This is a genomic window from Thomasclavelia cocleata, from assembly GCF_900102365.1.
GTDB lineage: Bacteria > Bacillota_I > Bacilli_A > Erysipelotrichales > Coprobacillaceae > Thomasclavelia > Thomasclavelia cocleata.
Map to the genome: position 1 here is coordinate 57,672 of NZ_FOIN01000003.1, position 57,671 is coordinate 115,342.

At 29.9% G+C, this 57,671-nt stretch carries 56 protein-coding genes and 2 tRNA genes (2 of these 58 cut by a window edge); 9 read left to right on the plus strand and 49 right to left on the minus strand.

Going from position 1 to position 57,671, the window contains the following annotated elements:
* The 20 genes from BMW96_RS02420 to BMW96_RS02510 all read right to left on the minus strand — a co-directional run.
* On the minus strand, positions 1-641 hold the 5' portion of the coding sequence (locus BMW96_RS02420; protein ID WP_092352139.1) for an aldo/keto reductase. Its footprint begins 508 nt before the window's first position; only the first 641 of its 1,149 coding nucleotides appear in the window; its start codon is at positions 639-641; its stop codon lies beyond the left edge, outside the window.
* A gap of 343 nt (positions 642-984) precedes the next feature.
* Positions 985-1,512, minus strand: a complete 528-nt coding sequence (locus tag BMW96_RS02425; protein WP_092352141.1) for a dihydrofolate reductase family protein — start codon at positions 1,510-1,512, stop codon at positions 985-987.
* Positions 1,509-2,657, minus strand: a complete 1,149-nt coding sequence (locus BMW96_RS02430) for a glycerate kinase family protein (RefSeq protein WP_092352143.1) — start codon at positions 2,655-2,657, stop codon at positions 1,509-1,511. Before BMW96_RS02430 ends, BMW96_RS02425 begins: the two co-directional genes overlap by 4 nt.
* A 5-nt stretch (positions 2,658-2,662) precedes the next feature.
* Positions 2,663-3,433, minus strand: a complete 771-nt coding sequence (locus BMW96_RS02435) for an EFR1 family ferrodoxin (RefSeq protein WP_092352145.1) — start codon at positions 3,431-3,433, stop codon at positions 2,663-2,665.
* 153 nt (positions 3,434-3,586) lie between these two features.
* The gene (locus BMW96_RS02440; protein ID WP_092352147.1) at positions 3,587-4,888 is read right to left on the minus strand and encodes an SPFH domain-containing protein; all 1,302 of its coding nucleotides are present in this window, start codon (positions 4,886-4,888) and stop codon (positions 3,587-3,589) included.
* A gap of 233 nt (positions 4,889-5,121) precedes the next feature.
* On the minus strand, positions 5,122-5,841 hold the full coding sequence (locus BMW96_RS02445; RefSeq protein WP_244881239.1) for a 16S rRNA pseudouridine(516) synthase: 720 nt from the start codon (positions 5,839-5,841) through the stop codon (positions 5,122-5,124).
* 234 nt (positions 5,842-6,075) lie between these two features.
* Complete coding sequence (locus BMW96_RS02450; protein ID WP_092352151.1) at positions 6,076-7,275, minus strand: ATP-binding protein; 1,200 nt, start codon at positions 7,273-7,275, stop codon at positions 6,076-6,078.
* Between the two features lie 717 nt (positions 7,276-7,992).
* Positions 7,993-8,988 (minus strand): RES family NAD+ phosphorylase, encoded by a 996-nt coding sequence (locus tag BMW96_RS02455; protein WP_218139411.1) that lies wholly within the window; start codon positions 8,986-8,988, stop codon positions 7,993-7,995.
* 15 nt (positions 8,989-9,003) lie between these two features.
* The gene (locus BMW96_RS02460; protein ID WP_218139412.1) at positions 9,004-9,294 is read right to left on the minus strand and encodes a transposase; all 291 of its coding nucleotides are present in this window, start codon (positions 9,292-9,294) and stop codon (positions 9,004-9,006) included.
* 466 nt (positions 9,295-9,760) lie between these two features.
* A complete protein-coding gene (gene rlmD, locus BMW96_RS02465) occupies positions 9,761-11,116 on the minus strand; it encodes a 23S rRNA (uracil(1939)-C(5))-methyltransferase RlmD (protein ID WP_092352155.1) in 1,356 nt (451 codons plus the stop codon).
* Between the two features lie 32 nt (positions 11,117-11,148).
* Positions 11,149-11,850, minus strand: a complete 702-nt coding sequence (locus BMW96_RS02470; RefSeq protein WP_092352157.1) for a hypothetical protein — start codon at positions 11,848-11,850, stop codon at positions 11,149-11,151.
* Between the two features lie 49 nt (positions 11,851-11,899).
* Positions 11,900-13,333 carry an Asp-tRNA(Asn)/Glu-tRNA(Gln) amidotransferase subunit GatB gene (gatB, locus tag BMW96_RS02475; protein ID WP_092352159.1) on the minus strand — a complete coding sequence of 478 codons (1,434 nt, stop codon included), beginning with the start codon at positions 13,331-13,333 and terminating at the stop codon, positions 11,900-11,902.
* A gap of 6 nt (positions 13,334-13,339) precedes the next feature.
* Positions 13,340-14,788 (minus strand): Asp-tRNA(Asn)/Glu-tRNA(Gln) amidotransferase subunit GatA, encoded by a 1,449-nt coding sequence (gene gatA, locus BMW96_RS02480; protein ID WP_092352161.1) that lies wholly within the window; start codon positions 14,786-14,788, stop codon positions 13,340-13,342.
* Positions 14,788-15,078, minus strand: coding sequence for an Asp-tRNA(Asn)/Glu-tRNA(Gln) amidotransferase subunit GatC (gene gatC, locus BMW96_RS02485; RefSeq protein WP_092352163.1), 291 nt, complete (start codon positions 15,076-15,078; stop codon positions 14,788-14,790). The genes gatA and gatC overlap by 1 nt, the downstream gene beginning before the upstream one ends.
* A gap of 9 nt (positions 15,079-15,087) precedes the next feature.
* The gene (locus BMW96_RS02490; protein WP_244881240.1) at positions 15,088-16,164 is read right to left on the minus strand and encodes a CamS family sex pheromone protein; all 1,077 of its coding nucleotides are present in this window, start codon (positions 16,162-16,164) and stop codon (positions 15,088-15,090) included.
* Between the two features lie 41 nt (positions 16,165-16,205).
* Positions 16,206-18,200 (minus strand): NAD-dependent DNA ligase LigA, encoded by a 1,995-nt coding sequence (gene ligA, locus BMW96_RS02495; protein ID WP_092352165.1) that lies wholly within the window; start codon positions 18,198-18,200, stop codon positions 16,206-16,208.
* A 199-nt stretch (positions 18,201-18,399) separates the two neighbouring features.
* Positions 18,400-18,858: a GNAT family N-acetyltransferase gene (locus BMW96_RS02500; protein WP_092352167.1), complete on the minus strand. Its 459-nt coding sequence runs from the start codon at positions 18,856-18,858 to the stop codon at positions 18,400-18,402.
* 42 nt (positions 18,859-18,900) lie between these two features.
* The gene (locus BMW96_RS02505) at positions 18,901-19,698 is read right to left on the minus strand and encodes a pentapeptide repeat-containing protein (RefSeq protein ID WP_092352169.1); all 798 of its coding nucleotides are present in this window, start codon (positions 19,696-19,698) and stop codon (positions 18,901-18,903) included.
* 3 nt (positions 19,699-19,701) lie between these two features.
* Positions 19,702-19,875, minus strand: a complete 174-nt coding sequence (locus tag BMW96_RS14015; protein WP_157796054.1) for a hypothetical protein — start codon at positions 19,873-19,875, stop codon at positions 19,702-19,704.
* A 117-nt stretch (positions 19,876-19,992) separates the two neighbouring features.
* Positions 19,993-22,137, minus strand: a complete 2,145-nt coding sequence (locus BMW96_RS02510) for an ATP-dependent helicase (RefSeq protein WP_092352171.1) — start codon at positions 22,135-22,137, stop codon at positions 19,993-19,995.
* A 270-nt stretch (positions 22,138-22,407) separates the two neighbouring features.
* On the opposite strand from BMW96_RS02510, the gene mtnN reads away from it, so the two are divergent.
* Entirely contained in the window at positions 22,408-23,013 is a 606-nt protein-coding gene (gene mtnN / locus BMW96_RS02515) for a 5'-methylthioadenosine/S-adenosylhomocysteine nucleosidase (protein WP_244881241.1), read from the plus strand.
* A gap of 52 nt (positions 23,014-23,065) precedes the next feature.
* Here the strand turns inward: mtnN and BMW96_RS02520 are convergent, their stop codons facing one another.
* The 11 genes from BMW96_RS02520 to BMW96_RS02570 all read right to left on the minus strand — a co-directional run bounded on the left by BMW96_RS02520 (position 23,066) and on the right by BMW96_RS02570 (position 30,440).
* Entirely contained in the window at positions 23,066-23,983 is a 918-nt protein-coding gene (locus tag BMW96_RS02520) for a dihydroorotate dehydrogenase (RefSeq protein ID WP_092352173.1), read from the minus strand.
* Positions 23,976-24,731: a dihydroorotate dehydrogenase electron transfer subunit gene (locus tag BMW96_RS02525; protein WP_092352175.1), complete on the minus strand. Its 756-nt coding sequence runs from the start codon at positions 24,729-24,731 to the stop codon at positions 23,976-23,978. Before BMW96_RS02525 ends, BMW96_RS02520 begins: the two co-directional genes overlap by 8 nt.
* An 8-nt stretch (positions 24,732-24,739) precedes the next feature.
* Positions 24,740-26,008 carry a dihydroorotase gene (locus tag BMW96_RS02530; protein ID WP_092352177.1) on the minus strand — a complete coding sequence of 423 codons (1,269 nt, stop codon included), beginning with the start codon at positions 26,006-26,008 and terminating at the stop codon, positions 24,740-24,742.
* On the minus strand, positions 26,001-26,873 hold the full coding sequence (locus tag BMW96_RS02535; RefSeq protein WP_092352179.1) for an aspartate carbamoyltransferase catalytic subunit: 873 nt from the start codon (positions 26,871-26,873) through the stop codon (positions 26,001-26,003). The genes BMW96_RS02530 and BMW96_RS02535 overlap by 8 nt, the downstream gene beginning before the upstream one ends.
* Positions 26,874-27,013: 140 nt before the next feature.
* On the minus strand, positions 27,014-27,496 hold the full coding sequence (gene coaD / locus BMW96_RS02540) for a pantetheine-phosphate adenylyltransferase (protein ID WP_092352181.1): 483 nt from the start codon (positions 27,494-27,496) through the stop codon (positions 27,014-27,016).
* 4 nt (positions 27,497-27,500) lie between these two features.
* On the minus strand, positions 27,501-28,049 hold the full coding sequence (gene rsmD, locus BMW96_RS02545; protein ID WP_092352183.1) for a 16S rRNA (guanine(966)-N(2))-methyltransferase RsmD: 549 nt from the start codon (positions 28,047-28,049) through the stop codon (positions 27,501-27,503).
* Positions 28,050-28,057: 8 nt separating this feature from the next.
* Positions 28,058-28,405: a YlbF family regulator gene (locus BMW96_RS02550; RefSeq protein ID WP_092352185.1), complete on the minus strand. Its 348-nt coding sequence runs from the start codon at positions 28,403-28,405 to the stop codon at positions 28,058-28,060.
* A gap of 6 nt (positions 28,406-28,411) precedes the next feature.
* Positions 28,412-28,591 carry a YlbE-like family protein gene (locus tag BMW96_RS02555; protein WP_228762317.1) on the minus strand — a complete coding sequence of 60 codons (180 nt, stop codon included), beginning with the start codon at positions 28,589-28,591 and terminating at the stop codon, positions 28,412-28,414.
* Positions 28,584-28,886 carry a spore coat protein YlbD gene (gene ylbD / locus BMW96_RS02560; protein ID WP_092352189.1) on the minus strand — a complete coding sequence of 101 codons (303 nt, stop codon included), beginning with the start codon at positions 28,884-28,886 and terminating at the stop codon, positions 28,584-28,586. The genes BMW96_RS02555 and ylbD overlap by 8 nt, the downstream gene beginning before the upstream one ends.
* A gap of 32 nt (positions 28,887-28,918) precedes the next feature.
* Positions 28,919-30,181 (minus strand): FtsW/RodA/SpoVE family cell cycle protein, encoded by a 1,263-nt coding sequence (locus BMW96_RS02565; RefSeq protein WP_092352191.1) that lies wholly within the window; start codon positions 30,179-30,181, stop codon positions 28,919-28,921.
* Positions 30,174-30,440 (minus strand): UPF0223 family protein, encoded by a 267-nt coding sequence (locus BMW96_RS02570; RefSeq protein ID WP_092352193.1) that lies wholly within the window; start codon positions 30,438-30,440, stop codon positions 30,174-30,176. Before BMW96_RS02570 ends, BMW96_RS02565 begins: the two co-directional genes overlap by 8 nt.
* A gap of 112 nt (positions 30,441-30,552) precedes the next feature.
* Here BMW96_RS02570 and BMW96_RS02575 point away from each other — a divergent pair, with 112 nt between their 5' ends.
* Together BMW96_RS02575 and def are read left to right on the plus strand one after the other, a co-directional pair.
* On the plus strand, positions 30,553-30,771 hold the full coding sequence (locus tag BMW96_RS02575) for a hypothetical protein (RefSeq protein ID WP_092352195.1): 219 nt from the start codon (positions 30,553-30,555) through the stop codon (positions 30,769-30,771).
* Positions 30,772-30,831: 60 nt separating this feature from the next.
* Entirely contained in the window at positions 30,832-31,401 is a 570-nt protein-coding gene (gene def / locus BMW96_RS02580) for a peptide deformylase (RefSeq protein ID WP_092352197.1), read from the plus strand.
* Positions 31,402-31,697: 296 nt separating this feature from the next.
* On the opposite strand, the gene BMW96_RS02585 is transcribed toward def, so the two are convergent.
* Together BMW96_RS02585 and BMW96_RS02590 are read right to left on the minus strand one after the other, a co-directional pair.
* Positions 31,698-32,978 (minus strand): O-acetylhomoserine aminocarboxypropyltransferase/cysteine synthase family protein, encoded by a 1,281-nt coding sequence (locus BMW96_RS02585; RefSeq protein ID WP_092352199.1) that lies wholly within the window; start codon positions 32,976-32,978, stop codon positions 31,698-31,700.
* Between the two features lie 269 nt (positions 32,979-33,247).
* Positions 33,248-33,670 (minus strand): hypothetical protein, encoded by a 423-nt coding sequence (locus tag BMW96_RS02590; RefSeq protein ID WP_092352201.1) that lies wholly within the window; start codon positions 33,668-33,670, stop codon positions 33,248-33,250.
* A 162-nt stretch (positions 33,671-33,832) separates the two neighbouring features.
* Between BMW96_RS02590 and BMW96_RS02595 the strand changes: the two genes are divergently transcribed.
* Positions 33,833-34,495, plus strand: a complete 663-nt coding sequence (locus BMW96_RS02595) for a DUF3153 domain-containing protein (RefSeq protein ID WP_092352203.1) — start codon at positions 33,833-33,835, stop codon at positions 34,493-34,495.
* A 57-nt stretch (positions 34,496-34,552) separates the two neighbouring features.
* A complete protein-coding gene (locus tag BMW96_RS02600; protein WP_092352205.1) occupies positions 34,553-35,791 on the plus strand; it encodes a 6-phosphofructokinase in 1,239 nt (412 codons plus the stop codon).
* A 37-nt stretch (positions 35,792-35,828) separates the two neighbouring features.
* On the opposite strand, the gene pdxR is transcribed toward BMW96_RS02600, so the two are convergent.
* The gene (gene pdxR / locus BMW96_RS02605) at positions 35,829-37,145 is read right to left on the minus strand and encodes a MocR-like pyridoxine biosynthesis transcription factor PdxR (RefSeq protein WP_092352207.1); all 1,317 of its coding nucleotides are present in this window, start codon (positions 37,143-37,145) and stop codon (positions 35,829-35,831) included.
* A 119-nt stretch (positions 37,146-37,264) separates the two neighbouring features.
* Here pdxR and cysK (BMW96_RS02610) point away from each other — a divergent pair, with 119 nt between their 5' ends.
* Entirely contained in the window at positions 37,265-38,179 is a 915-nt protein-coding gene (gene cysK, locus BMW96_RS02610) for a cysteine synthase A (protein ID WP_092352209.1), read from the plus strand.
* Between the two features lie 236 nt (positions 38,180-38,415).
* Here cysK (BMW96_RS02610) and cysK (BMW96_RS02615) read toward each other — a convergent pair whose 3' ends face one another.
* The 6 genes from cysK (BMW96_RS02615) to BMW96_RS02640 form a co-directional block, all read right to left on the minus strand.
* Entirely contained in the window at positions 38,416-39,348 is a 933-nt protein-coding gene (cysK, locus tag BMW96_RS02615) for a cysteine synthase A (protein ID WP_092352211.1), read from the minus strand.
* 127 nt (positions 39,349-39,475) lie between these two features.
* Positions 39,476-39,910 (minus strand): RrF2 family transcriptional regulator, encoded by a 435-nt coding sequence (locus BMW96_RS02620; protein ID WP_092352213.1) that lies wholly within the window; start codon positions 39,908-39,910, stop codon positions 39,476-39,478.
* A gap of 55 nt (positions 39,911-39,965) precedes the next feature.
* Complete coding sequence (locus BMW96_RS02625; protein WP_092352215.1) at positions 39,966-40,703, minus strand: YiiX/YebB-like N1pC/P60 family cysteine hydrolase; 738 nt, start codon at positions 40,701-40,703, stop codon at positions 39,966-39,968.
* Positions 40,704-40,714: 11 nt separating this feature from the next.
* On the minus strand, positions 40,715-42,859 hold the full coding sequence (locus BMW96_RS02630) for a Tex family protein (protein WP_092352217.1): 2,145 nt from the start codon (positions 42,857-42,859) through the stop codon (positions 40,715-40,717).
* Positions 42,860-42,993: 134 nt separating this feature from the next.
* Positions 42,994-47,190, minus strand: a complete 4,197-nt coding sequence (locus BMW96_RS02635) for a discoidin domain-containing protein (protein WP_092352219.1) — start codon at positions 47,188-47,190, stop codon at positions 42,994-42,996.
* Between the two features lie 120 nt (positions 47,191-47,310).
* Positions 47,311-47,742 carry an NUDIX hydrolase gene (locus BMW96_RS02640; RefSeq protein ID WP_092352221.1) on the minus strand — a complete coding sequence of 144 codons (432 nt, stop codon included), beginning with the start codon at positions 47,740-47,742 and terminating at the stop codon, positions 47,311-47,313.
* Positions 47,743-47,843: 101 nt separating this feature from the next.
* Between BMW96_RS02640 and pepV the strand changes: the two genes are divergently transcribed.
* The 3 genes from pepV to BMW96_RS02655 all read left to right on the plus strand — a co-directional run bounded on the left by pepV (position 47,844) and on the right by BMW96_RS02655 (position 49,523).
* Positions 47,844-49,211, plus strand: a complete 1,368-nt coding sequence (pepV, locus tag BMW96_RS02645) for a dipeptidase PepV (protein WP_092352223.1) — start codon at positions 47,844-47,846, stop codon at positions 49,209-49,211.
* 51 nt (positions 49,212-49,262) lie between these two features.
* A tRNA-Leu gene (locus BMW96_RS02650) sits at positions 49,263-49,349 on the plus strand.
* A 100-nt stretch (positions 49,350-49,449) separates the two neighbouring features.
* A tRNA-Thr gene (locus BMW96_RS02655) sits at positions 49,450-49,523 on the plus strand.
* A 433-nt stretch (positions 49,524-49,956) separates the two neighbouring features.
* On the opposite strand, the gene BMW96_RS02660 is transcribed toward BMW96_RS02655, so the two are convergent.
* From BMW96_RS02660 to BMW96_RS02695, 9 genes are all read right to left on the minus strand, one after another.
* Positions 49,957-51,261, minus strand: a complete 1,305-nt coding sequence (locus BMW96_RS02660; protein WP_092352225.1) for a recombinase family protein — start codon at positions 51,259-51,261, stop codon at positions 49,957-49,959.
* Positions 51,262-51,362: 101 nt separating this feature from the next.
* Positions 51,363-51,767, minus strand: coding sequence for a hypothetical protein (locus BMW96_RS02665; RefSeq protein WP_092352227.1), 405 nt, complete (start codon positions 51,765-51,767; stop codon positions 51,363-51,365).
* Between the two features lie 38 nt (positions 51,768-51,805).
* Positions 51,806-52,849: a toprim domain-containing protein gene (locus tag BMW96_RS02670; RefSeq protein WP_092352229.1), complete on the minus strand. Its 1,044-nt coding sequence runs from the start codon at positions 52,847-52,849 to the stop codon at positions 51,806-51,808.
* Between the two features lie 50 nt (positions 52,850-52,899).
* Positions 52,900-53,391 (minus strand): hypothetical protein, encoded by a 492-nt coding sequence (locus BMW96_RS02675; protein WP_092352231.1) that lies wholly within the window; start codon positions 53,389-53,391, stop codon positions 52,900-52,902.
* Positions 53,392-53,453: 62 nt separating this feature from the next.
* On the minus strand, positions 53,454-53,618 hold the full coding sequence (locus tag BMW96_RS14020) for a hypothetical protein (protein ID WP_177165808.1): 165 nt from the start codon (positions 53,616-53,618) through the stop codon (positions 53,454-53,456).
* Positions 53,619-53,800: 182 nt separating this feature from the next.
* Positions 53,801-54,544, minus strand: coding sequence for a hypothetical protein (locus BMW96_RS02680; RefSeq protein WP_143050696.1), 744 nt, complete (start codon positions 54,542-54,544; stop codon positions 53,801-53,803).
* 23 nt (positions 54,545-54,567) lie between these two features.
* Positions 54,568-55,119, minus strand: a complete 552-nt coding sequence (locus BMW96_RS02685; RefSeq protein ID WP_143050697.1) for a hypothetical protein — start codon at positions 55,117-55,119, stop codon at positions 54,568-54,570.
* A gap of 82 nt (positions 55,120-55,201) precedes the next feature.
* Positions 55,202-56,323, minus strand: a complete 1,122-nt coding sequence (locus BMW96_RS02690; protein ID WP_092352237.1) for a glucosaminidase domain-containing protein — start codon at positions 56,321-56,323, stop codon at positions 55,202-55,204.
* A 1-nt stretch (position 56,324) separates the two neighbouring features.
* Positions 56,325-57,671, minus strand: partial view of a VirB4 family type IV secretion system protein gene (locus tag BMW96_RS02695; protein ID WP_092352239.1) — the 3' portion only. 474 nt of this gene lie beyond the right edge of the window; only the last 1,347 of its 1,821 coding nucleotides appear in the window; its start codon lies beyond the right edge, outside the window; it ends in the stop codon at positions 56,325-56,327.

Here is a 57,671-nt window from a genome sequence, read left to right on the forward strand (position 1 = left end):
CATAACTCATATAATTCTTGTCGAACAGGATCAATATTTATTAACGGTTTTTCATAATTTTTATCATCCCATAAATCATCTACTTCTTCACTTGGAGGCAGCATATCATAACATGGATTAATTGAAAACAAAATAACATCGATTAATCCAGTTTTAACTGCTTTAATAGCTATATCAGGATTATGTGAACTAATTCCAAGATGCTTTATAATTCCCTGTTTTTTTAATTCTAATGCATATTCAATAATTTCACCAGTAAATACATTATTGAAATCACTTTCAGCATCAATATAATGAATCATTCCAACATCTATGTAATTAGTTTGTAATCTCTTTAAAAGATCAATAAACCCTTCTTTGACCTCATCAATCTTACGAGTCCTTAAATATTGATCATTTTTCCAAATAGTACAAAGATGCCCCTCAATTATCCACTGCTCACGTCTACCTTCTATTGCTTTACCAAAAGCTTCACGAGCATTAGGATTTGATGAATAAAAATCAATAAAATTAATCCCATTTTCATATGCTTTATCAACAAACAATTTTACTTCATCAATACTTTTATTTACAAATCCTTCACAACCAAGTGCAATCTCACTTACTTTGATTCCTGTTCTTCCTAATATACGATACTTCATATTATCACCTCCATTATATTTTACATGTTAAAGTCAACTTTATGTCAAGCGAATATATATCATTTATAAAAATATCAAAAGTTTATTCCACTATGATTTTCTTGTCTGCTCTGCTGAATCAACATATGACATCAATATTTCCTCTCTTACCTTCGTTTTTTATTATAAAAAGCTTTACAATAATAAATCATTAACATCTTAAGTTACCAACATTGTGATAAAATCAACTTTTTTTGTATTATTCACCAATCATTATACCTTGATCTTTTTAAAGAATGATATTTCTAAATATAAACACTATTTAAACCTATTAAATATTTCATAACTTTAGCTTTTTCTAATACTATCTTTTTTGATAACAAATCTCCATCATTCCATTATAATAATCCCTTGCAACTAATTTTAGTTTTATCTCATTATTATTCTCTTCAAATAACTTAATACCTGCACCTAATATAATTGGTATAATAGTGATACGATATTCATCAATCAAATTAAGCCTAATTAGCTGATTAACAATACTTGCTCCTCCACAAATCCAGATATTTTTACCTTTAGTTTTCTTTAACCTTTGAATTAGATCAAATAATTTTTCATTTGTAAAAATAATTTCCTCTTGATTTGAAAGCAAGCGGTGAGTAATAACATAAGTCATTATACCTTTATATGGCCAGTTATCTTTTGCTAGAACATTTATTACTTGATGGTAAGTTGTATATCCCATTATAATTGTATCAATGCTTTTAACAAACTTATCATAACTACTTTCTTGATTATTTAAATCATCACCATTCATCCAATCTACTTTCATATCTTTATCTGCAATATATCCATCTAAACTCATCCCAATATACAAAATTACTTTTTTCATATATGATCTTCCCTTATTTTCCACAACCTGAAAACTTGTTCTACAGTATTTGTTATGTTCTCTTTTGCTCTTTCTTTATTCATTGCTTCAGGTAAAGTAACAATATTTCTTAAAATTGAAAAATATGCATTTATTCCTGCATTATTACATATATTTGCATCATTTGAAATTGAACCAGCAAAAGCAATTACTGGCAAATTATACTTTTTAGCTAATTTAGCCACTCCAATTGGCGCCTTACCCATTGTTGTTTGAAAATCGAGACTCCCCTCACCTGTTATTATAAGATTTGCATCTTTAACTTCCTCTTCAAAATTTATTTCTTGTAATATCAATTTAATTCCTGAATCTAACTTTGCGTTTAAAAAAGTTAAAAAAGCAAATCCTAATCCTCCAGCTGCTCCAGCTCCTGGATAATTCATATTAGCTAAAGGACATATTTCTTTTGATAAAATTGCATACTCATTTAACCATTTATCCATTTGCACTATTAATTCCTTATTGGCACCTTTTTGAGATCCATATACATAACTAGAACCTAAAGGACCACATAGAGGATTATTGACATCACAAGCAATCATAAAATCACATTCTTTTATAACTGGTAATACTTTACTAGTTTTAATTATTTTAAGTTGTTTTAATCCCAAAGCTCCAAAATCAACCTGTTTACCATCTTCGTCTAATAATTCAAAACCTAAAGCTTGAAGCATGCCAATTCCCCCATCATTAGTAGCACTGCCGCCAATACCAATAATAAAACGCCGACATCCCTGATTTATTGCATCTTTGATAACTTGACCTAATCCATATGTAGTTGTATACAAAGGATTTCTTTTAGATTCAGGAACTAAAGTTAATCCTGATGACTGTGCCATTTCAATAACTGCCATAGTTTTAGATTCAATAATTCCATAGCAACAATCAACCATCTCGCCTAAAGGACCAGCAACTTTTATTGTTCGTAATTTTCCATTTAAATCAGCTATTAAAGCTTCAACTGTTCCTTCACCACCATCAGCTAACGGTTTTACTACAATTTCACTATTTAAATATACTCGTCTAATTCCTTCTTCAATTGCTTTACCAGCTTCAATTGAAGATAAGCTTCCTTTAAATGAATCTACTGCAATTACAATTTTCATATTTTCTACTCAACCTCAAAAAATAATTGATTCTCTTTTCTTAAAGAACAAGATTTAGCCATTAATTTACCAGCAAGTTTTAATAGTAATGGATTTATTTGTCGAGCATAATTTGGACAAACATTAACACAACGCATGCATGAAATACACTTATTTTTATCAACTATTTTTGATGATTCTAATGAAATAGCCTGGGTTGGACATGCTCTAGCACATATCCCACATCCATTACAACGTTTATTCGCTTTAGGTTTAAAGGGTACTCCTTTATATTGATGATACGGAAAATTACCTGGTACTTTTAAATCATCATACTTCTCTTTAGTATCAACTAAATGCATGATTTCTTTACTAAAAACTTCTAATTGCATTTTATCCATTTCATTAGGACGATCACTTGCAAATTGATTCATAATTGAATGCTTAGCTACTGCACTGATTGCTGCAATTGAATTAAATCCATTATCTTTCATTACATCTTTGAGCTCAAGCAAAGTATCCTCATAATCACGATTACCATAAACAACAATTAAAATTGTTCGTGTATAATCACCTTTAATCTTTGCTAATCTGTTGATTACAATCTCAGGAACCCTTCCTCCATAAGAAGGCACAGCTATCATACATAAATCATTACGATCTAACTGATATCTTTGATCAAAGCCCTGAACTGATAAATCAATCATTTCCTTTTCATTCTGCCATTCATTTATTAAAATATCTAATACCTTTTTAGTTCCACCTGTAGGACTAAAATATATACCATATAACTTCATCAAATTATCACCTCTTACTATTTATACCTACACCATTAATTATATGCTACTATTTTTATTCACGCTATAATAAAATAAAGAATAAACAATTTATTTGACCTCTAATAAAACAAAAAGATGTTAAAATACATTATTTAACATCTAATCAATATTTTAATGTTTATCATTATCATCAAAAATATCACCACATTCAGGGCAGAATTTTGGTGGATGATGAGGATCTTCAGGTTCCCAGCCACATTTATCACATTTATACAATGGAGCATCTACAGGTTTAGGTTTACCACACTCGCTACAAAATTTTCCCTTATTAATATTACCGCATGAACACAACCAGCCTTCTGTTTTTGGCTTACCGCATTCCACACAAAATCTACCATTATTTTTTGTCCCACAAGCACATGTCCATTCATTAGGATTTGATTTTGCTTCATCCATTTGAGATGAGGTTTGAGACATCTTATATAGATCCTGAGCATTTATTCCACCTGCATTTTGAGCCATATTCATCCCCATAAACCCAACCATAGCACCACCTTCATTACTAGCAGCACCTTTCAAAGCTTCACTTTGTGCTTCAACAAGTGTTGCTGCTGCCATTGATGGATTTTTAAAGATTGCTGTTCGTTGAGCATTTTTAATTAGTTCTTCATCTTCCTTATTTGCAACAATTGAATTAACTGCCATTGAAGCAATTTTAATTCCTCGTAATTGATACCATTTTTTATCTAAAATTTCATTTAAGGCATCAACAATTTCAGTAGTGTGCCCAGGAAGAGCGCTATAACGAATTCCTAGTTGGGAAATTTTAGCAAAAGCTGGCTGTAATGCAGTAAGTAATTCAGCCTTTAAAGTACTATCTATTTCTTCACGATTAAATTCATTACTTATATTTCCACAAACATTAGTATAAAAAAGTAATGGGTCGACTATTTTATATGAATAAGTTCCATGACAGCGTATTGAAATATCAATATCTAAGCCAATATTAGCATCAACAACTCTAAATGGCACAGGATTAGCTGTCCCATATTTATTATCCATTATCTCCTTTAAATTAAAATAATAAATTCTTTGATCCTTTCCAGTATCACCGCCATAAGTAAATCTACGCCACATTGTTTCAAACGTTTTATAAATACTTTCACCCAGATTTCCCACAAAAATACTCGGTTCACTTGAGCTATCAAATATAAATTGTCCAGGTTCCGCACAAACTTCGATAATCTTACCTTGTTCAACAATAATCATACATTGACCATCTGCTACTGCAATACCACTACCATTAGAAATAATATTTTCTTCACCTTTTTGATTAGATGAACGATCAGAAGTCTTCTTTCGCCCTTTTGCAACTAAAACATCTTTATCAATAGCATCACAATAAAAAAATTCTTTCCATTGATCTGCAAAGGTTCCTCCAATCGCTCCTATTCCAGCTTTAATTAATCCCATAAAATAATCTCCTTCCATTCATATTTAATACTTAATTCTATTACTAATTTTTTATCATCTAGTACTTTTATTTTTAAACATTTAAAGAATAATTTTATAATTCTTTATCTTACTTTCTAATGTATTTATTTTAACATATATATTAAAGCTTTACTATTATTGTCGAATCTAATTTAAGTATTAAAATACAATATTCCATTATAGTTATATTAAATACTTTCACTTTATTAATACTATTTTATAAGTGATATTAGTTCTTCATTAGTTAGAGAGCGATATTGACCAAAATCTAAGGTTAGATCTAATTTTATTTGACCAAACTCAATTCTCTTTAATGACTCGACTTTATTTTCACATGATAAAAACATCTTTTTTATTTGGTGATATTTACCTTCACTAATTGCTACATAACAGTGATATTTATCAATAATTTCTATATCAGCTGGTAAACATTTTATCTTTCTATCAATAATAATCCCTTGATTAAAACATATTACTAAATCATCTGTTAATTCATATTTTGTAGAAACTAAATATTTCTTTTGAACATGATTTTGTGGTAACAATAATTTCTTTGAAATAGTTGGATCATCTGTTATTATTAATAATCCTGTTGTATCTTTATCCAATCTTCCTAAGCAGTAACAATCTTTATTATCTATCAAATCAATAACACATTTTTCTTTAATATCCTTGTTAGCACAAATATAACCTGCTGGCTTATTCATCATATAATAGCTGAATGGCTGAGCATTTAACTGTATTTCTTTATATGTGATAATATCATTAATTTTTACTAAATATTTATAATCCTTAATAACTGTATTATTTACTTTAATTAAACCATGTTTGATTAAAGTTCTGCATTCTTTAGCATTACCTAATTTATTTTTCATTAAAATATAATATAGTTCTTTAATACTATCACCCCTATTACAATTACTTTTCTTCAAATCTTATTTACTTATTATACAATTCTTTTAAATAAAATGAAATCGTAAATTAGTTAATGTAAGATACTAGATAACATTGTCTCAAATTATACCAGCCATCTAAAAAACGTCTACAATCTTTGTAGACGCCTATAATCTCAATATTTAATCCTAAAATTTTTGCTTAGATAATTCGCTCCTAAATATCTTTTTAAGCCTGATTTTAATCTATTATCCCTTTCTCATACTCATAAATTAATAATCCTCAGTTAATAGAAAATCAGCCAGATGTACAATTTTTACACCATTGATATTGCCTGTAGCAAGCTCATCAAGTGTTACAACATACTTAGGGTAGTGATCCTTGATTTCAAGCAGATTAGCAACCTCACGATTAGATTCCTCTGGCAGATTGCGACATACTTGTACATAAATGCGCTCATCACGTCGTACTGCTACAAAATCAATTTCTTTCGTTTCATTTTTACCTATATACACCTCATAGCCTTTTCTACGAAGTTCAAAGTACACGATATTTTCAAGCATAGCAGCAACAGATTTCGGATTGAAGCCCATTGTACAATATTTCAAAGAAGCATCAGCAAGATAGAATTTCTCCTGCGTTTTCAATACAGATTTTCCCTGTAAATCGTATCGTTGACAACGATAGATTACAAAAGCCTTTTCCAGCCATTCTAAATAATTATATACCGATTCTACTGAGAGAGAACGCCCCTCACTTTTCAAAAACTTCACAATAGCATTCGCAGAAAAGGTCTTACCCACATTTTCAACGATATACTTCACAATGCGGTTGAATAAGTCAAAATTTGTGATATTGTGTCGCTTGGTTATATCACTTGTGATAACAGAACTGTAAATACCCTCGACAACCTGATATGCTGCACTCTCATCAAAATTGCTCAGCGCAACGATAGGAAATCCGCCCATGCGAATATATTCATTAAGCAGCTCTTTGGACGTATGTCCACTTGCCTTTTTGAACTCTGTATACTCTTCAAAAGAAAGTGTAAATACAGGAATAGAGATATACCTTCCGGTCAGGTAAGTAGATATTTCACTTGACATCAGCTTAGAATTGGAACCAGTCACATATATGTCTGTATTGGCATTCTCCAGCAAACTATTGACAGCTTTTTCCCATCCAGTGATTTCCTGTACTTCGTCAAGTAAAAGATAGTAACGCTCTCCATTGATCATTTTATCTTTAATTCCATTATACATATCCTTATCGGTCATACCATCATCAAAATCTTCCGAAGTATAACGCATACTAATAATGTGATCAGAAGTAACACCACTTTTTATTAAATCATCCTGTAACATTTCTAAAATTGTGGATTTCCCACATCGCCGAATCCCGGCAAGAATTTTTACCAGTGGTACATCACGGTAAGTTTTCAGTATTTTTAAATAACGGGGTCTGACAATCATATTATCTCCTCCTATGTTATTAGTGTATCCAAAAAGTCTTGGATAATCAATAGTTTTTACTGATATTTCATAAAAACTTTATTTTTTGATAATGTTTTTATTATCGATAACACTGTATATATCAATTTGGGCATAAAAATATGCTGTCCAATTCTCGTTTTGAAAATCAATAGGTTATTATAAATGTCAACATAAAAATGTACAGTTATGACTGCTCCTTTAGACTGGGACTATTCATTTTTTAACACACTCGTAAATATATGTTTTAACGGTTTAAATTCATTTATTAGATATTCTGAATCCTCATATCCGCTTAAAAATTCATCTTTATCAAACTGTTAACTCGAACTTTAAATTAATCACTTTGTTCAAAATAAGCTAACTGAAAATTAAAATAATTTGACAATTATATAGGCACTTTATGATAACTATTTATGTCAAGAAAACTTTTGACAGGGAAATTAGAATAAATAAACTGTTATTTTAATTTGCTCTTATTGTTGATGAAATTTAAATAACATACTGACCTAAAGGAATCTGACGAAACCCTTGTAAAACGCTGGCTCAAGCAAATCACAATCTGGAATAACCATTGCACCATTGAATTGAAATCCAATCTCAAGGTCGATGCAGAAAGATAAGCATAAATTACAAAGGCTCCTCACCACTGGAACTTAATCTGGTGATGGGGAGTCTTTTTTAATTATTGCTGAGTTATTATATTGTATAATCTTCGATTGTACCTATCGGATATGCCACATTTTTATCGAACAGTACAATATTTCTTCCTACAGTCGACACAGTACTTCCATATATGATTCCTGAATAACCAAGCGAGATATAATACTGAGCCATTGTCTGAAAAGGAGCATACATTAGTGCTTTATTATCTGTGTCACTTAAAGGTTCAAATATCTGTTCTGAAAGCAACTTGGTATGTGTATAAACTCCCCATTCTGTAAAGAGCCTTTTGAACTCATCAACGTTTACACTATGCCTTGGAATAAATCCAAGAGCCTTAGCAGCTTTTATCCCTTTTTTCACTTGCTCTTGTTCATATTCCTCTAATCTAGAATTCAGTTCCTCATATGAAATATCATCAGCGATTGTTAAGTCTACCAGCTTTAACTCTAAGAAACTATCATTAAAAGAAAAATGGCAAAATCCAAATCTATTTCCTTCTTCTGATCTGCATTCTGCCTGAGAACATTCATGGATGTCAGATTCATTTCCCAATGCTAAATAAAGCCATTCAACTCCCGGAGGACTGAATCTGTTATCTTTTTTGATGAACTCCTTTTTAGGGATAAAACGCTCATAATCTGGAATTTCTTTTTCACCTAAGATAGTACCTCTACCAACTGATAAGCCTTCCAAGTCTTTAATTTTTATCGTTTTATGGTCAATTCCTGAATGCTGATGAAATAAATCATCATATACCTTCAAAAAAGTATATCCTTTTGCTTTTTCCACTTCATCAAAAGTAAACATGCCCTTTGCTAAAGCATCTCGAAATTCTGACCAAGTTTTTCTGATGGTCTCTTCACTTTTTTCAATCTCACTAAAATCAAATATTTGATCCACGAAAATTCCTCCTTCCTTAACATCTAATCCACTAGTCATAATATCCTGATTTACTGATATTAAGTTTTTCAAGCATACTGGTAACTGAAGCTTTAGGATCAGTATCAGATTTTTTCTTAATCTGATCATAAAGTTCCTGCTTAGTTAATCCCCCAGTATGCCAATAGCCTTTTTTAGAACATCTAATGCATCCTTTGTATCCTTAAGTTCTTTTTTAAGTCTGGCAATTTCTTTAGCTTCATCACTGGAATAATTGCCGCTGCCTCTGGAATTAATTGTACCATTATTATTTTTAGCTTCCTTAAGCCACTTGTGAACAGTGCTGTCAGCAACACCAAACTTTTTAGAAACAGCTACTTTAGATTCATTGGGATGATCTAATACATAGTCAACAACTCCCTGTTTAAATTCATCTGTAAATGTTGGTTTACTCATTATCATATACCTCTTTCATTTCTTATAATTAGCTTATGACATTGTACCACAGGACTTCTAATTCTTCCATTTGTCTGGTACAGTTTTTATTCTAGCACCAATCCAATTTTTGTAACTTTTTAAAAGCACCTATAACATCATAATATTTGATATTGCAAGGAATAATCCATTGTTCCATAAGTTTTCACACCTCTTAAATTCACATTTTTATTCTGTCATCTAATCCACTGCCTGCTATCTTGAAAACGGTCGAGTTACCGAAATGAACGCCATCTATTTCACTCACTCAAATTGAGTTTGCACCCTAGATAACATCTATCCTAGTGCCACAACCCTTGACATCTAATCCGCAGCCTAAACCCTCCGACTGGTTTTTCAGTAGATATGTTTTCATATAAGAAAAACGGGCTCTCCTGAGCTATTGTCTAATCTCAAAAAAGCCCGTAGATACGCTACTTTTCGCTATTTATTTCTCTTTCCTAGACATCAACACTACCGTCTCCACATGTGTAGTTTGCGGAAACATATCAACTGGCTGACAAATATCAGCAGTATAACTAAACTCTTGAAGAAATTTAATATCTCTAGCCTGAGTTGAAACATCACAAGAAATATAAACAATCTTTTTAGGTGCAGCTGCAACTAAATAATCCAGGAATTCAGATGAACATCCCTTTCTTGGCGGATCAACAAAGACCACATCTAAATGTTGATTATCATTAACTAATTCAATCATATATTTTCCTGCATCAGCACATGTAAATTCAACATTGTTGATGTTATTTAGATTTGCATTATTTTTAGCATCTGCAATTGCTGCATCAACAATTTCAACCCCATACACTTTTTTTACATATTTTGCTACTGAAAGAGTAATTGTTCCAATTCCACAATAAGCATCTAAAACAACATCATCTTTTGATAAATCAGCAAATTCAATTGCTTTTGAATATAATTTTTCTACTTGAATCGGATTAACTTGATAAAACGACTTTAAAGAAATCTTATATTTATTATCTAATAATGTATCATAAATATAACCATTACCATATAAAATAACTTCCTGTTCACCTAAAATAACATTATCTATTCGCGGATTAATATTTTGAATAACTGTTTTAATCATCGGAAACTCTTTAACAATTATTTCAACTAATTTATTTACATCCTTAATTTTATTACGATAACTAATTAAAACTAACATTATTTCATTAGTATGATAACCAAATTTAGTTAGAATATGTTTAATATTACCTTGATGAGATAATTTATCATAAGGATAAATTTTAAATTCTTCCATTAATTCTTTAACACGATTAGTAATCTGGTTAGATAACTTATTTTGAATAAAACAATTGTCACATGGAATGATCTCATTTGATTTTTGTTTATAAAAACCTGTAACTAAATGATTTCCCTTTACCCCTATAGGCATTTGTACTTTATTTCGATAATACCATGGTTCTTCCATCATCAAACAATCATTTACTGTAACAAAACAATTACCTATTCTTTCTAAACAATCTTTAACCCTTTTTGTTTTAAATAACATTTGTCCTTCTTTACTTAAATGTTGTAATTGGCATCCACCACAAGGCTTAAAAACTGAACATTTAGGCTCTATACGATATTTAGAAACTTCATCCAATTCTATTAGTCTAGCAATTGCATAATTTTTTAATACTTTGATCACTTTAAGTCTTCCAGTTTCACCAACTAACATTCCCTTTACAAAATAAGTAAAATTATCAACCTTTACAACTCCTTGACCATCATGAGTTAAATCTACACACTCACCATAAAAATAATCATTCTTTTTCATTATTTCCTCCTAAAAAGACGAGCAACGCTCGTCTATTGGGTCTCATCTTTCTTTAAAGCTCGATCAGTGGCATTTTGATCTACCACATTAGCCCCTGTAAAACTGATTTCATCATTATTTGGATGTTTTGTACCAAAAATTGGAAAATTAGTATCACCATTACTTGTTAAAACAAACTCAACATTATATTGTCCACGCCCATTAGCAGTTCCTAATAACTCACTATAAGCACTACCTTCACTCTTCGGTTGTCCTAAAGCATCATCTAGTGTATGTAAAGCATTAGTAGCTAATGTTTTAGCATCATCAGAAGTGATATTATCAACAAAATTCATTGAAATCTTAATAATTCGACAATCAACTTCAATATTAACACTATTTATATTTGGATCTGCCTTAACAGTATCTTCAACACTATTAAATTTATCCTTATCAATAGCAATCAAAGATGCACAGCGATCACCATAAACAGGACCATCATTTCCTCCTGCTACAAAAACATATATTACAAATCCAATTGCAATTGAAAGAAGTAGGAGCAAAAATATATAGCTCTTTTTAAATTTTCTTTTTTTCTTTTTTCCTTTACCCATTGATTTATCTCCTGAATCCTTATCACCAGAATCAGCTAAAGATTTATTTATATCATTAACTGCCTTATTCTCTGTGTTAATTGGCTGTAATTCTTCTAAATCATCAATTTCATCATCAAATTTAAATCTTTCATGAGACATATTTACATCCTCCTTCAATCATTGTACCAAATATCTAAATATTTGTACATTAAGAAATTCTTTGCTTTAATAACTCAATCAATAACTTACTTGTAAGACTAGGATTAGCTTGACCACCTGTCTTTTTCATAATTTGTCCAACTAAAAATCCAACTGCTCGATCTTTACCATTACTATAATCCTCAATTGATTGAGGATTAGCATCAAGAACCTCATTAATAATTCTAGTTAATTCTTCTGGTGAAGAAATCTGTTTCATATTATTTTCTTCAATAATAACTTCAGGATCTTTTCCTTCATTCATTAAAATTTCAAATACTTTCTTCCCTTGTTTACTCGAAATAGTTCCATCTTGAATATAATTAATCATCTTCGCTAAAAATTCAGGAGTAATTTTAGTATCAGTAATAATCAAATTACTTTTATTTAAATATGCTTGAACTTCACCTAATAACCAGTTACAAGCAATCTTATAGTAATTAGTATACTTAACTGTTTCATCAAAGAAATCAGAAATTTCTTTAGTTTGTACTAATATCAAAGCATCAGTTTTAGGAATATTATATTCATTTATATAACGAGCAACCCGAGATTCAGGCATTTCTGGTATTCTTGCAATAATATCTTCTACCCATTGGTGTTCTAAACGAATTGGCAAAATATTTGGTTCTGGATAATATTTATAATCCACAGCATCACCTTTAGCACGCATAACAACAGTTTCTTTTTTATCCTCATCATATCGACGAGTTTCTTGTAATACTTCACCACCACTAATCAATACTTTTTCTTGACGTGATACCTCAAATTCAATTGCCTTTTGAACATTAGAAATAGAATTTAAGTTCTTAATTTCAGTTCTTGTTCCAAATTTATCACTTCCAAAAGGACGAATTGAAATATTAACATCACAACGCATTGATCCTTCTTCCATCTTTGCATCACTTACTTCTGTAAATAAGAAAATTTGTCTGAGTTTTTCTAAGTAAGCTGCAGCTGCTGCTCCACTACGAATCGTTGGCTTTGTCACGATTTCAATTAACGGAATACCAGCACGATTATAATCAATTAATGAATAATCATCAAAATGTAACTGTTTAGCAGTATCTTCTTCCATATGTAATCTTTCAATTTCAATTACTTGTTTACAACCATCTACTTCGATTGTCATTGTCCCATTACGACCAATAGGATAACGATCCTGTGTTATTTGAAATCCTTTTGGTAAATCTGAATAATAATAATTTTTACGATCAAATTGAACTAATTCATCAATTTCCATATTTAAAGCACTACATACTCTAATCGCAAATTCAACCCCTGATTTATTTAAAACAGGCATTGCCCCTGTCATTCCTAAATCCACAATATTAGCATTTGTATTTGGTGCTTCCCCAAATGTTACTGGGGCTCCAGAAAACATCTTTGATTTTGTTTTAAGTTCACAGTGAACTTCTAATCCAATAACAGTTTCAAAATTCATCTTTCCTTACCCCTCTCTTGAATACTGATTTGCTAAACCTAATGCTTGTTCTAAAGCATATGCGACATTAAATACTGTTTGTTCTTCAAATAAACGTCCCATAATATTTACAGCAATTGGCATTCCTTCACAAAATCCTGAAGGAATTGAAATACTTGGTGTTCCTGCAAAATTACCTAAAGCCAAATGATTTTCTAAAATCAAATATTCATCAGATAAACGATCATCATTAGCCTCATCTAATTTAGGTGCTATACCACCACCATTAGGTGTTAAAATAATATCATAGTTATCATAAATTTTATTCATTTCTTCAACAATCAAACGACGTACTCGTTGAGCTTTTCTAAACATTCTTTCTTGATTTTCTGTAGCTAATGCTATGTTTCCAAGGATAAAACGTCTTTTGATATGTGCACCAAAACCATCAGTCCTTGAATTAATCATTACTTCATCAGTTGAACTACCTGGTTGACGATCGCCATATTTAATCCCATCTAAACAAGAATGGTTACTTGTAGCTTCACTATTAGCGATAATTGTATATGTAGGTAAAATTGCTTTAGCCAAATATACAGGTATTTCTACTTCTTCAACTATAGCCCCTAATTGTTTAAAAGTTTCAACAACATGATTAAAATTATTTTTAATCTCAACATTACGAATCTCATTACTAATAGTTTTCAAAACTGCAATTTTCATTCCTTTAATATCACTATTTAATTCTTGTAAATAATGTGGTACATCTCTTGTACTTGATGTCATATCTCGCTTATCATAACCTGCTAAAGCTTCAGTAACGATTGCCATATCTCGAACATTACGTGTAAATGCACCAACATGATCTAGACTTGATGCATAAGGAATAACTCCAAAACGAGAAATTCTTCCCCATGTTGGTTTAAAACCTACTATCCCACAAAATCCTGCTGGTTTACGAATCGAATCTCCAGTATCACTTCCAAGAGCAAATGGTACAATACCACTACCAACTAATGCTGCACTTCCTCCTGATGAACCTCCAGCTATTCTTGTTGAATCCCAAGGATTAAAAACAGGTCCTGTTAATGCTGACTTGTTTGTTCCTCCCATCGCTAATTCATCCATACTTGATTTTCCAATCAAACTAATGCCTTTATCAAATAATTTTTCAACTACTGTGGCATTATAAACGGGTACATAGTCTTCTAACATTTTACTAGAAGCTGTTGTTTTGATTCCTTTAGTATTAAAGTTATCTTTAAATACCCCAGGAATCCCTTTTAATATTTCATCATCATTAATTTTAATATCTTTAATATTATTTAATGCGTTATCTTTTGTGATTGTAACAAAAGCATTCAAACGATTTTGTTGAAACTCTGCTTCTTTAAATAAATCATGATAATATTCATCAATATTTATTTTATCATTAACAATTAAATCATGTAATTCTTCAATTGAATATACTTTCATTATCCCACCACCTTTGGTACTTTAATTTGATTATCTTGAACACTTTTAGCATTCTTCAAAACATCTTCACAACTAATTACATCAACTGGTTCATCTTCACGTAAAAAACTAGTTTCAATTTCATAAGGATAAGCTAAAGGTTCTTTACCCTCAGTATCTATTTTTTCTAATACTGCAACATGATTTAAAAATATATCATATTCTTCTATAAGTTCTGGCATTTCTTCATCACTTATATTAAACATTGTTTTTAACCCTATCTTTTTCAACATCTCTTCTTTACTTTCCATAACCTTCTCCTAATACAATAAACTACTTTTAGCTTTTTCACCTTGCTCTTTAATAATAATTGCTTCCAAATCGTCCTGTGAATGGACTAATACTTTAATATCAAACCCAGTAAATTGATTATCTATTTCATCTGCTGCAGTTGATACTAGATAAATTAATTCTTCATAAGTTTTTACATTAACATTTAATTTAATATTCATTGATTGAATCGTACCATCTTTATAACGACCATAACCAATTACTCCAACTGCTTCAGTAGCAGCTTTCTTCATATTACTTTTAAATATTTCAAACTGTGAAGCAGTTTCTTCATCTACTGCTGTAGCTTCTTCACTACTAAACATATAATTATGATAATTTAAAGTATCAATACTACCTACACTATTTTCACAAAAACTTTTTAAAATATAACGTCCATTAATATCACTTTCATTAGTGTTAGTAGCGTAGTATACACAGATATTTGCTGGAATATCCTTTAAATCTTTTTTTGTTTGAAGATAATCATATAATTTACTAATTGATTGACGTCCAAAATCAGCTACGATTTGTTCATCCATTGAAGTACTTAAGCGATTATTATTCTCATCACGAGGATCAAGTACAATAGCTAAAGAAATACCTTTTAACTCATATTTGTCCCCTTCTTTTCGATAATAATCCTGCTCATGAACAGTAGATACCATAATTGGATTTTCAACTCCCCCAATTGCTTCTCCCCTTTGTACCTGCAAAGTATGAGGATATTCTTTAGGATCACTAGAACGTCTTAATAATTTATTCATATCTTCATTTTTTAGATATTGTCCTTCTGACATATAATAATCAGCAGTTGAAAAATGAGCAGTTGATAATATTTGTAATTCTCTACCAATTGTTTGAAAATCACTAGTTTGTCCAAAAGAAGTATAGTAATTATCACGATTTAAATTAGTATTAAAATTCACTACTCGATAAAATGAATCATCTAAACTATCAGTAGTAGAAACATCATTTGCTGTCTGACTTTCAACTGTTTCTTTAACATCATGACATCCTGTAAGCAACAAAGACATTACTAATAAAGCTGCTATTTTTTTCATCATATGATTCCTCCTTATACTAGTGCATTATAACATTATTTTCCTTACTTAACCATCTCTAATAAAGTTTCTTCATTAATTACATCAATTCCCAAACTTTGAGCTCTAGTAAGTTTACTCCCCGCATTTTCACCAGCAACCAAATAATTAGTCTTTTTAGAAACTGAACCCGCTACTTTACCACCATGTTTTTCAATCAATTCACTTGCCTGCTTTCTTGATAAAGTCGGCAAAGTCCCTGTCACTACAAATGTCATATCTTCAAAACGATTATCACTATCTGCTTCTTCATTTACTTCCATATTCACACCATAATCTTTTAAACGCTGAATTACTGCCTGATTATCAGAATTCTTAAAGTAATTAATAATTGCCATCGCACTGATATCTCCAATATCATTAACTTCAACTAATTGAGCATAACTAGCTTTCATCAAATTATCAATACTCTTAAATTTTTTCATTAAACTCTTTGCCGCTGATTTACCAACATTACTTATTCCTAAACTAGTAAGCAGCTTACTAGCATCATTATTTTTACTACCTTCAATTGCATTTAATAAATTATCTGTACTTTTAACTAAACCAATAATTTTTTTATCTAATAACTCTTGACGTTTATCAATCAAACCATAAATATCGCTTAAATCCTTTAAATATCCATGCTCCACTAGAGTTTCAACATAAGCAAAACCAAATCCTTTAATATCCATTGCATCCCGTCCAACAAAATTAACAATATTTCTAATCAATTTACTTGGACAACTATGATTAGTACACTTAATATCTGCATTGTCTGCTATACGCATGGCTGGTGCTCCACAAACTGGACACTTATCACCAATTACATAAGGAACACTTTTAGCTGGTCTTTTTTCTTTAACAACACGACGAATTTTAGGAATAATCTCACCTGATTTATAAACAACGATCGTATCACCAATTCTAATATCTAAATCATCAATAAAATCCTGATTATGTAAGGTTGCTCTTGTAACTGTTGTTCCACATAGCCTAATTGGTTCAAAAATAGCTGTAGGAGTAATTCTTCCAGTTCTTCCTACTGAAAGTTCAATTTCTAATAATTTAGTTTCTTTCTCCTCTGGAGGATATTTATATGCGATTGCCCATCGTGGTACTTTAGCAGTATTCCCTAACTTTCTTCGATCAGCAAAACTATCAATTTTTACTACTGCACCATCTATATCATAGTCTAATTTATCACGATTTTCACCAATTGCAACAATTGCCTGCCATACTTCATCTGCTGTTTTACAAATTTTATAATCTTCAATTATTTTAATTCCCTGTTGTTTTAAATATTCATAACCTTCACTATGACTATTAAATTCTTTACCTCGAACATCTTGGATGTTAAAAACAAACATGGATAAATCTCTTTCTTTAGTAATTTTACTATCCAATTGTCGTAATGTTCCCGCAGCACAATTCCTTGGATTTGCAAAAAGCTTTTTTCCTTTAATCTCCTGCATTTCATTAACTTTATCGAAAGCTTCATTAGTCATGTAAACCTCACCACGAACTTCTAAATACTCAATTGGATCTTTTAAAGTTTTTTTAACATCTTTTATTACCTTTGCATTGACAGTAACATCTTCACCTTCGAGAATTCCATCTCCACGCGTTATTGCAACATCCAATTTACCATTTACATATCTAAGTGCAAGTGATAAACCATCAATCTTATATTCAACTACAAAAGTGGGATCTTCTAATTGTTCTTTCATATCTTTGATAAATTCTTCAACCTCTTCTTTAGAAAAAACATCTTGTAAAGATAACATTGGAACATTATGTTTTACAAGGACTCCAGCTTCACGCTTTGCTTCACCACCAACTTTTTGAGTTGGCGAATCATCAGATATATATTCTGGATGCTTTATTTCTAATGCCTTCAATTCTTGCATCAACATATCATATTCATAATCACTTATCTCTGGATTATCCTGATTATAATAACGATCGTTATGATACCAAATTACTTCTTTGAGTTCTTTATATCTATTCAAATCATTCATGTTCTCACTCCTAATCTTCAATATTATACCAAAATCAATTTAACTATAAAACAAAAATGTGCATTTTGCACATTATAATTTCATATGAAAATTCATTTAATTTTTATAATAGGCAAATATCACAACAAAACCATATCCTAATATCTTTCTTCTTTAAAATTTTTTAATTAACTAAAACAGCTAGTACATATAATTACTTTTATAACTTCATTCTCATAGTTTTCATTTCCTCATCAAAATCCATTGCTTTGTATAAAGCAATTGCCTTATCATTTTGACTCAAAACATTTAATTCAATATACTTACAATCTTTTTCTAATGCCCATTTTTTCACACTTTCAATCAGTTTTTTTCCTATCCCCTTATTTCTAAAAACAGGTTCAACAACAAGATCCATTAAATATGCAAAATTATGTTCTACAAGACAATTATATGGAGGTGTTTTTTGTTTTTGAACAAGAGCAAGTCCAATAATTTTTGTATCATATGCAATTAAAATATCACTATCTTCATTTTCAATAATCATTCTTATAAATTCATCATCTTGTTTTGCCACTTTAAAATACTCTGGTTGTAATTTAGCCATATCACTAAATAATATAGTATATAAATCTATGATTCCATCAATATCTTTAGCAGCTGCTTTTCTAATTTTCATATATCCCTCCTAAATTAATTTTATATTATCAACACTAAATAGTTATTTCCAGGTTACTGGATAATTTAAATGCTTTGGTAACTTTGTATTTCGATTCCCTTTAGCTGAATTAACCTGTCCTTGGGTTAAAAATAATGCTTTTGTTAAATCTGCATCATTAAAATTTGCATCTCTTGTATCTGCACCTAAAAAAATCGTATTATCAAATTTACAACTATCAAAATTAGCTGCAATTAATAATTTCATACTTAAATCCAAACCACTCATATCTTCTCCTTTAAAGTTTTTTGCTAAAAAGGCAGTAGGAACTTTTTTATTATTATTAAATTGTGAACATATTTGTTTTAAAACAGGATTTATTTTATCTTTATAAGTATTTAAATTAAAAGATAATAACTCATTAGGAAAATAATTACATATCTTTTTATTTTCAATTATTAAATTTTTGATTCTCTCTTTCTTTTTACTTGATATATCTAAAGTTAGTGCTTCTAATAAATAATATCTTACTTGATATAATTGAAAGACAATTATAAAAACATCAAATATTTCTGTTGCCTGATTTGTTAAATCTCGATATGTTTTTCCCTGATAGATACATTGTGTAACATGTTGCCCAGCTCCAAAACAATCATATCCTATACATCCCTTTAAATTCCTATCTTCTAGTTGTGTATGTATTTTACATTGAAAATCATTTAGCAAATTATTACATGGCTGACCAGCTTTTTTATCTTTAGGAAAACCATCCATTTTTGAGAAAAATAAAGCAACACAGCATAATCCAGAACATTTAGAACAGTTTGTTTTTAATTGTAAGAGTTCTTCACTATAATTCATTTTTTATTCTCTACTTTTTAAAAGTTCTTCTTCAATCAATTCTTTTGAAATATTCATTGTTTTAATCATTTTTATATATTGATTATATTGGCATGTATCCTTGGCATACTTTCCTTGTGCATTTTTACATCTTTTAATAATTGAATTTATTTCTTTAAGCACATCTTCATTATTCATATTATCCCCTACTTTCTACTAATATCTAAATTAACTAAACCAGCTTTTTTCAATTTTACTATTTCTAGCCTTTATTAACAATAAAAAGAATACTTTGAGATAAAAATACCCAAAGTATTAATTAGTCAATTTTTTTAACGCCTTATGACCAGCCATCAGTGTTTTTAATCCTGCTGGAAGTTCAAAAGCAATATCTAATGTATTACCTTTAACTTTAACAACAACACCTTTTCCAAAACTGTCATGTAAAACAAAATCACCAGCAGCCCAATCAGTAATTTGATTATTCCCTACTAACTCTTCTTTACTTGGTGCTGTATTAATAAAATTTGATGTTTTAAAACGTGGCTTAGTTCCCACATGTTTTATTCCCTCTTTACCAACTTCATCAATAAATCGACTTGCTATTTTAGGTGAATCAGTCACAAAACTAAAACCTTCACTATCCGTTAAAAATAACTGCTTTTTTGCTCTAGTAAAAGCTACATATGCTAACCTGCGTTCTTCTTCTAAACCATCATCAGACTCACTTAAAGACCTAAAACTTGGAAAAATCCCCTCTGACAATCCTAAAACAAAGACATAATCAAATTCTAAGCCTTTTGCCATATGAATCGTCATCAAACTAACATATTGTCCTTCATCAATATTATCATTATCAGTATATAATGAAATTTCTTGTAAATAATTTTCTATCGTTGCTAAATCAGGATTTTGATTTTGAAATTCATAAATAGATCTTTGCAGCTCATGAATATTATCAATTCTATTTTCCTCAAGATCCTTTTTCAACATTTCAATATATCCAAGATCATTCATTAAATTTTCAAACATCTCATGTAAAGGAAGATTAGACTGCTTTGCAGTTTCAATTGCATTGACTAAAACCTTAACTTCTTTTTTAGCTTTAGCAGATAACTTAATTTGATCACTATAAAGAGTTAGCGCTTCATATAAACTAACCTGATTATTTAAAGCTACTAATTGAATATTTTCAAGTGTCTTTTTACCTATTCCTCGACTAGGAACATTAATAATTCTTTCAAATGCCAAATCTTCATCATTAGAAACTAATTGTAAATAACTTAAAGCATCTTTAATTTCTTTACGACTAAAGAATTTAAGCCCACCAAAAATACGATAATCGATCGCATGTGAAATAAGACTTTGCTCAATCGTTCTAGATAAATAATTAGCACGATATAAGATTGCGAAATTACGATAATTAACCCCATCTATATCATTAATAATTTTCTCTATTTGACTAGAGATATAATCAGCTTCTTCTTGTTCACTTTTACCAGTATAATGAATTACTTCGGCACCACCAGTAGCTTCTGTATATAAATCTTTTTCTAAACGATTTTGATTTTTACGAATTAAACAGTTAGAAATATTTAATATATTTCCAGTTGAACGATAATTTTGATCTAATATTACTGTTTTACATGGCTTAAAATCTTTATCAAAATCTAAAATATAATTTACATCAGCACCCCTAAACGAATATATTGTCTGATCAGGATCTCCCACCACACAAGTAATAGCTTTTTTTGCCATCAATTTGACTAAACGATATTCAATATTTCCAACATCTTGAAATTCATCAACATGAATATATTGAAAACGGTGTTGCCATTTTTCTAATACATCTGGATAATTTTCAAATATATAAACTGCTTTTAATAACAAATCATCAAAATCAAGCATAAAATGATTTTCTTGATAATCAAGATATTCTTTATATACTTTTGCCTTTTTTATTTCACCTTGAAACTGTCCCGCTAATTCCAATGCTCTTTCTGGACTTACATTAGCCATCTTATAATTAGAAATTGAAGCAATCATACTTTTAATACTAATTGTTTTAGCATCAATATCTAAATTATTATATATTTTTTTAATTAATGCTTTTTGATCTTCTTCATCCATTATCATAAAATTACTAGGATAATTGATTACATTAATATGTTGTCTTAAAATTCGTACACATAATGAATGGATCGTACAAATCAATGAGCCTAATGCATGAGGCCCTAACAGATTACTAACACGTTCTTTCATTTCATTTGCAGCTTTATTTGTAAAAGTAATCGCTAAGATCTTACGTGGATCAACTCCAATTTCATCAATCAAATATGCAATTCGATATGTAACTACACGAGTTTTTCCTGAACCAGCTCCAGCAATTATTCTTAAATGACTATCAAGATAAGTAGCTGCTTCTTTTTGGTTTTTATTTAATAAATTATCTAAATCCATCTAATCACCACCACCGCTATATTATAGCTTATATCATTTATAAAAGATACTATTTCTACAAAAAATAATAGTAGCATATTACAAATAAAATCACTAAATTCATAAACCCTTTCATACTAACTATATGACTTAAATAATTAAAATGCTATAATATTAAAAATATTAAAGGAGACTCTTTATGATTAATAAAATTAGTATAATCTGTGTTAGTGATACTGAACTTGAACCATTTTAAAGCAAATTAAAGTTACTAAAACAATAAATAAGACAATGCTAAAATTTTATCAAAGTAACTTTGTACAATTTGAATTAATTTTAGTTTATAGTGGGGTATGTAAAGTAAATGCTGCAATTGCAACCTGGCAGCTTATTAATTTATTTAATGTTGATATAATAATTAACGCTGGAACAGCTGGGGGAATTGATGAATCTGTACAACTCTTTGACACAATTATTTCTAAAAAAGTTATCTATCATGATGTTGGTGATGATATATTAACAGATTTTCATCCCTGGTTAAAATCAAACTATTTTAGTACTGATCCATCATTAATTAATCTGATTAAAAGCTACTATCAAGAATCTAAATATCCCCTCTTAATTGGAACAACTGTTACTGGAGAACAATTCATTACTGATAAAAACAGAACTGAAATCAAACAAAAGTATTCTCCTTTATCTGTTGATATGGAAACTGCCAGTATTGGCCATGTCTGTTATATAAATAAAGTTCCTTTTATAACAATAAGGACAATTACTGATACAAATAAGTATCAAGGAATAGAGAATGTTGAACTTAATTGCATAAAAGCTTCATCCATATCTGCATATGTAGTATTTGAGTTTTTAACTAAACTAACAACATCTTTAATATAAAAAACAATGTATTAGCAATAAAACTAATTAACATTGTTTTTTCATTTATTTATTAAAATTTATGAGAACGCCCTACTAAATCATTAATATCTGCTATACCTAGTTGATCAAGTAATGGTCCTAAATCCTCAATAATTTTTTTACATGCATATGGATCAATTAGGTTTTGACATCCAATAGCTACTGCACTAGCCCCAGCTGACATCATTTCAATAACATCACAAGCACTTTGGATTCCACCCATTCCAATAACTGGGATATTAACTGCCTGGCTTACTTGATAAACCATCCTTAATGCAACTGGGAAAATTGCGGGACCAGAATATCCCCCAGTTTTATTAGCGATTATCGGTTTTCCTGTTTTTATATCAAAACGCATCCCCACTAGAGTATTTATCATTGTAATACCATCTGCACCTGCCGCTTCAACAGCTTTTGCCATTTGAACAATATCAGTAACATTAGGTGAAAGTTTTACATAAACTGGTACTTTCGATACCTCTTTAACTCGTCTTGTTAAATCTGCAGCCATTTCAGGATTTGTTCCAAACTGGATTCCTCCACTATGAACATTTGGACACGATATATTTAATTCTAAAGCTCCTACCATATCATGAGTTGATAACCGTTTAGCAGTTTCAACATAATCTTCTGGAGCACTACCACCAATATTTGCAATTACTTTATCATCATATAGTGGTCTTAACTTCTCTAATTCTTCATTCATTACAGCTTCAACACCAGGATTTTGTAAACCAATTGCATTTAATAGGCCACTAGGTCCTTCTGCAATTCTTGGAAGAGGATTTCCATAACGAGGTTCTAAAGTTGTCCCTTTTAGCATCATTGATCCCAGAATATTTAGATCATAGAATTTTTCAAATTCATAACCAAAACCAAATGTTCCACTCGCAGGAATGATTGGATTTTTCATCTCTAAACCTGGTAAAGATACTTTTAAATTAGCCATTAATAATCACCTCATTACTTTCTAAGATTGGACCTTCTACACATATGCGCTTATATGGTTTAGTTTTGACCTTACATGAGCATCCCATACAAGCACCAAATCCACATCCCATTCGAGCTTCAAATGATAACTGCCCATTTTCAGGATAATTGGCAGCCAATGCATCTAACATTGGTTCTGGACCACATGTATAATAGTAAGTAAAATTTAAATTCTCATTTTTAATAACATCAATAACTGTTCCTCTAGTTCCTAAACTGCCATCCATGGTAGCTATATAAACCTTTGAAAATTCTGCAAACTTTTCTTGATAAAAAACATCTTTAACACTTCCAAAGCCTAAAACAGTTGTTACTTCAATTCCTTTTGCAGCAAGTTTTTTACCTAGATTGTACAATGGTGGTGTTCCTAGCCCTCCACCAATAAGCAAAGCTTTACCATCTTTAATCGTAAATCCATTCCCTAAACCAATTAAACAGTCTAATAAACTACCAATTTTTTTATTCTTTAAAATTTCTGTTCCTTCACCAACAACTTTAAAAACAATAGTAATATGATTATCATCATAATCACTAATTGACATTGGTCTTCTTAAATAAGGCTGAAGACTATCATTAATTTTAATATTAATAAACTGACCAGGTGCACTAATATATTTAGCCCCCTCACCTTCTAAAACCATTTCATACACATCATCAGCAATATTTTCAATGCTGATAATTTTCATCATTCCTTGTAAATTTGCCATAGTATCTCCTATATTTCTGTAACTTTACCATCTAATACATGATATTTTAAAGCTCCAAAGCACTTAGTACCAATAAATGGGGTATTAATAGATTTTGATTTAATACTTTCTTTTGTAATTACATATTCTTCTTCTAAATCAAAAACTACAAAATTTGCTTTTAGACCTACTTCAAGATCGTGTTCAATACCAATTATTTTAGCAGGATTAATTGACATACATGTTAAAACTTTTTCTAATGGAATTAAACCCTTTTTTACTATATATGTATACATTAAACTAAATGCATGTTGATTACCAATAATCCCAAATGGAGCTTTATCAATTGGTTTGTTCTTTTCTTCTGTTGCATGAGGAGCATGATCAGTTGAAATTACTGTTACACTTCCATCATTAATTCCTTCAATTAATGCATTTAAATCTTCTTTACTTCTTAAAGGAGGATTCATCTTATAATTAGAATTCATATCTTTAATATTATCATCAGTTAAAATCAAATGATGTGGACAAGCCTCTCCACTAACTACAGAATTGGTTTTACGAGCATCCCGCAATGCCCAAACTGTTTCTTTTGTTGAAATATGACAAATATGATAACGATTACCAATTTCCTTAGCTAATTTTAAATCTCTAATTACATGATTATATTCTGAAGCATTATTAATTCCTACTAAACCATGATCTTTAGCATAATTACCATCATTTATACATGCTCCAGGTTCAAGCTCAGCTTCATCTTCACAATGAGCTACAATTATAGAACCATTAGATTTAGCTGCTTTCATCGCCATTTCCATCATATCTTTAGACTGAACACCTTTACCATCATCTGAAAAACCAGCTACAATATTTTCTTTACTATTAACATTAAAATCTACTAGTTCTTCTCCATTTAAACCTTTAGTAATAGCACTATAAGTATATGTATGAACCTTAGCATCTTTTTTTACTCGTTTTTCAAAATCTTTAATTGTTTCAATGTTATCCATACAGGGAATTGTATTAGCCATAGCTACTAAATGAGTATATCCTCCATATTTTGCTGAATTAGTTCCTGAAGCAATCGTTTCTTTATATTCAAATCCTGGCTCTCTTAAATGAACATGGATATCTACAAAACCAGGAGTTAATAATTTTCCCTCTAAATCAATTACTCTATCAGCCTGACTTATATTTTCTTTAATTTCAGTAATAGTTTCATTTTCAATTAATACATCTAATTTCTGTAATTTACCATGATAAAATACATTACCATTTTTGAATAATATCTTAGTCATCACTTAATACCCTATTCAATAATGCCATTCTTACAAATACTCCATTAGCCATTTGTTTAAAAATGCGACTTTGCTTACATTCAACAATATCATCAGCAATTTCAACATTGCGATTAAATGGAGCAGGATGCATTATTATTGCCCTTTCTTTCATTTTATTAACTCTTTCTTGATTTAATCCATACAATCGATGATACTCATCAGTAGTTAATTTCATTAAATCATGATGACGCTCATGTTGAACTCTTAATAACATAATTATATCAGCTTCAGGTAAAATAGTATCAAAATCTACATAATTATACCCTGGTTCTTCAAATTCACGAGGACCACTAGTATATACTTCCATTCCTAAACGTTTCATTATCTCATAATTACTATGTGCTACTCTTGAATGAACTATATCACCAACAATTACAATCTTTAAACCGTCAAAATGACCAAATTCTTCACGAATAGTCATTAAATCTAATAAAGATTGACTAGGATGATTTCCAGTTCCATCTCCTCCGCTGACTAAAGGTATTTTAATTTTTCCAACCAGATCCTGGTAATAGTTTTCTTTAGGGTGTCTGATAACTACAGCATCGCAACCAATTGATTCAAAAAATTTCACTGTATCATATAAGGTTTCTCCTTTTTGAATACTTGAATTAGTTGTATCAAAATTTTGAGTACGACAACCTAAGTTATAAGCCGCTTTGTCAAAGCTATAATGAGTTCTTGTTGAAGGTTCAAAAAATAAGTTTGCAACTACTTTTTTTCCTTTGAAATCTACTTTTTTTCCAGCTTTAAACTCTTCTGCTTCATCTAAAATTGAATTAATATCTGTTGTTGAAAAATCATTTAATGTAAATATATTCATAGTTTTCCTCCATAAAAAATACCTCTAACGAGGTATAATTGGGAAATAATATTTATTATACCCAGTTGATGTATCTTTTTCTTTATTCATCATACCAAATATAGTTAATTTTGACAATTCTTTTAAACATCTAAATTTAATTACTCAAATTTCTTTTGCAAAGCCTCTTCAACACATGGAGGTACTAACCCCTCAACTCGACGTTTATGACTTACCATTTCCTTCACTGCTGAAGATGAGATAAATGAATGAGATGGTTTTGTCATTAAAAAGACCATATCTACTTCTTTATCTAAATATTGATTTGAAAAAGCTAACTGTAATTCATATTCAAAATCCATTGTAGCTCTTATTCCTCTAACTAAAATTCTTGAGCCTACATCTTTAGCATATTCTACAGACAATTTATTTGATGAATCAATAATTACATTATCAAACTGCTTACAGACTTTTTTTAATAATTCTTTTCTTTCCTCAACCGTAAAAAGTCCTTGTTTATTTGGATTGATACAAATAGTTACATATAAAATATCAAACATTCTACTTGCTCGTTCAATAATATCTAAATGTCCATTTGTTACAGGATCAAATGTTCCTGCATATACTGCAATATTCTTTTTCATATTCCTACCCCTGATATTTAAATACGTTTAATGCTGTAATCCCATAATCATTCTTTTTAATTAAAATTAACTGATCAAATGAATCAAATATAACTTCTTTTAATTCCTCTACCATAATAATACAATCATTATTTAACATTTCATTAGTAATTAAAAATTCTAATATTCCATCTACTAATCCTTTACCATAAGGAGGATCAAGTAATACCAAATCAAATTTAATCTTTTCTTCACATAATCTTTTCAACGCTTTACGATAATCCAATTTAAAAACTTTTGCATTATCAATTTTCAATAATTTAAGATTATCTTTTATCACTTGAAAAGCTGCAAACTGGTTATCAACACTATAAAGATAATCACAACCTCGTGATAATGCCTCAATCCCCAATCCACCACTACCTGCAAATAAATCTAATACATTTCCCCCTTGAAAATAAGGTCCAATAATATTAAACATATTTTCTTTATTACGATCTGTAGTTGGTCTTGTTAAATTTGATTTTACACTCTTTAACTGTCTACTCTTATATTTACCTGCAATTACTCTCATATGCCCTCTTATAATTTATATGGTGATAAATCAAGTTGATTTGATATATTACCAAAAACAATTTTTGTTATTTCTTCCAAAAAATCATTTAAACAATGATATTTTCGATAATAATCCAAAATATCATTGTTACAACCGATTTGTTTTTTTAAACTCTTTATTTCTTCTTTTAACTGATTATTATCAATATATCGATTATATTTTTTTAAATCTTCATACTCATTTAACTTTTCCTGATACTCTTTTAGCATACACTCAATATCTTTGGTATGCAATTTTTTTTCAGCATCAATATATTCAAGATATCGCTGATCCAACTTTATTTCCTTAACTAATTTATCTAATATTTCTTCCATATCCACCTACATCATCATTTCTACCATATTTATTAACATTGAAACCTGATCAATTTTATTAATAAATTGTTGATTTTTTTCATCTTTATATTCTTGAATTAAACGCTCATATTCATGAGGATATCTAGATAAAATAATATACCATTGGGGATGATAACGCAGATAATATCTTAACTGCTCATTCATCATACCATTTTCTTTCTCTTTCTGGTTCTTTTTTATCTAAAAAAGTACTAGCAACATTTAAAACCTTTTCAATAGAACTTAAACTACTTGATAAAGCATTTAAATCAATATTTTTAATAATTTCAAGTAATCCATTTAAATCAATACTACTATTAGTTTTATATGGTTGCCAAAATTTATCATCTTTTCCATACATTACAAAAATCTCATATAATTGCTGCCAAGTATAACGACCATTCAAAACATCTTGTTTTACACTAGGGACAGTTTTTAAGAACTCTTTAAATTCATCCATAATATCACCTAATATATTATATGTTTTTATCATTAATCGGTGTCATATTTCTGTCGATTATGCTTAGCAATAATTGATTGAGCGATTCCAATTGCAACAAAGGAACAAACAGTTGAAGATCCCCCTGACGAAATAAGTAATAATGGTACTCCTGTCATTGGAATCAATCCAGAAACACCTCCTAAATTAATTAATATATGTAAAAAGAAATATGAAGCAATTCCTAACAAAATAATTCTTGATTTATTTTCTTTTACTTCATTTGAATACTTTAATAATTTAAAAATAACAATACAAGTAGGAATAATTACTAAAGCTAATCCTATTATCCCCAACTCTTCATAAATTATGGCTCCAATAAAATCATTATGCGATTCGGGTATGTAACCATACTTTTGCGTTGAGTTACCAAATCCTAGACCAAATATTCCCCCATTACTAAAAGCAATAAGTGAATTAACAAGCTGATAACTAGAATTATAAGGATCCATCATAGGATCTAACCATGTATAAATTCGTTTTAACTGATATGGCTGTAAAACAGTAGTTCCTAGAATAGTTAATATTACTGCACATACACCAATAAAAATCCAGACTATCTTTTTATATTTTTTAAAATATTGTCGTGGAGTTCCAATGAAACAAACAAAACAAATTATTACTAAAATTACTGTTGTCCCAAAATCCCTTTGTACAAATACGCCGATTACTGCAGTTATAAACACTAATAGCATTGGTAAAAAAACACATTTTAAAAATTTTTCTTTATAAAAAGCTGCTTTTACAGCAGAATTTTTAAAACGTCCTTTTACAACAAAAGCTTTATCACTTTCAGTTAAAAAATAACTCATGATTAAAATCATTGCAATCTTCATAAATTCAGCAGGCTGAATACTAAAAGCACCACCAAACTTGATCCAGGCATGCGATCCTTTTGAATCACTCCAAAACCGACAAATCGTCATTAAAATAATACCAATTACATACAACTTCATTGAAGCACTATAATCAATATATCGTGTTTTAAATACTCTAGCAATAAATATCATTACTATCGCTCCAGCAATGACATAAATTGTTTGGGTACTCATATTTTTTATAGCCAAGGTAACTGTTTTAGTTGATGATGTAACACTTCCGATTGAAGCTGAACCAATCATAACAATCCCAAAAACAGCTAGTATAAATATACTTATATAAATACTTTTATCAACTCCCCGACTAGTAAAAAGCTGTTTAAGTTTCTCAATTACTCGTTTTATTTTTATAACCTTTATTCTAGCCAAATTACTCACCTACTCGAATCCAGTCATTTTCTTTTGATTCTTTCACTACTTGATAAATAGAATAATGCGATATCTCATAAAATTCTTTATCTAATTGTTTCTCTGCACTTTTACTATCAACAATTACTTTAAATTTGCGATAAGCGTTCATAAATTCATCTTTACTTATTCCTACTTCATATGCTTTTTCTACTGCATTATATAAAGCAATAACATCAATTATTTCTTCAGTTGACCAACTATAATCCAAAGGATAGTTATAATCCATATTTACTCACTCCTTAATTTTTTTTTATTATAACGTAAAATTTATCGATTATCTACAATAACCCAGACAAAAGATAAATATTAGAATAGGATATACTAAAGGAGGTGATAACATGAACTGTGGTTTTAATTATTCTGGTTGTGGATGCAATTCTTATAGTCCATTTATTACTAACCCATTTGGATGTGGTGGATGCAACAGCTGTTGTTCAATGTCTAACTGTGGTTGTGGTGGATGCAGTGGATTTGGTTCTACAAACTGGTTTGCTATTGTCTTAGTAGTATTCTTACTATTAATTATTTGTGGAAATTCTAGAATTAGAGTAGGATAAAGTCTTTATTTCACCTCATTTTATGATATAATACTATCAGAATTTAAATGAGGTGAAACTATGTTAACAATGAAAGATATAATTGATGATCACAATGAAATAATTCGGGAAGTCTCAAAGGAAGTAACATTACCATTAAATGAAGAAGATAAACAGCTCATATTAAAAATGCATGAATTTCTAGTCAACTCTCAAGATCCTGAAATTTCTGAAAAATATGATTTACGTCCAGGTGTAGGCATTGCAGCTATTCAATTAGGAATTCCTAAAAGAATGTGTGCTATTCATCTATTAGATTATGACAGAAATGGAAATGTAACAAAGGTTAATGATTATGCTTTAGTTAATCCTAAAATCATTTCTTATACTGAAAAAAAATCTTATTTAAAAGATGGTGAAGGATGTTTATCTGTAAATGAAGAAATTCAAGGTTATGTGCCACGCTACGCTAAGGTGACTGTTAAAGGATATGACGTATTTAGTGATCAAGAAATAAAAATTGTAGCCCGCGGATTTTTATCAATCTGTTTGCAACATGAATTAGATCATTTTGATGGTACTTTATTTTATGATCGCATTAATAAAGATAATCCTTTTGCACCAATAGAAAATGCTATGATTATTGATTAAAAAACGGCTTCGGCCGTTTTTTTAGATACTTAAATATACATAAAAAGTTACTTTATTTATATATTTAAAAAATTATCACATCACTTATCTTAGTGAAAAAATAAAATTCACCCAATTACTCCAATATAATGATAATTCATTACATATAAACTAACAGCAAGAAAAAATTCAAAATATATCAAAATTAAATAAATTAAAAACAAACTATCTAAGTATATTACTAAAACTATATAGATAATTTTATAAATAAACTCAAAAAAGATTAACTGTTTTTTAAACAATTAATCCTTCTAAGTCTATATTTTAGAAAAAGCTTGTTTTAAATCTGCGATTAAATCTTCAACATCTTCTAAACCAACTGACATTCTAATCGTTTCCTGCTTTACTCCTCCAGCCAAACGCTCTTCTTCCGACATTTGAGCATGAGTAGTACTAGCTGGATGTGTTAATAATGAGCGTGAATCAGCAAAATTAGTTACATGAATAAATAACTTTATATTATTAATGACTGTTTTACCACCAGCAACGCCACCTTTTACCCCAAATGTATATAGTCCCCCAAAACCATTTGGAAAATACTTTTTAGCTAATTCATAATTAGGACTATCAGGCAATTCAGCATAACTAACCCACTCAACATCTTTACATTCATTTAAAAATTCAGCCAAAGCTCGGGCATTTTCAACATGTTTTTTCATTCTCAATGATAATGTCTCTAAACCAAGTAATGTCATATAAGCATTAAATGGTGACATACATCCACCCAAATCACGTAATGTTTTAGCAACTGCCTTAGTACAAAAAGCAGCTTCCTTTAAATCTGCATAAACGATATCATGATATGCTTTATCAGGCATATTAAATAATGGATAACGGGGGTTATCTTTCCAATTAAAGTTACCACTATCAACAATAACCCCACCCATAACATTACCATGACCTGCCAAATATTTAGTTGTTGAATAAACAACTAGATCTGCTCCAAATTTAATTGGCTTAAATAAATAAGGTGTTGGTGTTGTATTATCGACTACAAATAAAATTCCATATTTTTTTGCAATAGCACTTATTGCCTCAAAATCCAACATATCACCATTAGGATTACCAACTGATTCAACAAAAATTATTTTTGTTTTATCATTTATAGCTGCTTCCAATGCCTCTAAATCTGTAGGATTAACAAAATGTGAAGTAAATCCCATTCCTACCATTGTTCCAGATAATGAACCAATTGTTCCCCCATACAAATTATTTGCTGCTAAAATTTCATCACCACTTTGGCAAACAGTCATTATCAACCCCATAATAGCTGCTGTTCCTGAAGCAAATGCAACAGCACCAAAACCACCATCCAAAGCTGCCATTCTAGTTTGCAAAGCATCTACCGTAGGATTAGAAAGACGCGAATAGAAATATCCTCCTTCTTCTAAAGCAAATATTCTTGCTGCTTGATCAGCATCATCAAAAGTAAATGCATTTGATAAATATAAAGGCATTCCTGTTGCTTTAGTTGTTGTATCTGGTTTTTGTCCTGCATGTATTTGTAATGTTTCAAAACCATAATTTTTATTATCCATCATATAACCTCCTCAAATTGATAAAATTGTATCATAATTATCATTTTTTTTCTATAATAAAAGGTTGGCTAACCAACCTTTTACAATTATTTTCAGAAAATCTGGATATTCTTTTAAATCACTTCATCAATATCTTTTTCCTCTAATTTAAAATAATTTCTATTACTTAACTACTTTCAATCTTCTACTAAAAAATTAATAAAATCACATCACAAACAATCATTTATTAAAAAAGTGATATATTTTAATCACTTTAAATTTTTATAACATTAATAATAATCCCTTACCAAATTAACCATATCTTCAACATATAATCTTGCTCCATCAATGACATTTTGGTCAATTTCTTTAAGTTGTTTAAAAGTTAATTTAAATGAGTACTGTTCACGCATTAGTGGCAAATCAGTTTCCTGACATAACTTAATCATATTTTTCATTTTATGATCATTTATATAAAAAGCATTGACTAAAGCGATATTTCGGACTTTCTGACGATTTAAATTCTTGATAAATGCTTCAAGCTGTCCATCTTTCCATGTGGAATCATCGAAACCGATAACCATTAAATCAACACAACCACAATCATCAAAATCATCTATTTTTTTAGCATAAGTCTTAACCCATCTAGCCATAGCATCTGCAACTGGTTTGATATGTTTTGACTTGTTCGTGTACAAAATTTCTATTCTCATTTATATCACCTACTACATTTTAAATTCTTTATGTGAACTGTGTATAAACTCAATTTAATATCTCATATTTAATATTAATTATATCACTTAATTTTTATAGATTCTAGTTTTTTTAATATTAGAAAATTGAGTTTGTGGCACAATAAGTATGGAGGTGAATTAATGAAATATAGAAACTATGGATTATTCATTGTTTTACTTCTCCTATTAACTGGCTGTGTTAAAGGTGATGTAAACATAGAATTTAGTAACGAAAAAAAAGCAAATATGGATGTGGAAATATTGTTCCCAGAAAATTTTTTTAGTAGTTATAATACTTCAATTAATGAATTAAAAAATAAATTAAATGAAAATGGTCTACAAGATTGGAAAAGTGAAGAATTAAAGGAATCAATTAATGGTGTAACTTATCTAGGATTAAAGGTAATTGCACCAGAAAGTATAAATAAATCTCTTATCTCATTTGTTAAAATTGATAATAATGAAAAAAATTTTCAGGTTGAAATAGATATGAATGCAGTTAATGAACTATATAATACTAGTGAATTAAAAGATATTGATAATTATTCACTATCCAATTTAAAAACAATGGGATTGGATCTTGATTTAAATATTACTATGCCTGGTATGATCAAGGAAACAAATTTAGGTGATATTGATGATAATATAGTAAAAATAAATCTTTTAGACTTATTAACTCAAGATAAAATATCTTCAATTTCAATTATTTCTACGAATGAACAAAAAAATAATTTCCCAGTAAATTCTCTAATAATTATTAGTTTATTAGTTATTCTTTATTTTATTATACGAAAAAGTAAGTAAAGTACCTTTTTTTTACTGTCTAAAGATGTTAAAATTAAACAGTAAAAGGAGAACAAGATGAAAAAAAGAAATTGTATTATTGGACAATCTGGAGGACCCACAATCGCAATTAATGCAAGTCTTGCTGGAATCATCCATAAAGCTAAATATAGTGAAGAATATCAAAATGTTTATGGTATGATAAATGGTATTAAAGGTCTACTAGAAGAACGTTATATGAATCTTCTAGAAGAATTTAATACTGGTGAAAAAATCAATGCATTAAAACAGACACCAGCTATGTATTTGGGTTCATGTCGATTTAAATTGCCTACTCACGAAGAAAATACAGATACATATGTTAAACTATTTGAAATATTAACTAAATTAGAAATCACAGATTTTTATTATATTGGTGGTAATGATTCTATGGATACAGTAATGAAACTAGATTCATATGCTAAAAGTATTGGTAGTACTATTAAATTTATTGGTATTCCTAAAACTATTGATAATGATTTAATGGGAACTGATCATACACCAGGATTTGGTTCTGCTGCTAAATACGTAGCCTCTTCAATTTTAGAAGTAATACATGATAGTTTAATTTATCAATTACAATCTGTTACAATAATTGAAATCATGGGAAGAAATGCTGGCTGGTTAACTGCTGCTGCTGCTTTAGCTCGTAATGAATATAATGAAGCACCTGATTTAATTTATCTACCAGAAGTTGTTTTTGATATAAATAATTTTTTAGATGATATTCGTGAAGTTTTTAAAAGAAAACGTTGTGTGGTTATCGCAGTCAGTGAAGGAATTAAAGATAAAAATGGACATTTCTTAGATGATAATTCTAAATATTTAAAAAAGGATGCTTTTGGCCATGTTTTACATTCTGGAACTGGAAAAATGTTAGAAACAATTGTATTTAAAGAATTTCAATGCAAGGTTAGAAGTATTGAATTAAATGTATTACAGAGATGTGCTATGCATATTGGTAGCAAAACTGATTTAAATGAATCGTTTGTAATTGGGCAAAAAGCAGTTGAAACAGCTATTGCTGGTAAAACTGGTCAAGTTATGGGATTTAAAAGAATTTCAAATAATCCTTATAGTGTCGATTATATTTCTACTGATGTTCAGGATGTTGCTAATTTAGAACAAAAAATTCCAACTGAATGGATCAACGAAGCTGGTAATAATATTACTCAGGAATTATATGATTATTTATTCCCTCTAATTCAAGGTGAGGTACATATTAATTATCGTAATGGAATTCCTGCTTATTATAGTTGTAAACATCTTAATAAATAATAAAAGGATTATTTCTAATCCTTTTATTTTTGTATTATCATAACCATATTTTCTCTAATATTTCTGTTGCTTGATCAATATCTTGATCAAGAATTCCAGAAAATGATAATGTTATTTGGTTATTATTATTCTTATTTACTAAAATATCATTCTCTTTAGCTATTCTAATATAACTATCTAATAAGTTTTCATCAACTGACATAGTAATTTTTAAAGCTGTTTCATATAAAACAAAATTATAATGAGGAAAAGATTGTTGTAAATTCTTTAAAAGATGTTCACTTTTATTACGATAGTGTTTTCTTAATCTTCTTAGATGTCTTGATAACTGGCCATCTTCTATATACATCGCCAATGCTAGTTGTTCTAATTTAGATGCAGTTTGATGATAACCATTTGATTTTTGTAGAAATATTGGTAATAAATGATGAGGTAAAGCCATATAACTAATTCTAATTGATGGTAATAATAACTTTGAAAATGACCCAATATAAATTATATGATCATTATCAAATTTTGCCATCGCATCAATTGGCTTAGTATTGAACTTCAACTCTCCATTATGATCATCTTCAATAATATATACACCATTCTTTCTAGCATACTCAATAATTTCTAAACGACGTTGTTGTTTAATTGGATGACCATGGTAACCACCAGATGAACTATTTAAATATAATAACTTTAAATTTGCTTCTTTTAGACCTTCAATTGTTATTCCATGATCATCGACTGGCAATTTTACAACCTGCATATGACAATCATGAAAAACAGCTTCCGCCTGAGTAAATCCCCCTACTTCTATACCCACAATATTTTCTTTTTCAAATAAACTACATACATGATAAAGTAAAATTTGAAATCCTGCACCAATAATATAATTATTAACTGGGCGTCTTACACCACGATATTCATGGCTATATTTCTGTAAAACTTTCTTTAACGACAGTTCACCAAGTGGTTCACCATAGCTCAATAAATCATCACTTTGATTTAATGCTTTTTTTATATATTTTTTCCAAATATCAAGATTAAAACACTCATTGTCTACTAACTTTCCACTAAAATCATATCGATATTTATGATTATCAATTCCTATTTTATTATTAGTAATATTATTATCAATTTCACGATTACTATATTGCACATCAACAAAATAACCTACTTTTTCTTTTGAATAAATATATCCTTCAACTAACAACTGTAAATAAGCACTTTCAACTGTAGTTCTACTAACATCTAATTTTTTAGCCATTTTTCTAATCGAAGGAATTTTATCATTATACTTTAAATATCCATTTTGAATATCATCAACAATAGAATCATAAACCATTAAATATTTATATTCTTTCATAAACAGTCCCCTTTATATTCATTATAAATTACTATATTGATAAAGACAAATAAATATAATTATAATTTTTATACCATATTTAATATTTTTATGATATAACAAGAAAAAGGAGTAAATTTATGAGTACAAAAAAAAGTGTCTTAGAAACAATTGGGAAAACCCCTCTTATTCAAATAGATCGTTTTAAAGAAACTAAAAATTTAAAAAATAATTTATATGCAAAAGTAGAATTTTTTAATCCTGGTGGTAGTGTTAAAGACCGAGTAGGCTTAAAACTAATTTCACAAGCTTATCAAAATAAACAAATCAATGAAAAAACAACTATTATTGAGCCTACTAGTGGCAATACTGGGATTGGTTTAGCAATTGCCTGTGCCATTTATAACAATGATTTAATTTTAACTATGCCAGAAACAATGTCAATTGAAAGACAAAAACTATTAAAAGCTTATGGAGCAAAAATCATTTTAACTGCTGGAGCTAAAGGAATGCAAGGTGCAGTTGATAAAGCTAATGAACTAGCTTGTAAAATTGAAAATAGTTATATACCTGGACAATTTATAAATCCTAGTAATCCACTTGCCCATGAAGAAACAACTGCATTAGAAATAATTGAGGATTTTGAAGAACAAATTGATTATTTTGTTGCTGGAATTGGAACTGGTGGAACAATTACAGGAATTGCTCGAGTACTTAAAAAGAAATATCCTGATATTAAAATTATTGGTATTGAACCTAAAGATTCCCCTTTAATCACTAAAGGAAAATCAGGTTCACATGGTCTTCAAGGGATTGGCGCTAATTTCATTCCTGAAATTCTTGACTTAGATTTAATTGATGAAGTAATAACTGTTAGTACTGAAGATGCATATGATACTGCAAGAATATTTGCTAAAAAAGAAGGTTTATTAATTGGAATATCTTCTGGTGCTGCTTTATATGGAGCTACTAAAATAGCTGATCAAAATAAAAATATTATTGTTCTATTACCTGATACAGGTGAACGATATCTTTCAACTGATTTATTCGATTAAAAATCGTATTAATATTTAATATGATTTTTTATTTTCAATAAATATTATTAATCCCATTTAACAATTCAATACATATTCAAATAAACATTTTATATTACAAATACTATAGTCATATCTAAACTATTATACTAATAAATTTTGTCACAAAACTAAATAAAAATATCGCTATTAATATATTTCTTTGGCTATAAGTCCTTCATTCTTATAAAAAAAGATATTATCAAAAAATAATATCTCTAATCTTGTATTACTAAAGGCGTTGATAAATAACGTTCTCCTGTATCTGGTAATAATACAACTATATTTTTTCCTTTATTTTTTTCCTGTTTTGCTAAAAGTGTAGTTCCATATAAAGCTGCCCCTGATGAAATTCCAACTAATGTTCCTTCTAATTTTGCAACTTCTCTACTAGTTTCAAAGGCACTTTCATTAGATACTGTAATTATTTGATCATATATATCAGTATTTAAAGTATCAGGAACAAATCCTGCTCCTATTCCTTGAATCATATGTGGTCCAGAAATTCCTTTAGAAAGAACTGGAGACCCTTCTGGTTCAATTGCAATGATTTCAATTTCTGGATTTTTTTCTTTTAAATATTTTCCTACTCCACTAATAGTACCACCTGTACCAACTCCAGCTACAAAAATATCAATTTTACCTTCTAATTGCTGATAAATTTCTGGCCCTGTAGTTAAATAATGAGTATTGGGATTTACAGTATTTTCAAATTGACTAGGAATAAAAGCATTAGGAATTTCTTTAGCTAATTCTTTTGCTTTAGCAATTGCACCACTCATCCCTAAATTTCCTGGAGTTAACACAACCTTAGCTCCATATGCTTTTAATAAATTACGTCGTTCTATAGACATGGTTTCTGGCATCGTAAGAATTACCTGATACCCTAATGAAGCACCTAGTGATGCTAGACCTATTCCAGTATTACCACTAGTAGGTTCAATAATAACCGAATCAGATTTTAATATATTATCTTCAATGGCGTTAAATAGCATCGCTTTAGCAATTCTATCCTTCACACTACCTGCAGGATTGAAAAATTCTAACTTTGCATATATATTCGCTTCTAATTGATATTTAGACATATAATTATTTAATTTTAAAATCGGTGTATTACCTACTAATTCACTAACATGATTATTAATTGTCATATTCTTTTCCTCCAATATTTTTTATTATTGACAATAGTCAATAATTTATAATCTATATATTTCCTACTTGTTTAGTATGATTATATGTTACAGATATTAATTTGTCAATAAAAAAAGCCCAAGGGCTTTAGTTAAAATAATCATCTATTTGACTATTAACTTGAGTAATTAAATCTTGAAGTGTGATTCCATCAACATATTCCTTAATAACTTTATCCAATCCTTGCCAAAAAGGTAATGTAAGACAGTCATTACTTCGTAAACAGATTTCATTGTTCTCTTTTAGACAAGCTATAGGTGCCAAATCTCCCTCAGTAATTCTTAATATGTCCCCTACAATGTACTCATCTGGCCTTTTAATCAAACGATATCCACCAGCATTCCCTCTTAAACTTTGTAAATAACCAGCCTTATTTAGTAAAGAAATTATCTGTTCAAGATATTTAACTGTTAATTCTTGTCGTTTAGCAATATCTTTTAATGGGATAAATTTACCATCATCATGCATAGCGATATCTAACATGATCCTTAAAGCATAACGTCCCTTAGTCGAAATTTTCATTTATGCTCACCTCAATATAATAATACTGATATTATTAACCGAATACAAGTAAAAATTAGTCATTTATACTATCTATTATGCAATTATCTTTTTTTTCTAATAAAAAACTATGTTCAATATTATCTAAATTTTCTAAAAAATCACTCAAATCAGTAGGCGTAATTAGTATATGATCAAAAATGTTAGTAGTTTTTGTTACTTCAATATCAACTGCTTGTAATGCATAGTATACTAATTCACTACAATAAAGTGTCTTATCATCATAAGTAATCATACTATAATCATATGGGGTTCCTAAATAATCTAAAGCATGAAATAAATATGTTTTAATAAACTCACTGCTTTCATTAAAACGATATCCAGAAAGAGCTTTAAGATATGATTCTTCTTTTAAATTTGCCATCTGATCAAAAGTTCTAACTTTAACACCTGAGGAATTACTATCTAAGACAAGAACTTCATCTTGAGTTTGATAATGTTTAATAATCTCATGATAATATTTATCCTCAGGTTTAAAAAAAGCTAAAAACTGCTGGTAACTGCCAATATAAAATACTGTATGTTTCCATCTTCCTGGAATAGCATATGAACTTAAATAATTTGTATTTTCAATATTTATAATATCTCCAACTTTAAAAATATCTGTATATTCTAATAATTCGCTATATTCAATAACCTCTTCTTTTTTTATTGGTTTACTTTCTACAGCTACAGTTTGATCACTCATTTTATTTTCAAATGAACAACCACTTATTATTAATAAAAATACTATTCCAAAAAGAAATTTTTTCATCAACTCATCCTTTAATCTTTTATCATACTTAGTCCCACACGATGTTTATTAATATCAACATCAATAACATAGACTTCAACAATATCTCCTATACTTAGTTTATCCAAAGGATGCTTAATTCTTTCATGTGAAATTTTAGAAATATGAACTAATCCATCATTTTTTAATCCTATATCAATAAATGCACCAAAATCAACTACATTTCTAACAGTTCCTTCTAATACCATACCAGGTTTCAAATCATCAATTTTTAAAATATCTTTTTTCAATAAAGGAGTTGCATAATTATCTCGTGGTGAACGATTTGGTTTAATAAAGCTATCAATAATATCCTCTAATGTATAACTATCAATTTGTAACTCATTCATTATTTCTTCTTTATTAAGATTGCCTAATTTTTCTGCTATTTCTTTAGTTCCTAATGCACTTTCATTAGCTCCAATCAACTCCAATAATTTTTTAGCCTGTTGATAATTTTCAGGATGAATTGCAGTGGCATCAAAAGGATCATTTGCTCCAGGAATCCGTAAGAATCCAATCGCCTGCTGATAAGTTTTAGCCCCTAACTTACTAACATTCATAATCTCTTTACGATTAGTAAATTTTCCATTTTCATCACGATATTTAATAATATTTTTTGCAACACCAGCATTTAACCCAGCTACATATTGAAGTAATGACACAGAAGCTGTATTGATATCAACCCCAACATTATTAACTGCTTTTTCTACAACAAAATCTAATTGTTCTTCTAATTGTTTTTGTGCAATATCATGCTGATATTGACCAACACTAATTGCTTTAGGTTCAATCTTTACTAATTCTGCTAAAGGATCCTGCAATCTACGTGCAATTGATACTGCTGAACGTTCTTCAACTTGATAATCTGGAAATTCTTCTTTTGCTAGTTTACTAGCTGAATAAACAGAAGCTCCAGCTTCAGAAATAATTGCATAATCAACATTAAGATTATTATCTTTAATCAACTGTGAAATAAAAGCTTCACTTTCACGACTTGCAGTACCATTACCAATAGCAATAATCTCAATATTATATTTCTTAATAATATCTAAAAGAACTTTCTTTTCTTTATCATAATTAGCTTTAGGAATTGTAATAAAAACTTTATCAATTTTTAATACCTTTCCTGTTTGATCTACTACAGCTAATTTACATCCTGTTCGATAAGCAGGATCTAATCCCAAAACCATCTTATCTTTTAATGGTGCCTGCATCAATAATTTTTCTAAATTAATAGAAAAAACTTTTAATGCCTGTTCACTTGCTTTTTCTGTTAATTCACTACGAACCTCACGTTCAATCGAAGGTAACAATAAACGATTTAAACTGTCTTCTACAGCTTTGAATAAGTGTTCATTAACACTACTATTTCTATTCTTAGTAACTCCTCGATTTATATATTGAGTTAAAAAATCTTTATCTACTACTATATTTACTGCTATTACTTTTTCATTTTCTGCTCTATTTATTGCTAAAATACGATGAGATACAATTCGATTAACTCGTTCATGATAATCATAATACATTTCATATACTTTAGCTTCATCAGGATTTTTCTTTTTAACTTTAGTTTCAATTATTCCTGATTTATATATTATATCTTTAACAAATTTACGATATTTAATATCATCACTAATAACTTCTGCAATAATATCTAAAGCTCCTTGAATAACATCCTCAATAGATTCTACTTTATCATTTAAATATTTTCCAGCTTCTTGATTAATATCCCCTTTTGGTAAAGATAAAATCCATTTACTCAAAGGCTCTAAACCTTTAGCTTTAGCTTCAGTTGCTCTAGTTTTTCTTTTTTCTTTATATGGACGATATAAATCTTCAACTTCATTTAACTTTGTTGCTTTTAAAATATCACTTTTTAACTGATCAGTTAACATTCCTTTTTCATCAATTAATCTAATTACATCCTCTTTACGTTTTAATAAATTAACTTGATATTGATAATATTTATCAATATTTCTTATTTGATCTTCATCCAAACCACCTGTTGCTTCTTTACGATAACGAGCAATAAATGGTACTGTATTACCTTGTTCCAACAATGCCAATACTGCATTTATCTGTTTTTCAGTTATTTCTAACTCTTTTACTGCTATTTTAATAATATCTTCGTTCATAATTACTCCTTACTAAATAATCTTAACTCTAATATTCTATCTCATTTTTATAAAATATCAACTCTTGAAATTAAAAAGTTTAATAATTATAAAAGAAAGTCTAAACAACAAAGATTAGACTTTCTCAATATAAATTATTTCTTTTTCTTTCTAGATAAATATGCAATTACACTTAATGAAGTTACTGCCCCTAGTGCTGAAACTAAATTACTATCATCACCAGTTTTCACACTTGCAGTTGTATCTCCTGGTTTTACTGGTGTATTAGTATCTACAGATGGATTATTTGGTTTTATTTCTAATCCAGACATTGCTTTTGTTAGTGCTGCTACTACAGCTTCTACTTCTTCTTTTGTTGCTTCTGGATTATTTAATACTGCAGTTGCTTTTTCTACCTCAACATCTACCACTTTTAATGATGCTGCTGTGTAGCTTGCTCTATTTAACCCATTTGCCTTACTGATTAAATCTTGTAATAAATCTTTATTTGGTTTTAATTGACTTTCTATATAATCTGCTTTTACAATAATATCTAAAACTTCTCTAGCCGATACAGTAGTATCTAATTTTTCATTTAATGCTGTTAACTCAGTTACAAAAACTGCCCATGATTCAACTGTATAATCTTTATCATTTAAATTATTTAATTTTATTAGTACATCTTTTGCTTTAGTAATATCAACTAAAGATTTTTTTGCTTTTGATAAATTTAAATATGCATTATCTAACATATTTTGAGAAACAATAGATGCGCTTAACAATATTTGAGCTTCATTAATACTTACATTAAGATTATCAACAGTTACTTTAGAATAATTATTCTTATCTAACGAATTAATTTCATTTACTAGATTTGTTAATCTTGTCTTATTACCAGATTCAATTACTCCATCACTATATTCATAAAGATCAATACCTGCTACTGCACAACTTTGTTTTGCACCACCAGCATAAGCTTCATAAGCAGTTAATTTAATATATTTAGCATCAATAGGAACAAACTCAACATATTGTATTTGATTTGTATCCTGCCAGATTCCTGATGCTACAGAAGTAAATTCCTGACCATCTGTACTAACAGATATTTCATACTGCTTAATTCTACCACTATTACTATTTTGACGTGGTGTATAAGCAAATTTATATATTTGTTTTGTTTCATCTAATTTTAATGTTACTGATTGTGGTAAATTGATATTTGCATCTCCCCATACTGAGTGCCAATATGTATTTGGATTATCATCAATAACATTACTTGCAGCTCCATCTGTGTTTTCTGCAGTACTTGTACTATGTTGAGAAGTGTAGCTATCTAAAGTTATACCACTAACAATTTTTGTAAAATCATATATTGTAGTATTTAATGCTTCAACTTTACCATTTTTAATATTTTCAATAACACCATCAGTTTCAATAATCTCAATAGCTTTCATTATTCCATTGATTGATGCAGGTAAATTGACTTCAAATACGATCGTATCACTCCCTGATCCAGATAAATAATCAGCAAAAATAATTTGGTTACCAACATCTAATTTTAATTGAGGATTACCTGCCACTAACAAATCCTGATTAAATTTTAATGAAATATTAAGTTTTCCATCATTAACACTAGTACTTAGACTAACAAATTCTGGATTTTTCATTTGTTCTGTTTTTGTTCCTGCACGAATAAAATCATCATTAAATTCAGTATATCTTAACTTAAATGTTCCATCTGTATCATCTTCATAAAGCAATCCAAAACGAACATCATCTTCATTATTTTCTAGTACACTTAAACAAGAATATTGGAACTTACCAGTATTTAAAATCTGACTATTTGTCCAAGTAATATCACCAGTTGTTTGATCCACCTCACCAATATGTACCATTCCCTGAGTTCTTGGTGAATGATCTGGATTAGTCATTACCACATACTCTTTTCCATCGTGTGTATAATTGACAACTGAAAGTTGACAGTAAACTTCATTAATATCAGTTCTATCAACTCTATCCCAAGTAAAACCGCCATCACTACTTGTTGCAACATAAACTTTATTTGCATATGTATTACGCATAAACAATTTAACCTGTCCATTATTTAACTGAACTGCTTGAGATTCAGTAAACATTTGACCACTATTATTCATTGTCTCACGATCATTTCCCATATTCTCTTGTGGTGATTTACCTAAAGTCCATGTTTTACCATCATCCGCACTAATAATCATTGCTGAAGATTGACTTCCACCAACATTACTGCTTGCACTATAAACAGGGAATGCTAATTTTCCATCTTTTAACTGAAGTCCCACACCAGGACCTGTTCCTAAAAACATCATCCAATCTTGTTTTACTTGTGGGGTTATATCAACTGGATTAGCCCATGTTTTACCATCATCATCAGAATAAGTCAACCATAAATACTGGGTATTCAATACATGTAATTCCCCTTTATCAGGACTATCTTTCAACATATAGATATTTCCTTTATAGTCACCATTTAAATAAAGACTACCACGTTCATGATATGGTGCATCGTTTTCTAATATAACTGTGTATTCTGTTTTATTATTTTGATCATCATATACATATCCTAATCCATTTTCTGGACGAACTGTATACTGATTACCATCAGTGTCAAATAATTGTAAATAATCTACCCCATTAATTTTTGTATATCCAGTTCCCGTAGTCAACTGACTAGAATCCATTAATCCAGATGATTCTGGGAACATATCTACTAATAAATAAACGCGTCCAGTTTCTTTATCTTCCAACATACTACTATCAATTAAAAATGCTGATGATGAAGGATTATTTTGATTTGAAATCAAATCAGTAACAATTATTGGATCTCCAAAAGTGTCTTGATTAGCTTCACGTCTTCTAAGTGAAATATCAATATTTCCATAATCTTGAGCCCCCGTTTGACGTTTGTCAATAGCAGCTAATAAAGTTCCTTTTGAAGTTTTTAACAATGATGGAATACGATAGCCTGAATCATCATAACCTTGGTAGAATAAATTTTCTGTTTCAGTCTTTATGACATTTGTCATATCAATTTCTTGACCTGGCTGCCAAGTTGTTAAAGTATGTTCTTGACTAATTGCACTAGTATCTAATATCTCATCATATGCTTTAATATAATCAACTACTCCAGATAAAGCTTCTAAATCATTTCCTGATGTATCAATAAATCCCAAATTAACCGCATTTGCATCTTCTAAAATATTAAAGAATCCCTCTTGCACTGCAGTAGTATATTTATCAATATATACACCATCTAAATAAAACATAAAGCCTTTACCACTGCCATTATCTTTAGTAATCGTAATTGTATGCCATGCAGTATCTTTTACTGTTCGATTAGCTCTAGAGATAGAACTAGTAGGCATAACAAAATCTTTAGTTCCTTCAATATTCAATCCAAATACATCCTGACTAGGATCAACATATAAATCAATATATTTATTTGAAGTATCTCTATTTGAAATAGAGAACAATGACATTCTTCCTGAATTTGAATCATTAACTCGATATCTTATCGAAATACTTCCTTTAGTCATTGCAACTAATTTATCTAAATTATCATTATCTTGTACCCGATCAACATTAGCATCCTTATAATAAACACTACTATGTTCGTAAATAACACTTTCAAGTTTCCCTAAATGATATGAAATAATTTGATTTTCATCAATTGCACTATTATATAACTCCAAATCTTTTAAATTACCAGTCATTGGATAGTTATTTTGACCAGTAGACCTACTTCCAATTCCAAAGCCCATATAATTTGGATTTGTAATTACCCCATTAGTAAATCCTGATGAAACATTACCCTCTAAAACTTTTTTTCCATCTAAATAAATTCGGTAATAATTATTCCCAGACATTGTAAAGGTAACTTTATGTTCTAATGTAAAATCGATCTCGCTAAGTGTCACATTTGAATTACTTAGCATTTGCCCTCCTGAAGCATTTCTTAGTTCAACACCTAACTTTTTAGCACTAGGAATCACATACAAAGTAAAATAATTATTGGCAGTAGTGTTATCACCAATAAAGAAAATAGAATTAACTCCTCCATCACTGTTACTTCCAAGACTGAATGTTCCATTAATTGTAAAATCATCCAAATTAACATAATTACTTAAATCGCTACTTGCATCAATTGCTCCTGTTCCATTATCGACTACTGTAATCATATCTGTAGAATATTGATTAGTTGGCTCAATTATTCTACTTTCCTGAGCATAAGCAGGTATTGTCATTAAAGGTGTCATTACTGTTGTCGAACCTAATAATGAAGCCACCAATACTGAACAAGCTATTCCCTTTTTCATTTCTCTCCTCCTTTAGTCTACATATAAATTTTGTTTTATTTATACAATAATGTAGACACTTTATGGAATAAACTCTATCATCAAATATACTTAGTGTATTTACAAATTATATTGATTTATTTACAATTTTTTACTATTAGATAAAATATGATTGTATTCTTCGACTGTACAAATAATATCATTAAAGATTTCATTATCTAATAATTCTTTAGCTTTTTCAAGTGATGCAAATAAATAATCAATATGCTCATTAGAAAGATGAACACAATCATTTTTAGGAATACATAAAAAACCAATTCCAACAGTTTGATAATCTTCTCTAACCTTAGTAAAAGTATAAGCTGGCTTTAAAATTATAATATCTAATCCTGTTTCCTCTTTTAATTCACGAATCAAAGCTTGATTAGGTGTCTCACCATACTCTAATCCACCCCCTGGTAACTCCCAGTAACCTAAACCATCACTTGAAGGATGGATTCGTTTCATCAATAATATTTTATTATTTAATACGACAATACCTTTAACAGTAATATGAAATCTTACATTTTCCATGTTTTACCTCCATTTGATATCTATATCATAACACTATTATTAATAAAATTGTTTAATTTTTATGCCTAATAGTGTTATAATTGTTAGGAGGTGATATTATTATGATAGATTTCAAATCAGAAGTTTTGAAAATAAAAGACCAAATGATTGAAGATATAAAAAATTTGTGTGCTATTCCTTCTACACAAGATGATAGTACTATAGCGGAATTCGCACCTTTTGGTAAAGCAAATCGACAGGCATTAGATGCAATGTTAGAAATTGGAAAACGTGATGGTTTTGATGTCGAAGATGTTGATGGATATGCTGGTCATATTGATATTGGCGAAGGAGATGAGACATTTGGTATTCTAGGACACTTAGACGTTGTTCCTGTAAATGAAGTGGGATGGGATAGTGATCCTTTTAATGTTATTATTAAAGATGATAAATTATATGGTCGTGGAGTTGCAGATGATAAGGGACCATTATTAGCTGGATACTATGCAGCCAAAATTATTAATTCTTTAAATATTCCTACTAAAATGAAAATTAGAGTCATTTTTGGATGTAATGAAGAATTAGGAAGCAGTTGTGTAAAATATTATTTTACAAAAAAGCCATATCCTAAAATGGGGTTTACTCCTGATGCTTCCTTTCCTGTTGTTTATGGAGAAAAAGCTGGATGTGGATTTAATATTGAGGGTCATGTTGAAAAAGGTGGATTGATTTATTTATGTGCTGGAAATCGTCCAAATATAGTTCCAGAAACATGTGAAGCTGTTATTACTGGAAATTATAAACAATATGTTGATTCATATCGAAAATTTTTAAATGCTAATAATTTAGTTGGTGAAATTGAAGAAGAAGGAAATCATACAAAACTTATCTTAAAAGGAAAATCTGCTCATGCCAGCACCCCAGATGAAGGGATTAATGCAATAATATTCCTTTGTAAATATTTAGCAACTGTAGTGGATAATAAACTAGTTGACTTTATATTAGAGTATCTTGATGATTGCAATGGTAAAAAATTAGGTATTGATCATACTGGTATGATGGGCTCTTTAACTTTAAATCTCGGTGTTATTTCATATTGCAAAGAAGAGTTTAAAATAATACTTGATTTACGTTGTCCTCATGATATGGATTTTGATGGAATGATTGAAAAATTCCAAACGGCTTGTGCAAATTATGGTTTTAGAGAAAATCATAATATTGGTAAAGCATTATATATCGATCCTGATTCAGACTTAATTAATAATTTACACACAGCTTATGTTAATGTAACTGGAGATACTATTAACAAACCCCAAGCTATTGGGGGGGGGACTTATGCTAAGTCAATGCCTAATTGTGTTGCTTTTGGAGCTGAATTTTTAGGTGAGGATAATCTAATTCATGGAAATAATGAAAACATTAAAATTGATTCCTTATTAAAAGCTACTGAAATATATTGTCATGCTCTTTATAATTCTATCAAAGTCTAGAACTTAATGTTCTAGACTTTTTATCAATAATCTGATAAACTATTTATACTTGCAGACATGGCGAAACTGGTATACGCGCTATCTTGAGGGGGTAGTGGGCAAATGCTCGTGCGAGTTCAAATCTCGCTGTCTGCACCAAAATGATACTTTTAAGATAGTTTTATCACTATCTTTTTATTATAATCATCGTTCTATACAGGCTAAATAATTTATGATATAATTATTTGCAAACAATAAAGCCAGTGTAGTTTAATGGCAGAACGCATGAATGGTAATCATGAAATTCAAGTTCGATTCTTGGCTCTGGCACCATTTTTTCCACTTCGAACAACAGTTAGTAAAACGGTTATTCAAGAAAAAATTTTTTTCATAAAGGCTTTTCACAAAAAGCTTTCCAAAAAAGGCTTTTCCCAAAAGGCTTTTATATAACCATTTAATCTAGCCAAAGCGAAGTTTAAAAATGATGCTATTATAGTTGAATTGATTTTCTAATATGTTATACTAAATACAAGTTATTATTTAACTTAAATTTATTAACATATACAAATCAATCAATATATAGTATATATATTGTTCATCGATTCTAACTTCTCTTTAGAATTAGATGGTCTCTTAGAGTGTCTTCCTACAGATACTCTTTTTTGTTTGTATTGTATTAAGTTAATACCAATTTTAGCACAATAATATAATTAATAAAAGTCTTATAACAAAAAAATATCACATTCATCCAGCAATTAATAATTTGCTATTTCATCAGTATTTTATATATCTTTTTTGTTTCAGGCTCAATTATAATCTTATCAACATTATTTCTAACATATTTATACTTTTCTTCGCAGGAGCGCATATCTCCATAACGCTGCTTGTTTATTGTCACCCTATCAATTCCCCTTTTTTTATCTTCCAGTCTGTCTATAGCTTTATTTATAGGCTTTAACAGCTCAATATAATCTTCATCATTTATAACTGCTTTTAAATATTTATTTTTAATCCTTCTTATTCTCATATTTAGCAGTTTTAGCTGATAATCAATATTGTTTACAAGCTCAGCTTTCATTTTACTTACACTTACATCAGGCTCTTGTTCAGCGAATACTGTATCTAATTTATTTTCACTTATTATAGTATTACATTCAGGACATTTGTAATAATTATATCTTTGTCCAGTTGCAGAAGTTCCATGCGTGTTTATAAAAAACTTCCCACAACTTTTACAGTATAATCTCTGATTATATATATACCCCTCACCTGTTTTGCTGTATCTTCTTGTTACTCGCTGTGCTTCATCAAACAAACTGTCTTCTATTATTCGTGGAACTATATCCGTATAATCCTTACCCTTGTAATGCAATAAACCAGTATATATTTTATTTTTAAGTATCCGCCTTATATGTGCGTTATCAAAAATTATATTCCTACTGTTGGATATTGCGTTCACTGTTATTCTAATATCATCAATAGAATAACCTTTTTTAGCCATTTCAAACATACGTCTAACAATTTTACTATCAGTAGGATGAATATATATATTCTTATCTTCACCTCTAAAATATCCAAATGAAACAATACCGCCACAGGGGTATCTTCCACTTTCAGCAATTGACAAAAGTCCATCATTAGTACGTTCAACAATTCTTTCACGTTCATACTGATTATTTAAAATTTTAATATTTGTTGAAAATCTGTCACTTGCCGTCTTAATTGATGTCTGATCATAGATACATTTTAAAGCTGCACCATGATTATTAAACATCCTAAGTAATGAATTGCTGTCAAACATTTCCCTACTTAATCTCGATAAATCATAACATATTACGGCATACACTTCGTCTTTTTTTATTTTTTCTATAAGTTCTTTTATTTTTGGACGTTCCAGTGATTTTCCGGAATATCCATCATCAATAAAAAATTCAATTTCATCAGCATTTTTTACAAGCTCCATCATCAAAGCATGCTTGATAATCATTTCTTTTTGCATATCTACTGATACACCATCATTTTTTTGTTTTAACGTTGATACTCTTACGTATCCTGCAATTATTCTTCCCATAAAAATCCTCCTTCTAATTGCAAAAAAAAAGGTGCGGAGATGGATAAATTATCCAAGCCCCACACCATTGTTAATAACAGTAACACATTTTTAGATATGAATTAATTTTTATTTGAAGTTTCCTTTGTATTTTTTAATTTCTTAGCCAGTTCTTTCCACCTGCCGTTTATTCTCCAGTTTCTGTTTCTAGTTCTTTTTTTCATTTTTTTGACCTGTTCTACTCGTCGCTCAAAATCAGCAACTCCAATTTTACAAAAAACATAGCTCCATGGATCAGTTCCATCTTCACTTACTTTTTCTCTATAGTCAGTCACTTCCATGACTTTCTCGACTCTAGCCACTTGAAAAAAATCATTTTTATTTTTTCCTTTTTTTATTGCCACTTCAGTAAGTACATAGTCACCTGCCTCGATCGTATCAATCGGACACATAAAGCTGTATACTGGTTGCCCAGACCGTATTGGTCTATCAATACCGTGTCTGAATTTTACATTTACTACTTTCATTTACTTACACCTCATAAAAAGATGGAACAAGTTCCATCCTATCTGCCTATTTGTCTGTCAGTTTTTTTTTCAAAATTAAATTTTCTTGATGATAACTGCTTTAAATCTTCATTCCAGTCTTTTGAAACCGAAAACTCTTTACTAACTTTGACATCTCCAAGCTCCGCAAGTTCTTTTTCTAATGAGTTTCCTAATTCAATGCCAGCTTTATCATTATCGAAGCAGATAACAACATCACGGCTATATTCTTTAGCTGCATTAACAACACACTTATACTTAGAAACACTTCCGCATACTACAAATATATCATTAGAAAGGTCTTTTCCCTGCCGTTTTGCAAGCGTTCGATATGACAGCATATCAATATACCCTTCAAAAGCATATATCTTAGCTCCTGGAGAAATCCCCGCTGTTTTTGCATTATCTGGAAATACCCTCCAGCCAAGATCGTAGTTGCATCCCTTAAAATCTCCTTTAAAAGAAGAAATGCTTGAAATTGCCCTTCTGCATATGCAACTGTACAGTCCCATTTCTTTTGAAATGAAGGCAACAGACTTATAACCATACATTGTTATTTGAGCTATTTCACCTTTTTTTATCCCATTAAGAACAATATCGGGGTCTATTTTTCTTGTTTGAATCAAATACGCCATCACATTTCGATAGGTACTGTCTATTTCAAGCTGATCTTTTAATGTCTGATGACAGGATTTAATTTTTTCAATTCTCTCTTTTGGTGACATATCTTCATATGCCTTTTTTTTGTTGTCTGTAAGTTCAACTTTAAAATCTGGGTCAATTCTACCCTGGAGAAAATTAACTGCATCCTTGAACGTATGTATTCCCTCTATTTGTGTTTCCATAACAAAAGAAATTACGTCTCCACCATGACGTGTTGACTGTCGAAAGAATGAATTTGTAGCTGGATAGATAACAAGAGAACTGAAGTCACCTCCATCATTTGCACTGCCAACAATTCCAAGATAACCGTTTTTCTTAGTTACTTGAAAATATTCATTTGCCAAATCTACAATACTAACATGATCTTTAATTTCTTTAATCATTTTTTTTGATATCGCCATTTTTATCCCTCCACTTCATTAAACTGTCAAAGATGGAACAAGTTCCATCTTTATAGAGTTCTACTTTTAGTTTTTGTATTTCCGCTGCTTCTCTGTTTGGCAATCTTTTTTGCTTTCTCCAACCGTTCATTTATAACCTGTTTGTTTTCTTTTCTACGAGACCAGTTAAACAGATTTTCAAGTTCCTTTGCCGTCACATTCAAACAGTCAATTCTTTCTTCACTGCCGTCTTCTTTTGCACGACCTTTAAACTGAATGTTGTAACTTTCACGATTCAGATAAAAATAACGCTTATTATCGTCATTCTTGTCGTGTTTAATCATGTCCCATGGAACGTTCAAGTAAGCCAATCGTTCATTTCGATTGATTCCATGACTGTCAACTCCAAAATCCGTACCTGTTGGTCGGAAAAGTTCTGATGGCAGCATTACTAGTCTCATTTTTAGTCTTTTGCCTTCTCTATCTTTGTATGTTCGGTGATAAGAAGGTTTTTGACTGCACTGCTTATTAGAAAATACGATTGCTAATTTGTTGTTTTCCATACTGTTTTCCACCTTTTTTCATTACTATTTCTTTTTATTTTTTTTATTAATCTTGCGTATGATCATATTTCTATGATTATACACACCGTTATCAGACAAAGCATTTTCCACAAATAATTGCTATCACCAAAATTATTCTTGATATATCTAACTGCTTCATCAACCCGTAATTCTTTTGTTTGATTGACTAAATCTTCAATCTTCGCAAATAATTTTTCATCAATCATAACTACACTCCTCTTGTATAGACATGGAACAAGTTCCATCTGATATTCAGTTCCAACAAAAAAAGACAATCATTCGACTGTCTTAAATTATTTAATTTTTTGACGGAACAAGTTCCATGCCCTCTAAAATTATCTATATGATAACATTATAACACGTATTTTGTGTAAAAATGTCCCCACTTTTATCTTTGCCTGATTCTCATTTTTGGTTTTGTTTTATGCAAATTTCTATAGGCATTATTATTTCTCATAATACGGTTTTTTATATATACATTATCATCAAATCGTGAAGAATACTGCTTAACCATTTCATCATGAAAATTTGGTTTTATCCAGTGTTCACGACAGCTCGTTTCAAAACGATAAACAAGGTCTTCAATATCTATATCTGAAATATCATTGATATTTTTTTCCAGAAGCCCGTCATGATCTATATCTGTCCCTCTATCAAGGACAGCTAATGTATAAGACATATAAACTATATCTGCTGGAGAATAATATTGAAACTGCTCAAAATCTTTTGGATCAGCAAGCAGGCAGTATAACCAAAGATCCTCATGCTTTACATTTTCCATAATAAAATCAAGATACCATTCTTCTGCTTCTTTTTCCGCTTTTTTTAACATCTCAAGATATTCCTGTTCCTGCTTTTCTTTTTTTGCTTTCTCTGCAAGTATTCTTTTATACCTAGTTATATCCAGTTCTATCAGATACAGTATCTGAAGAAACAGATTTTTATTTAGTGTCTTATCTTTAGCTATATTAAATTCATACTTTGGTTTCAAATCATTTTTGAAACGATATAACGATACTTTTAAGATTTTGTCATCAGAATGCAGGAACGCATTATATCGTTTTTGAGCATAATTATAGCTATAGCATTTTTCATTTCCCACAACCAGCATATAACAGTGACTTTTATTCAAATAAATCACCCCTTATCTCCATGTTACTTTTTTACATATATATAATAAACAGCAAGTATAATAATACCAATGCCAGCAACAACTGGTACAGCCGAAGTCCAGATGGAACTAGTTCCATCTCCCACCGCTACATCTTTCTTAGCGTTTTCAGCCTGCTGTTCAATTTCTTTGACATTACTAGGTTTTTCTTCTGCATATTTATGTGGTTCTTCAACTGTATCTTCTTCCAGTTCTACCCAGCCTTCAGGTCTGCTGACTTTTATATTAAAATCATAACGTGAATGTCTTTCATCAACCATAAAAGCCTCCTGGTCATATGTATATACCCATTGACTGGAATTGCTGTCATATACACGTATACAATAAGAACCATCTTCAACGAAGAAAGTCCATTCATTACCAACCTCGGCAATTTTCCAAGTTTCATCAATATATTTACCGTTTTTTTTAAATTCAGCCCCTGTTAAACAAACTTTTAAAGCACTGTCAAATCCCGCCTCAGATGTATCTACATGAAATTTTAATACACCTACATTCACTGCATTTACAGGCTCAATGCGTGCAAAGCATAACATAGCTATCAATAAGCTAAGACTAAAAACAATTTTTTTCATTTACATATCTCCTCGTATTTTGCAGGATGGAACAAGTTCCATCCTAATATTTTTTTCCAGCAACAAGTGATCCGTCAACATATTCAAAATGCATATAATCTTTGATGTTTTTATAATCACCGCCCCAGTAGAAGCCGTATTTTTTCCATATGCCAACTATCTCACCATCTATTTTATAATATGACGGTGCATTATTCCATACAGAACTGCTCGTTCCTTTAATTCCTTTAACATAAGGATTAAATGCAGGATTAATGTCTACAGCAAAACCAAAAGAATGATTAGACATTGTTTGAGTTGTTCCGGTCATTACCCTCCAGTTGAAGCATCCATTATCATACGCCCTGAAACCTTTTGCCTTCATTTCTCTATAAGCGTTCTGGATAGAACTAGCAAGTTTTTTATGACATGTAAGTGAAACCTGTTTTGCTTTACCGTTTTTATCTAAAATTTCAACAGATATCGTAGTGAGATATTTTCTACATTCATTTTCCGAACTAGGGACACCATTTGGAAACAGCCATCTAACACGTTCATTTTTAGTTCCCGTATTTGCAGGCTCACCGCTAGAATCTCCGCCAGTACCAAAAGTACGATTTTTTACCTGCTCCAGTTCCTCATTTGTCAGATTGTCAAACATTGTGAGGTTATAGCTCTCGATATGATTTTTAATCTTATTAGTATATCTGCTTCCTTCACAGTATCCTCCATTTGCGAGTGCAATTAATACTTCAGTATAATCCTGAACACCCTTGCAGTGATATTTTTCACTAATAAGCTTAGAATACGCTTCGACGCTTTCTTTTCTGGAGTTAAACTTTTGCCACTTTCCAGAAGAAGTGACATAGCTTCCAGCAGTTCCAGTTCCCTTAATTCCAAACAGATTATTTGCATTTTTGGCAATGGAACTAGTTCCCCAGCCAGATTCTTCTATTGCCTGTGCAAGAGTTACTGAGGTAAGTATCTGATAAGCACTTTTATACTCATAACTGTATTCAGTTACAGACATAATAAACTCATACTGTTCAGCAGTTAGATTTTCAATGTTGGAAATTCCATTTCCTGTATTACTGTCTTCACTATCACCAGAAATCGCAGCAATTATGATCAGCGGTACAAGAAAAAACATAATTATCTTTACTGCATACTTTCTATATTTTGACATACTACTCCATCATTTTGAACATATCGTCAGTAACCTGAATCTGGATAGGAATCCTTTTGTTTCCAGCAATCAGTACTGCCTCACCCATCTTAAACCTGTCAATAAGTGATGCTTCACCTTCGGTAAGTGTAGTCAGTTTCGTAAGATCGCTAATTCCGTCCCGTTCAAGGTTCATAATAAGTTTATATGTACTAGAATTGAAGATAGCTTTTCCACTTGTCAATACTTTATCGTCAGCAAAGTCATGTACTTCCTGTGTAGCCAAGATCGTTGCATTATTATACTTTCTTGAACGTCTTACAAACTGTTCAAGCATTTTAGCTGTTTCACCAACAAGAATAAGAAGATGCGCTTCATCAACGCAAAAAACTGAAAATACCGATTCATCTAGACATAAACTCCAGCTGAATTGAAGAATTATATGCATTAAGGCATTTCTTAAACCTTCAGTAAGGTTAAAAAAGACCTTCGTTCCAAATCCAATAAATGGATTTGCCGTTTCTGAAACATTTATAGTCGTCTTACCATCAAAATAAATGGCATATTCGTTGATAAGTGGCTTGATTTTTAAAGACAAATCTTTATATGCTCGATATTCATCATCAAATATTTCTGCACTTTCCATCTTTTCAATGTGTTCCTGCAATACGGCATTGAAATTTGTGAAAGTCGGATATTTTTCATACCCCAAATATCTAAAATTAGTATCGTTGTCAATTCCAACACTTTCGTAAGTCTTGACTGCTATATCTCCTATAACCGCAAGCGTTTCATCACGGATCTGGGGACTAAGATATTTTAAAATAATTTTAATGTCTTCCACAACATTGTATATAGCTAGTTTAGTGTTATATTTTTCAACTACATCTTCTTCATCGGAAGAAATAGGTTTTAAATCAAATATATTGATTCTAGCTTTTGAAGTTCCCATATTAAAAAAAGAACCACTTGCTCTTTCTATAAGCGGTTTTATCTTATTTTCTGGATCAATCCAGATAATTTTTCTTTTATAAAGCATGTGCTGCATCATAATCGAATTTAGTGCAGTAGTTTTACCAGAACCTGATTTTCCTACTGCAATCAAATTCCCGTTAAGACGGTTCTGCTCAACTGCTATGTTTCTATCATTAACATAAACAAACTGATCAAACATAATTTTTCCGCCATTGTACTGTTCATTTCCTATTAACAATCCTTTTGGATCATCTAAGGTATCAAATGTAAACGGGTACAAAGAAGCCAGATTCAATGATGGTAACAGTACTCCAAGATTGCGTTTCATTTCACTGTTAAAACCGTCCTTATAAAACCATACTGATGTTCTTTTATAAAGTTTTTCCTGTATACC

Excerpts from the sequence above, each read along its gene's own strand:
- BMW96_RS02675 (WP_092352231.1), bottom strand. The coding sequence starts at position 53,391 with ATGGAAAACAACAAATTAGCAATCGTATTTTCTAATAAGCAGTGCAGT.
- BMW96_RS02625 (WP_092352215.1), bottom strand. The coding sequence starts at position 40,703 with ATGAAAAAATTTCTTTTTGGAATAGTATTTTTATTAATAATAAGTGGT.
- BMW96_RS02505 (WP_092352169.1), bottom strand. The coding sequence starts at position 19,698 with ATGAATTATAGTGAAGAACTCTTACAATTAAAAACAAACTGTTCTAAA.
- BMW96_RS02555 (WP_228762317.1), bottom strand. The coding sequence starts at position 28,591 with ATGAATGAGCAGTTAAGATATTATCTGCGTTATCATCCCCAATGGTAT.
- pdxR (WP_092352207.1), bottom strand. The coding sequence starts at position 37,145 with ATGAAAGAATATAAATATTTAATGGTTTATGATTCTATTGTTGATGAT.
- gatC (WP_092352163.1), bottom strand. The coding sequence starts at position 15,078 with ATGGAAAGTAAAGAAGAGATGTTGAAAAAGATAGGGTTAAAAACAATG.
- BMW96_RS02535 (WP_092352179.1), bottom strand. The coding sequence starts at position 26,873 with ATGAATATATTTACATTAAATGATTTTTCAACAACAGATATTAATTCA.
- BMW96_RS02665 (WP_092352227.1), bottom strand. The coding sequence starts at position 51,767 with ATGAAAGTAGTAAATGTAAAATTCAGACACGGTATTGATAGACCAATA.
- BMW96_RS02500 (WP_092352167.1), bottom strand. The coding sequence starts at position 18,858 with ATGAAAATTAGAAAAGCAGCTGCTAAAGATATTGATGGAATCATAGAT.
- pepV (WP_092352223.1), top strand. The coding sequence starts at position 47,844 with ATGATAGATTTCAAATCAGAAGTTTTGAAAATAAAAGACCAAATGATT.
- cysK (WP_092352209.1), top strand. The coding sequence starts at position 37,265 with ATGAGTACAAAAAAAAGTGTCTTAGAAACAATTGGGAAAACCCCTCTT.
- mtnN (WP_244881241.1), top strand. The coding sequence starts at position 22,408 with ATGCTAAAATTTTATCAAAGTAACTTTGTACAATTTGAATTAATTTTA.
- BMW96_RS02590 (WP_092352201.1), bottom strand. The coding sequence starts at position 33,670 with ATGAGAATAGAAATTTTGTACACGAACAAGTCAAAACATATCAAACCA.
- BMW96_RS02685 (WP_143050697.1), bottom strand. The coding sequence starts at position 55,119 with ATGTTATGCTTTGCACGCATTGAGCCTGTAAATGCAGTGAATGTAGGT.
- BMW96_RS14020 (WP_177165808.1), bottom strand. The coding sequence starts at position 53,618 with ATGATTGATGAAAAATTATTTGCGAAGATTGAAGATTTAGTCAATCAA.
- cysK (WP_092352211.1), bottom strand. The coding sequence starts at position 39,348 with ATGACAATTAATAATCATGTTAGTGAATTAGTAGGTAATACACCGATT.
- BMW96_RS02510 (WP_092352171.1), bottom strand. The coding sequence starts at position 22,137 with ATGGATTTAGATAATTTATTAAATAAAAACCAAAAAGAAGCAGCTACT.
- rsmD (WP_092352183.1), bottom strand. The coding sequence starts at position 28,049 with ATGAGAGTAATTGCAGGTAAATATAAGAGTAGACAGTTAAAGAGTGTA.
- BMW96_RS02660 (WP_092352225.1), bottom strand. The coding sequence starts at position 51,261 with ATGGGAAGAATAATTGCAGGATACGTAAGAGTATCAACGTTAAAACAA.
- rlmD (WP_092352155.1), bottom strand. The coding sequence starts at position 11,116 with ATGAAAAAGAATGATTATTTTTATGGTGAGTGTGTAGATTTAACTCAT.
- BMW96_RS02525 (WP_092352175.1), bottom strand. The coding sequence starts at position 24,731 with ATGGCAAATTTACAAGGAATGATGAAAATTATCAGCATTGAAAATATT.
- coaD (WP_092352181.1), bottom strand. The coding sequence starts at position 27,496 with ATGAAAAAGAATATTGCAGTATATGCAGGAACATTTGATCCTGTAACA.
- BMW96_RS02690 (WP_092352237.1), bottom strand. The coding sequence starts at position 56,323 with ATGTCAAAATATAGAAAGTATGCAGTAAAGATAATTATGTTTTTTCTT.
- BMW96_RS02640 (WP_092352221.1), bottom strand. The coding sequence starts at position 47,742 with ATGGAAAATGTAAGATTTCATATTACTGTTAAAGGTATTGTCGTATTA.
- def (WP_092352197.1), top strand. The coding sequence starts at position 30,832 with ATGTTAACAATGAAAGATATAATTGATGATCACAATGAAATAATTCGG.
- BMW96_RS02455 (WP_218139411.1), bottom strand. The coding sequence starts at position 8,988 with ATGATCAGATTAAGAAAAAATCTGATACTGATCCTAAAGCTTCAGTTA.
- BMW96_RS02470 (WP_092352157.1), bottom strand. The coding sequence starts at position 11,850 with ATGTCTCATGAAAGATTTAAATTTGATGATGAAATTGATGATTTAGAA.
- BMW96_RS02550 (WP_092352185.1), bottom strand. The coding sequence starts at position 28,405 with ATGGAAGAAATATTAGATAAATTAGTTAAGGAAATAAAGTTGGATCAG.
- BMW96_RS02635 (WP_092352219.1), bottom strand. The coding sequence starts at position 47,190 with ATGAAAAAGGGAATAGCTTGTTCAGTATTGGTGGCTTCATTATTAGGT.
- gatB (WP_092352159.1), bottom strand. The coding sequence starts at position 13,333 with ATGAATTTTGAAACTGTTATTGGATTAGAAGTTCACTGTGAACTTAAA.
- BMW96_RS02620 (WP_092352213.1), bottom strand. The coding sequence starts at position 39,910 with ATGAAAATTTCGACTAAGGGACGTTATGCTTTAAGGATCATGTTAGAT.
- BMW96_RS02460 (WP_218139412.1), bottom strand. The coding sequence starts at position 9,294 with ATGAGTAAACCAACATTTACAGATGAATTTAAACAGGGAGTTGTTGAC.
- BMW96_RS02670 (WP_092352229.1), bottom strand. The coding sequence starts at position 52,849 with ATGGCGATATCAAAAAAAATGATTAAAGAAATTAAAGATCATGTTAGT.
- ligA (WP_092352165.1), bottom strand. The coding sequence starts at position 18,200 with ATGAATGATTTGAATAGATATAAAGAACTCAAAGAAGTAATTTGGTAT.
- BMW96_RS02600 (WP_092352205.1), top strand. The coding sequence starts at position 34,553 with ATGAAAAAAAGAAATTGTATTATTGGACAATCTGGAGGACCCACAATC.
- BMW96_RS02435 (WP_092352145.1), bottom strand. The coding sequence starts at position 3,433 with ATGAAGTTATATGGTATATATTTTAGTCCTACAGGTGGAACTAAAAAG.
- BMW96_RS02570 (WP_092352193.1), bottom strand. The coding sequence starts at position 30,440 with ATGGATTATAACTATCCTTTGGATTATAGTTGGTCAACTGAAGAAATA.
- gatA (WP_092352161.1), bottom strand. The coding sequence starts at position 14,788 with ATGAAAGTATATTCAATTGAAGAATTACATGATTTAATTGTTAATGAT.
- BMW96_RS02520 (WP_092352173.1), bottom strand. The coding sequence starts at position 23,983 with ATGGCTAATTTAAAAGTATCTTTACCAGGTTTAGAGATGAAAAATCCA.
- BMW96_RS02530 (WP_092352177.1), bottom strand. The coding sequence starts at position 26,008 with ATGACTAAGATATTATTCAAAAATGGTAATGTATTTTATCATGGTAAA.
- BMW96_RS02450 (WP_092352151.1), bottom strand. The coding sequence starts at position 7,275 with ATGATTGTCAGACCCCGTTATTTAAAAATACTGAAAACTTACCGTGAT.
- BMW96_RS02440 (WP_092352147.1), bottom strand. The coding sequence starts at position 4,888 with ATGGGATTAATTAAAGCTGGAATAGGAGCGATTGGAGGAACCTTTGCA.
- BMW96_RS02425 (WP_092352141.1), bottom strand. The coding sequence starts at position 1,512 with ATGAAAAAAGTAATTTTGTATATTGGGATGAGTTTAGATGGATATATT.
- BMW96_RS02575 (WP_092352195.1), top strand. The coding sequence starts at position 30,553 with ATGAACTGTGGTTTTAATTATTCTGGTTGTGGATGCAATTCTTATAGT.
- ylbD (WP_092352189.1), bottom strand. The coding sequence starts at position 28,886 with ATGGATGAATTTAAAGAGTTCTTAAAAACTGTCCCTAGTGTAAAACAA.
- BMW96_RS02630 (WP_092352217.1), bottom strand. The coding sequence starts at position 42,859 with ATGAACGAAGATATTATTAAAATAGCAGTAAAAGAGTTAGAAATAACT.
- BMW96_RS02490 (WP_244881240.1), bottom strand. The coding sequence starts at position 16,164 with ATGATGAAAAAAATAGCAGCTTTATTAGTAATGTCTTTGTTGCTTACA.
- BMW96_RS02430 (WP_092352143.1), bottom strand. The coding sequence starts at position 2,657 with ATGAAAATTGTAATTGCAGTAGATTCATTTAAAGGAAGCTTATCTTCA.
- BMW96_RS02595 (WP_092352203.1), top strand. The coding sequence starts at position 33,833 with ATGAAATATAGAAACTATGGATTATTCATTGTTTTACTTCTCCTATTA.
- BMW96_RS14015 (WP_157796054.1), bottom strand. The coding sequence starts at position 19,875 with ATGAATAATGAAGATGTGCTTAAAGAAATAAATTCAATTATTAAAAGA.
- BMW96_RS02585 (WP_092352199.1), bottom strand. The coding sequence starts at position 32,978 with ATGGATAATAAAAATTATGGTTTTGAAACATTACAAATACATGCAGGA.